This is a genomic window from Kitasatospora sp. NPDC058218 (assembly GCF_042882445.1).
Taxonomy (GTDB): domain Bacteria; phylum Actinomycetota; class Actinomycetes; order Streptomycetales; family Streptomycetaceae; genus Kitasatospora.
Genome location: NZ_JBHVWC010000022.1, coordinates 1 through 54,032 on the forward strand (window position 1 = coordinate 1; position 54,032 = coordinate 54,032).

Genomic DNA, 54,032 nt, shown 5'->3' on the forward strand with positions numbered 1-54,032 from the left:
CCCGCGAAGGCCGCCCGGGCGTCCTGGAACACGTACTGCACGGCGGCGAGTTCGGCGCGGTCACGGCGCCGGACACTACGCGGCAGCGGTGCGCCGTCGAGCCGCAGGAGGCCCCGGTGGCGGGAGTGCAGCCCGGCGAGACAGCGGCCCAGCGTGGTCTTGCCGCTGCCGGAGCGGCCGACCAGGGCCAGGCACTCCCCCGCCCGGAGCGTGAGGTGCACGTCGTGCAGGACGGCACCGCCGCCGGGGTGGCGGGCGGTGAGGCCGGTGACGGCGAGGCGCGCCGGCCCGGGCGGGCGCGGCCGGGCCGGGGGGACGGCCGGGGCGGGCCGGCCGGGCACCACCGGCGCGGGCTCGTCGAGCACCGCCGACGGCGGGCCGCAGCGCCGCACCCGGCCCGCTTCGAGGACGACCACCTCGTCCGCGAGCTCCGCCACCACGCCCAGGTCGTGGCTGAGCAGCAGGATGCCCGTGCCGCGCGCGGCCAGGGTGCGGAGCAGGGCGGTGAGCCGCGCCTTGGTGCGCGCGTCCTGGCCGGTGGTGGGCTCGTCGGCGACGATCACCCGTGCGCCGAGCAGCAGTGCCTGGGCGAGCACCACGCGTTGCTGCTGGCCGCCGGAGAGCTGATGCGGGAATCGTCGCAACACGCCCTCCACACCTACCAGTTCGGCGTCCCGCAGAGCGCCCTCGACGGCGGCCGGTCCGACGCCGGTCCGGCGGGCGATGTCGCGCAGCAGCACGCCGACCCGGCGGGCCGGGTTGAGCACGGTGGCGGGGTGCTGCGGGAGGTAGCCGATCGGGCCGGCCGAGCCGGTGACCGTACCGCCGACCTGCGCCCCGGGCGGGTACTCCCCCAGCAGGGCGAGCGCGGTGGTGGTCTTGCCGCTGCCGGAGGGCCCGACCAGGGCGGTCACCCGGCCCCGGCGCACCCGCAGGCCGACGCCGTCCACCAGTGCTCGCCCGTCCACCGTCACCCGCAGGCCGTCCGCGCTCACCAGCACCGGTGCGGTCATCGTCGCGTCCCCTTCCCGCCGCCGCCGTGCAGGGCGGCGTCGAGCAGCAGGTTGGTGCCGGTGGCGAGGCCGGCGATCAGCAGCGCGGGGACGACCACCGCCCAGGGCTGGAGCAGGAGGCCGGGTCGGTTGCGGTCCACCATCACCGCCCAGTCGGCGGCGTCCGGCTGCACGCCCAGGCCGAGGAAGGCCGCCGTGGCGACCAGGTGGAGCGCGCCGACCAGCCGGGTGCCGGCATCGGCGGCGAGGGTGCGGCGGATCGACCGGGCCACCTGGCCGAACGCGATCCGCGACCAGGACTCCCCGTGCAGCCGCAGTGCCTCCACCGCCGGGCGCGCGGCGGCCTCCACGGCGGCCGCGTGCACCACCCGGGCGATGTCCGGCACGGCCGCCACCGCGACCAGGAGGGCCAGCCCGGCCGGCCCGGGCGACAGGGCGGTGGCGGCCAGCAGGACGAGCAGCAGCGAGGGCACCGCGATCAGCACGTCCACCGGCCGCAGCAGCACCTCCTCCAGCCAGGCCCGCCCGGTGAGCGCGGCCGCCAGCGCGAGCGGCAGCGCCAACGCGTACCCGAGCGCCGTCGCGGCGACCGCCACCAGGACCACCGGCCGCCCACCGAGCAGGATCTGGCGCCAGACGTCGCGCCCGGTGAAGTCGGTGCCCAGCCAGTGCCCGCCGCCCGGGGTGAAGGAGACCGCGCGCGGCCCGGCCTCCCCCGCGAGCAGGGGACCGAACAGCGCGAGCAGCAGCGGCCCGGCGATCAGCGCGGCGCCCAGCAGGTACCGGCGCGTGCCACCGGCGCTCCCGGCCTCCCGCGCCCTCACACCGCCACCTCCGCCCGGGGCGCCAGCCGACGGGCCACCAGGTCGGCGGCCAGGTTGAGCAGCACCGTCACCACGCCGAACAGCACCGCCAGGGCCTGCACCACCGGAACGTCCCGGGCGGCGACCGCGTCCAGCAGCACGGTGCCGAGGCCGGGGATCACGAACAGCGCCTCGACGACGATCACCCCGCCCAGCAGCCAGTCCGCGGTCCGGGCGAGTTGCTGGGCGGCCGGGGCCAGCGCGTTGGGCAGGGCGTGCGTCCAGCGCACCCGGGCCGGCGCGACGCCGCACCGCAGCGCGTGGACGGCGTACGGCGCGGCCATCGCCTCGATCAGGCCGGCCCGGACCAGCCGGGCGATCGAGCAGACCGGGCGCGCCAGCAGCACCAGCACCGGCAGGACCAGGACGGCCGGCTGCCGCCCGAGTCCGCCGACGGCGGTCGGTGGCAGCCAGTCCAGCCGCAGCGCGAACACCGCGGTCAGCAGCACTCCGAGGGCGAACTCCGGTACCGCGTGGACGGCGAGGGTCAGGGTGCTGATCGCGCGGTCCAGCGGCCCTCCCTCGCGGCGGGCCGCGAGCATGCCCAGGCCGACCGCGGTCGGGGCGAGCAGGGCCAGGGTGAGCGCGGCCAGCAGCACCGTCGGCCCGAGGGCGTCGGCGAGCAGGCCGGCCACCGGGCGGCCGCCGGCCAGCGAGCGCCCGAGTTCGCCGTGCGCCAACTCCCCCACCCAGTCGGCGAATCGTTCGACCGCCGGGTGGTCGAGCCGCAGCGCCTCGCGGATCGCGGCGATCCGCGCCGGCCCGGGGTCGTCCCCGGCCAGGGCGACGGCGGCGTCGCCGGGCAGGGCCTCGGTGAGGGCGAAGACCAGCACCGGGACGGCCGCCACCTGGGCCGCGCCGAGCAGCAGCCGGCGTCCGGCCCAGGCCCGCAGCGGTGTGCTCACGCCAGCCAGACCTGGTCGAAGCGGGCCCAGTCCAGGGTGTTCGCGGGGGCCTCGGCGTCGACGCCGCGCAGGCGGGGTGCGGTGCCGACGATCCAGTCCGCGAAGCCCCAGATCAGGAAGCAGCCCTCGTCGTACAGCCGGCGCTGCATCCGCTCGTAGAGCGCCGCGCGGGCCGCCTGGTCGGCGGTGGACTGGGCCTGTGCGTACAGGTCGTCGAAGTCCCGGTGGCGCCAGTGGCCGGCGTTGGTGGTGGAGTCGGAGAGCAGCCGCTGGGAGATGTGCGACTCGATGGGCAGCGCGCCCGAGCGGTAGGAGGCGAGCACGCCGCCGTCCAGGATGTCCTTCCAGTAGGTGTCCTTGCTGCCGACCTTCACCTCGACGGTGACGCCCGCCCGGGCCGCCTGCTCCTTGAAGATGCCGGCCGCCTCGACGAAACCGGCGGCGACCGGGGAGGTGTCCAGGGTGACCTTCAGCCCCTCGGCCCCGGCCTCGCGCAGCAGGGCGCGGGCCCGGGCGAGGTCCTGGGTGCGCTGGGGCAGGGCGGCCGGGTAGTACCGGGCGCCCTTGCCGAAGAGGTCGTTGCCGATCTCGCCGGCCCCGGAGAGGGCGCCGTCGACCAGCTCCTGCCGGTCGGCGATCAGGAAGAAGGCCTGCCGCACGCGCGGGTCGTCGAAGGGCGGCCGGTCGGTCTTCATCACGAACCCCTGCATCGCGCTGCCCCGCAGCCGGACGATCCCGATCCGCCCGCCGCCCTGGTGCGCACGGGCCGTGGCGGGCGTCAACTCGTGGGCGTAGTCGGCCTGTCCGGCGAGCAGGGCGTTGGCGCGGGCCGACTCCTCGGCGGCGTCGAGGATCTCCAGCCCGTCCAGGTGCGGGGCGCCCTCCCAGTAGCCGTCGAACCGCCGGAGGAGCAGCGAGTGGCCGGGCTCGAACCCGACGAAGGCGAACGGGCCCGAGCCGACCGGCCGGTCGAAGGACTCCGCCCCCTCGGGCACGATGTAGGCACCGAACGCGGCCAGCACGTTGGGGAATTCGGCGTACGGGCGCTTGAGCCGGAACTCCACGGTGGCGGCGTCGACGGCCCGGCTGGCGGCGAGGTCGATCGGTTCGAGGGAGGCGCGGGCCCGGAACGCCCGCTTCGGGTCGGCTATTCGGCGGTAGCTGTGCAACACGTCGGCGGCGGTGACGGGCCGGCCGTCGTGGAAGGCGGCCGGACGCAGCCGGACCGTCCAGGTGTCCAGGGCGGCGTTGGGCTCCCAGCCGCTCGCCAGCCGGGGCACGGCGGCGAGGTCGGAGCCGAAGTCGGCGAGCTTGTCGTAGAGGGCCTTGGCCCGGGCGGCGTCGGCGAAGAGGTTGACGAGGTGCGGGTCGAGGGTCTCGCCGGCTCCGCCGCCGGCGAAGACGGCGCGCAGCCGCCCGCCGGCGCGCGGCGCGGTGCCGGCGTCGGCGTCGGCGTCGGCGGCCACGGGGTTCGTGCGCCCCGGGCTGCAGGCCGCGAGGCCGAGGGTGCCTGCGGCGGCGGCGAGCACGGTGCGGCGGGCAAGGGGGCGGCTCATCGGGTCATCTGCCCTTTCCGGTAGGCGAGTTCGGGAGGTGCCGGCCTTCGAGCCGGGCGACCAGGTGGAGGCGGTCGTCGGCGGCGGTGTCGGCGGGACGGTCGCCGTCGGTCCAGGCCGGTTCGGTGCGCGGGCCGGGCCGGTCGTAGAGGTCGAGGACGGTGAAGCCGTGGGCGGCGAGCAGGTGGCGAAGCTCCTGCGGGAAGAGCAGCCGCCAGGCGGAGTACTGCTCGACGGCCGGGGAGCCGTCGTCGCTGGTCCACGTCCTGGTGCGGCGCAGGAGTTGGGCTGCGTGGTCGATCCGGAGCACGGTGTGCGAGGTGTGGGTGACGCCGTCGCGGGAGACGCTGTCGGTGCGCGGGGTGTCGAGGAGTTCGGTGCGGCCGAGGAAGAAGGCGCCGTTGCGCATCTCGGCGACCAGCAGGCCGCCCGGGCGCAGGTGGCGGCGGAGCCGGCCGAACAGCGCGTCGAGGTCCTCGTTGGTGTGGCAGTACAGGAGGACGCTGTCCAGGCAGAGGACGGCGTCGAACCGGCCGGGGAGGCGGAAGGTCCGCATGTCGCCGACGTGGTAGTCGGGCCCGGGGTGGTGCGTGCGGGCGTGCCGGATCATCGCCTCCGAGCTGTCGAGACCGGTCACCGTGCGTCCGGCGGCGCGGTGCAGCCAGCCGGCGTCCCGGCCGGTGCCGCAGCCGAGGTCGAGCACGTCCGGTCCCGCGCGGTGGTCGCGGAGCACCGACTCGGCCCATCGGGCGGCGATGAACCCCGGGTCGGGGAAGCGGAGTTCGTAGAGCTCCGGGGTGTCGGTGAGCAGGTTGTGGCCGGTCATCGGGCCTCGCTGGGGAGTGGGCGGGCGGGGGCGGGGAGTCGGCCGGTGCGGTGCAGCCGGGCGAGCGCGGCGGCGGAGCCGAGGCCGAGGGCGGCGCAGAGCAGCCAGGGCGCGGCGGCGGAGCCGTCCATGGCGCGGCCGACGGCGGTGTTGCCGACGGCGGCGGCGAGGCCGGAGACCACGTAGTACAGGCCGTAGTAGGTGCCGGTCAGGCCGGCGCGGCCGAAGGCGGGGATGAGGGTCAGGACGAAGGGCTGGGCGGTCATCAGACCGAGTTGGAGCAGCAGCACGCCACCGAGGACGCCGGGCAGCCCGGGGGCGGTGAGCGGGAGCAGGAAGCCGGTCGCGGCGACGGCGAGGCCCGCCGCGATCCAGCGGCCGGGCGGGCCGTGCCGCTGGAGCAGGGTGGTGACGCGGAGTTGGAGGGCGAGGTTGGCGAGGGTGCTGGTGAGGAAGACCAGGCTGACCGCGCCCGCCCAGCCGGTGGCGCGGCGGGCGGCGTCGGGCAGCAGCAGGTAGAGCTGGCTCTCCATGCCGAACAGGCCGACCATGGCGAGCGCGAAGGCCAGGAACCCCCGGTCGCCGGCCACTTCGCGCCAGTCGGCGAGCACCCCGCGCGGCGGCGGCGGGACGGCCCGCCCGGGGAGGGCGAACGCCTGCGCGACGGTGAGCAGGGCGAACACGCCGGCGGCGGTGAGCGCGGCGGCGCGGAAGTCGACCAGCAGCAGGACGGTGCCGAGCAGGGGGCCGGCCAGCGCCCCGGTGGTGGCGAACACGTTGAACAGCGCGAACGCCTCGGCCTTGCGGTCGGCGGCCTCGTGCGCGACATAGGTCCGCACGGCGGGGTTGAACAGGGCGCCGGCCAGCCCGCTGAGCGCCGACGCGGCCAGCAGCACGGTCAGCGACTCCCCGAGGGCGAACAGCCCGAAGCCGACGGAGCGCAGCGCACAGCCGGCGATGATGACGCGACGGGCACCGAGCCGGTCGGCGGCCGAGCCGCCGAGGATGAACAGACCCTGCTGGCTGAGGTTGCGCAGGCCGAGGACGGTGCCGACGGCGAGGGCGGAGAGCCCGAGGTCCTGCCCGAGGTGGCCGGCGAGGTACGGGACGAGCAGGTAGAAGCCGGTGTTGACGCCGAACTGGTTGACCAGCAGCAGCCGTACGGGCTTCGGAAAGCTCCGTACGGCGCGCAGTATCGTCACCGGCCGGCCGCCGGACCCGCGGCGGGGGCCGGGAGGACGCCAAGCCCGGCGCGGTCCGGGGTGCGGACGGTGCCGTCGGTGCCGCCGATGCCCTGCCAGGGGTCGTCGGCGAGCAACAGGTGCCCGTCCAGGTCGACCCAGCGGGCCCGGTCGGCGAGGTGCACGGCCGGGGCGATGCCGAGCGAGCTGGCGACGAGGCAGCCGAGCATCAGCTCGGTGCCGCTGCCCCGGAGCGCCGCGAGGATGCGCAGCACCTGGTGGACACCGCCGCACTTGGCGAGCTTCAGGTTGACCCCGTGGACCCGCCCGGCGAGCCGGCAGGCGTCCTCGTAGTCGACGGCGTCCTCGTCGGCGATCACCGGGATCGGCGAGCGTTCGGCGACGGCGGCGAGCGCGTCCGGATCACCGGGGGCGATCGGCTGCTCGACGGCCTCGACGCCGGCGGCGGCGAAGGCCGGGAGCAGGAGGTGGGCCTGCTCCCGGGTCCAGGCGCCGTTGGGGTCGAGCAGCAGCCGGGCCCCGGGAGCCGCCTCACGGACGGCGCGGACCCGGGCGAGGTCGTCCGCGGGGTCCGCGGAGCCGGCCTTGACCTTGAGCACGGTGAACCCGGCGGCGGCGAGCCGGGTGGCCTGGTCGGCGGCCCGGGCGGGCGGCTCGATGCCGATGGTGCGGGCGGTGGCGACGGCCACCGGCGCCGGCCGGCCGAGCAGCCGGTGGACGGGCTCGCCGGCCCGCTGACCGACCAGGTCGAGCAGGGCGGCCTCGACGGCGGCCAGCACCCCGGCCGACAGCTCCTTGAAGGGGGCCGCACCGCACCGGAGTTCGGCGAGCGCCTGGTCGGGGTCCGGGAGGCGCTCCAGGGCCGGGCGCAGCCCGCCGAGCTCATGTCGGATGAGCTCGGCGGGCAGCCGCAGGTAGCCGCTGGCGACGGCCTCGCCGTGGCCGGTGAGGCCGTCGTGGCGCACGGCGAGCCGGACGGCGTCGCGCTCGACGGTCACCGAACGGGAGATCCGCAGCGGCTCGGCGAGCCGGAGCCGTACGGTGCGGACATCGAGCCTCATCGGCCCTCCTCCGGGCGGTGGTCGGTGCGGTGGTCGACGGTGCGATGGTCGGTGCGATGGTCGGCGGTGCTGCCGTCCGCGCCGCCGCGGTCCGCGGGCTGGTGGACGGCGGGGCGGTGACCGGCGGCGGGGTCCGCGGGATCGGCCGGGCCGGTCCGCCCGGTGCGACAGCGCGCCCAGCCGGCGACCTCGACGGCCGCCGGGTGGGGGATCTCGATCGGGCGCAGCACGGCGCGCTCCGGCTCCAGCCCGTGCCGGTGGCAGAACCCGTCGTCGTAGACGGTGCCCAGGTAACGGTGCGGGCCGTCGGGGAAGACGGTGGCGACGGCGGCGCCCGGTTGCACCCGGGCGGCCCAGGCGGCGACCAGCGCGACGGCGCCGGTGCTCCAGCCGCCGCTGACGAACGCACCGCGGGCCAGCCGCCGGCAGGCGTCCACGGCCTCGGCCGGGCCGACCCAGTGGATCTCGTCGAAGGCCTGGTGCGCGACGTTGCGCGGGTGGATCGAGCTGCCGAGCCCGCGCATCAGCCGGGGTCGGGCGGGCTGACCGAAGATGGTCGAGCCGACCGAGTCGACGCCGATGATCCGCAGGGCCGGCCAGCGGCGGCGGAGCGGTTCGGCGAGCCCGGCACTGTGGCCGCCGGTGCCGACGCTGCAGACCAGCACGTCCAGGTGGTCGAGTTCGGCGGTGATCTCCTGGGCCATCGCCCGGTAGCCGGCCGCGTTGTCGGGGTTGTTGTACTGGTCGGGCCAGTAGGCGTCGGGGAGTTGGCCGAGCAGGGTGCGCAGCCGGGCCAGCCGGGCGGCCTGCCAGCCGCCGTGCCGGGCCGGTCGGTCGACGAGCTCCAGCCGGGCACCGTAGGAGTGGAGCAACTGGCGCATGGACGGTTCGAGTTCGGCGTCGCCCACCAGCACGACGGGGTGGCCGAGGGCCTGTCCGGCGAAGGCGAGGCCGATCCCGAGGGTGCCCGAGGTGGACTCCACCACCGTGGCTCCGGGCCGGAGTTCACCCCGCTCGTGGGCGCCGCGGAGCATGGCGACGGCGGAGCGGGCCTTCATCCCGCCGGCACCGAGGCCCTCCAGCTTGGCCCAGAACCCGGGGTGCGGGTGCGGCAGCGGGGTGCTGATCCGGGCGAGCGGGGTGCGGCCGAGCAGGGGCAGAAGGTCGGGGTTGCCGAGGGCGGTGGAGGCGAGCAGCGCGGTCACCGGACGCCGCCGTCCGGCCGGGCGGACGGCGGGCCGCCGTACAGGTGGAGCAGGCTGGGGCCGCCGTCGAGCCAGAAGAAGGGGTAGGGCTCGGCGCTGACCGCGCTCACGCCGTCGCCGAGCAGCCTGGGCAGGACGGCGCTGCCGGTCTGGGCGAAGAGCACCAGCGGCTTGCCGGTGGCGCGGGCGTGGGCGAGGAGCGGGTCCAGCGTGCCGTTGCCCAGGGTCATGCCGGAGGCGAGGATCGCGTCGCAGTCGTCGAGCCGGGCGAGGGCGTCGGGGTGCACGGGCTCGCCCCACTCGGTGGTGCCGCCCTTCAGGTCGCACGCGAGGTACCCGATGCCACGCGAACGGAGCTGCTCCAGCAGGGAGTTGACCACACCGACGACCAGCACCCGGCGGACCGTGCCGGCCGGGAGCAGTCCGACGACGGCGCGCGCCCGGGCCCGGGACTTCTCCAGCGAGCCGCCGGCCGGGACGGCGACCGGGCGGGCGCCGTGGGCCGGAGCGTGCGGGCGGCAGTGCATCAGGTAGGCGTCGAGCGCGGCGACCCGGACCGGTGTGAGCGGGTGGTCGAGCAGCTCGGCGACGCTGGCGCCGACGCAGTCGGTGAGCGCGTCGGCGGGCAGCTCGCCCGGTTCGACGGCGCAGGAGCCGACGGCCGCGCCGAGGCGCAGGCTGAGCACCTCGTTGCGGTAGCCGCGGGCGCGTCCGGCGTGCCGCACGGCCTGGGCGGTGGTGAAGGCGAGGGCGATCCGCTGCCCGGCCGGGTCGGGCCCGTACGCTCCGGCGCGGGCCGGCCCGGCGATCCGGTCCAGGGCCGTGCCGGGGAGGGTGGTGGTCATGCGGGCACCGCCGCGGCCTCGGCGGGACGGCCGGCGGCCGCACCGCCGTCGGGGCCCGGTAGGGCGGCCGCGGGCGCGTCGAACCCGGGCGCGTCGGATCCGTTCGCATCCGACCCGGTGGGCGCCTCGCCCGGGCCGTCGGCGGCGTACCGGGGGGTCAGCCCGGCGAGCAGCCGCTCGGCCGCCCGGCGGGCGCCGGCGCCGGTGGTGTCGGCGGTCATCACATGGCCCAGGTACTCGTTGTTGCTGGTGGCGGGCCGGACGTCGCGGCCGGGCCCGGCGAGAGTCAGCTCGACCACGGCGGGGTCGCGCCGGACGGCCGGCTCGCCGTCGAAGCCGTCCAGCAGGCCGGCCTGCTCCTCCCCCGGGACCAGGAAGGCGATCGCGGCGCTGGTGACGCCGGTGGGGTGGACGCTGAGGTCCGGGCGGCGGCCGAGGGCCACGTCCACGCAGGCGGCGGCGAGGTCGACGCCGGTGACCCGCCGGACCAGCTCGGTGATCCGGTTCCCGGCCGGGCGGGGATTGACCTCCACCACCCGGGGCCCGACCGGGGTCAGCTTGATCTCGGTGTGCGCGACGACCTGGTCCAGGCCGAGCGCGGCCAGCGCGGCGACGGCGGTGCCGGTGGCGGCCGCCGCGTCGGCGGGGGCCAGTGCGGCGGGGAACATGTGGCCGGTCTCGATGAAGGCGGGCGCGCCGCCGACGCTCTTGTCAGTGATCCCGACGACATGGACGACGCCGTCGGCGCAGACCGTCTCGACGCTGACCTCGGGGCCGGTCAGCAGCTCCTCCAGCAGGACGACGGGCGCCCGGCGCTGGCCGCGCGCATTGACCGGGAAGGCCTCCAGGGCCCTCAGTGCGGCGATGAGTTCGGGCTCGTCGAGGACCGCTCGGACGAACATCCCGGCGCAGAGGTCGACCGGTTTGACCACCAGCGGGAAACCGAGCACCCGGGCGGCGGCCAGTGCCTGCCCGCGGTCGGCGCAGAGGGCGTACGCGGGCCCGGGGACACCGGCCTCGGCGAGTGCGCGGCGGGTGAGGTCCTTGCGGCAGGCGGCGGCCACGGCCTCCGGCGGCGGCCCGGGCAGTCCGAGCCGGCGGGCGACCCGGGCGACCAGCGGCAGGTAGTAGTCGCAGGAGGAGACCACCCCGTCGAAGCCGAGCACGCCGTGCAGCCGCTCGACGTACGGGAGCAGGGCGGCCGGATCGTTGGTGTCGGCGGTGAGCACGTTCTCCGCGGCGAGCAGCGGGTGCGGGCCGTCGGCGGGCGCCGCCCGCAGGTAGTGGTGCAGGTCGCGGGTGAGGAAGGTGAAGCGGTGGCCGCCCTCCCCCAGCGCCCTGGGCAGCAGCCCGCTCATGGAGCCGACCCAGCTTTCGATCACCAGCAGATGCGCCACGGATCTCCCTCTCGACGACGGGTGCGGCAAGCCGGTCCGACGTGCCGAGGGAGAACGTAACGGCATTCGTTTTCATTTTCAACACGCCGGGGCCGACTCGTCGGCGAGGCGTCAGATGAAACTCGTTTTCATGTAGGGTGACGGGAACCCACCCCCGAGCCGACCAGTGGAGTCGCCTGATGGACCGTCAGGACGCCTGTGAGATCAGGCATGCCCGCCCCGAGGACGTGCCCGGAGCCCGCCGGCTGATCCTGGACACCTTCTACCGCGAGTTCGGCTACGGCTACGTTCCCGCCTGGCACGCCGACGTGGTCGATCTCCAGGGCCACTACCTCGACCACCCCCGGCACGCCCTGCTGGTCGCCGTCCACCGCGGCGAGGTGGTCGCCACCACCGCACTGCACTCCAGCGGGCCCGCCCACCCGCCGCATCCGCGCGAGCTCGTCGAGCGCTACCCCGGCGGCACCACCGCCCAGCTGGTCCGGGTCTATGTCCGGGCCGAGCACCGCCGGCACGGGCTGGCCCGCGAACTGGTCCGCCAGGCCTGCGAGTTCGCCGTGAACGAGGGCGGCTACCAGCACCTCTACCTGCACACCAACGCGGCGATCCCGGGCGCCGAGGCGTTCTGGCGCAGCCTCGCCGAGGAGGTGTACGACGCCCGGCCGAGCGGCGAGCACGGGCCCGGCGTGGCCACCGTCCACTTCGAGATCCCACTGCGCCGCCCGGCGGCGGTCTGACCCTCGCGACGGGGCACGCGCGGCGGGGCGCGGGTGGCGGCCGGCGGGGCGCCCGGGCCGCCGACGGGCAGGTGTCGGCCGCGGGCGCGAGTACGGCTCCGGCGAGCCGCGGAAGGCCGCGCGAAGCACTGTGACACAGGTCACACCGGGATGGGAATTTCCGGGGAGGGAATCCCCGTTTGCTCCTTCGTAGGCCTAAGCGGGGAACTTCTCCCCGCTACCCTGGGAGGAGCAAAGCAGTGAGCAGCAGCACCGCCGCCGCACCTGCCCGCAGCACGGAGCCCGTCCGTACGCCGAAGCTGCGCGCGGATGCGACTCGTAACCGTGAGCGGATCCTCCTGGCGGCGCGGGACGCCTTCGTCGAGCTCGGCGCGGACGCGCCGCTGGACGAGATCGCCAAGCGGGCCGGCGTCGGCAACGCCACGCTGTACCGGAACTTCCCGGACCGCTCGGCACTGATCCGCGAGGTGGCGCTGCTCATCAAGGGCCGTATCCTGGCCATCGCCGAATCGGCGACGGCGGAGGGTTCCGGCCCGTTCGACGCCCTTGAGCGGTTCGCACACGCCACCGTGGAGGAGAAGATCGGCGCGCTCTGCCCGATCCTCACCAACCAGGTCGACCCCTTCGATCCGGAGCTGGTGGACGCCCGTGAGCGGCTGGTGGCCGCCGTCGGCGGCCTCATGGCGCGTGCCAAGGAGGCCGGCGAGCTGCGGGCGGACGCCGACCACGGTGACCTGTTCATCGCGATGAGCCAGCTCACCCGCCCGCTGCCGGGCACCTCGTGCCGACTCCTGGACGAGTTCGTCCACCGGCACCTGCAGCTGTTCCTGGACGGCCTGCGGGCGCCCGCCCGCTCGACCCTGCCCGGCCGGGCCGCGACCTTCGAGGACTTCCACCCCGACCACTGACCCGCAGCCCCAGCGCTGACCGACGGCCCCGCCGGCCCACGACCGTACCGGCGGCCGTGGCCGACCGTGCCCGCCCCGCCCCACCGACTTCGTCCTGATCCGTAAGCACGCACCCCGAAGTGAGTACCTCCATGCCAAAAACCGACGCCCTGCCGGCCACCCAGCCCGATCCGCGGCGCTGGAAGGCACTGATATTCATCGGCCTCGCCCAGCTGATGGTCGTCCTCGACGCCACCATCGTGAACATCGCCCTGCCGTCGGCCCAGAAGGACCTCGGCATCACCGACGGCAACCGCCAGTGGGTGATCACCGCCTACGCGCTGGCCTTCGGTGGCCTGCTGCTGTTCGGTGGCCGGATCGCCGACCTGTGGGGCCGCAAGCGGACCTTCGTGGTCGGCCTCACCGGCTTCGCCCTGGCCTCCGCGCTGGGCGGCGCCGCCGCCAACACCGCCATGCTGCTCGGCGCCCGCGCCCTGCAGGGCGTCTTCGGCGCACTGCTCGCCCCGGCCGCGCTCTCGCTGCTGGCCGTGATGTTCACCGAGGCCAAGGAGCGCGCCAAGGCGTTCGGCATCTACGGCGCCATCGCCGGCGGTGGCGGCGCGATCGGCCTGATCCTCGGCGGTCTGCTGACCGAGTACATGAACTGGCGCTGGACCTTCTTCGTCAACATCCCGTTCGCCGTGGTCGCCGCCGTCGGTGCCGTCATGGTGATCCGGGAGCCCGCCCAGGGCCGCAACCGCAACCGTCTGGACATCCCCGGCGTGCTGCTGGTCACCACCGGCCTGGTCGCCCTGGTCTACGCCTTCACCCGCGCCGAGTCGGACGGCTGGACCTCCGGCATCACGCTGGGCCTGTTCGTCGCCGCCGTCGTGCTGCTGGCCGCGTTCGCCCTGGTCGAGATGAAGGTCAAGGCCCCGCTGCTGCCGCTGCGGGTCGTCCTGGACCGCAACCGCGGCGGGGTGTACCTGTCGCTGGGCCTGGCCGTGATCGGCATGTTCGGCCTCTTCCTGTTCCTCACCTACTACCTGCAGATCGTGCTCGGCTACAGCCCGGTGCTGACCGGCGTCGCCTTCCTGCCGATGGTGGCGGGCATGATCACCGGCTCGACCCAGATCGGCGCCCGGCTGATGACCCGCGTGCCGGCGCGCTACCTGATGGCGCCCGGCTTCCTGGTCGCCTCGGTCGGCATGCTGATCCTGACCCAGATCGGCCTGGACACCTCCTACCCGGCGCTGATCCTGCCCGGTCTGATCCTGATGGGCCTCGGCATGGGCACCGCGTTCATGCCCGCGATGAGCCTGGCCACGCACGGTGTCGAGCCGCGCGACGCGGGCGTGGCGTCCGCGATGGTCAACACCTCGCAGCAGGTCGGCGGCGCCATCGGCACCGCGCTGCTGAACACCATCGCGGCCAGCGCCACCGCGACCTGGCTGGCCGCCCACGCGGCCGCCGCGACCAGCCCGGCCGCCGCCCAGGCGGCGCAGTTCCAGGGCATGGTGCACGGTTTCTCGACCGCGATCTGGTGGTCCTTCGGCATCCTGGTCGCGGCCGCCGCGATCGCCTTCGCCCTGATCAACGCCGGTCGCCCCGACCAGGCGGCGGCGGGGTCGGGGGCGGCGGAGAACAACGAGGTGCCGGTGCTGGTGCACTGACCCCGCGGGGTACACACAAGGGTGCACGGCGGCCCGTCCGGTGTTTCGACACCGGGCGGGCCGCTCGCCGTTACTGGGGAGTCCACCGGGGCGCACACCCCGCTCGCGCCGGCCGAACCGCACCGGCTCACCGCCCACGAGCGGCCCCGCCCCCTCGAACTACCGGCCCCGGTGGACGAGAATGGGGTGGCCCACCCGGCCGGTGCGCCCACCCGCGCCCGTACGGACCCTCCCGTGGAACCGCACGGCGAGGGTGCCCGGACCCCCGGCCCACCGCCGAGGAGCACCACGCGATCACCGGCGGCCACCGTCACCGGGCCGGCCGCCCCGGCAGCACGGACACCGAGCCGCGACCGCGGCCCGCGGCACCGCACCGCCCTGGACAGGGAGGACATCGTGCACGACCGTAATGACCAGCTCGCCGACACCAGGTACCTCCTGCTCACCACCTTCGACGAGGACGGCGGCCGACTGTGCTCGGCGATCTGGGTGGTGGCCGACGGCACGGCACTCGGCATCTGGACACCCGCCCACTCCGGCGAGGCCGAGCGCATCCGCCGCCACCCCGAGGTGCTGGTGGGCCCCTGTGACGCCCACGGGCGGCCGACCGGCCGCCAGCTCCCCGCCCGGGCGGCGGTCTGCGACGAGGACGCCACGGCGCGCTACCGCGCCTCGCTGATCAACAAGTACGGCATGACGGCACTGATCGCCCTGGCCCGCAGCCGGTTCCGGCTGGGTCTGTCCGGGACGGTCGGCATCCGGATCACGCTCGACCGGGTGGAGCGGCGGCTGATCGGGCCGGAGTGGCAACTGCCGACGACCTACTGCCCGAACTGACCGGCCGAGCCGCCCGAACCGCCGGCCGCCCCGGGCCTGGGCCTGGGCCTGGGCACAACGTGCCGGGGGCCGGTCGCGCGACCGGCCCCCGGCACCGTTTCCGTCCCTGCCCGTGGCACTTTGCAAAGACACTTTGCAAAGTTCGCTGCGGCCCGCCCGGCCCCGACCCCGATCCCGGTCAGGCCCCCGGTCAGGCCACGTCGTCCGGAGCCTTGGCGAGGTCGCCCGGCTCGCAGGCCTCGCGGCCGGTCCCGACGTGCACCACGCGCACCGCCCGGTCGGGACCGCCGGGAACGACCTGCTGCTCACGCCCGCACCGCGGGCAGATCAGCGGGATGCGCGCCCTCCGGGGATCCTCGGCGGCGGACCCCGCACCGGCGTGCGGCGCCGTCACGAGAGCGGGTGGGTCGGGATCGGACTCACCTGCTGGATCTCGCCGTGGGCCTTGGTGAGGAGCTGCGAGGCGAGGTCGTTGAGCGCCCGGGCCGCGGCGACCTCCTCGCCGACCCGCAGCTGTTCCGGGTCCGACGGGTGGCGGCTGGTGTAGCCGTGGGCGCGGAGTTCCGTTCCGTCGCCGAGTCTCAGCAGGGCGGCGGCGGCTGTCCGCGGCCCCTCCTCGCGGAACTCCATCTCGATGTGCCAACCGACGAGTGTCTGCATGGCCGATCACCTCCATAGGTTCCTCCTCCAGAGTGCGCCGCCCCCGGCACGAACACCAGAGGAGGCGACCCGGGGGCGACTTGAACACGTTCAATAGTGCCGCGTACAGTCACTGGCGCAAGGTATTGAACGTGTTCAAGGAAGGGGTGCGGCCGTCATGGGCAAGGGCACCACGGAGCTGGTCGACCTGCTCGTCCTGCTCGGCATGGGCGCGGTGATCCCCCTCGGCCTGACCCTGATCGACGAACCCGGGCTGGCCCGCGTCCGCCGGCTCTGGCCGCTGGCCGCCGTCCCCGGAGCGCTCTCGCTCTGGCTGCCGCGCGGCGGCCTCGCCACCGGCTGCGCCGCCCTCTACGCGCTCGGCACCCTCGCCCTCGCCGCCCACGCGCCGGTGCGGCTCGCCCGCACCCGCTCGCTCGCGCCGCGCGAGGTCGCCGTGCTCACCGCGCTCGGCACCCCCTCGGTGGCCGGGCTGGCGCTGGTCGCGGAGCGCTCGGGCCACGAACTCCTCGGGTTCGACCTCGACATCCTGGCGCTGACCGTGCCGCACTTCCACTACGCCGGGTTCACCGCCGCCCTGGTCGCCGGGCTGGTCTGCCGGGCCGCGCCGGCGAGCCGGGCCGCCCGCTGGGCCGCGCTCAGCGTGCCGCTCGGCACCGTGCTGGTCCTGGCCGGCTACTTCGTCGACGACTGGGCCGAACTCGCCGGAGCCGTGGTGCTCACCACCGGGATGTGGCTGGTCGGCCTGCTCACCTGGCGCGACCTGCGCACCCGCGCCGCCGACCGGACGGCCGCCGCGCTGCTCGGGATCGCCTCCGCCGTACTCGCCGCCACCATGCTGCTCGCCCTCTGGTGGGCGCTGGGCGAGGCGTCCGGCCTCCCGCACCCCACCCTCACCTGGATGGCCGCCACCCACGGCGTCGGCAACGCGCTCGGCTTCGCGCTCTGCTCCCTGCTCGCCTGGCGCCGCCTCACCCGGCCGCCGGAGCCGACCCCGGAGCCGCGCCGCCACCACCCGCACCCGCACCCGCACCCGCACCCGCAGGGAGCCCAGCGATGATCCGTCCCCGCGCCACCGACCTCAACTACCCCGAGGCCGGGGCCAGCACCACCCCCGGCCGCCCGCTGCCCGCCGGCTACAACCACCTGCGCCACCGCGCCCTCATCGGCCACGGCCGCGCCGCCCTGGACGCCGCCGGAGCCGCCGTGCTCGACTGGCGGATGCACCGCGCCGCCGGCGTCCACATCACCGCCGAAGCCCCCCGCGCCACCCCCGGTACCGCCGTCACCTGCGCGATCGGCCTCGGTCCGCTGCGCGCCGCCGCCCCCTGCCGGGTGATCTGGAGCGTGGACGACCCCGACCGCCACGGCTTCGCGTACGGCACCCGGCGCGGCCACCTCGCGGTCGGCGAGGAGACCTTCCTGGTCGAGATGGGCCCGGACGAGGCCGTCCGGTTCACCGTCAACGCCTTCAGCCGCCCGGACCGCTGGTTCGCCCACCTCGCCGGCCCGCTGCTCCCGCTGGGCCAGCGGCTCTTCGCCCACCGCTGCGCCCGCGCCCTCACCCGGATCGCCGCAGCGGCCGGGTCCTGAGGCGGCGGGCCGGCACCACGCGGCGGCGAAACCCACGGGCCTCCCGGACCGCCGATGCGGCATCATCCGCAGGTGACCAGCTTCCTGACCCACCGCGCCCTCGTCCACGACCGCTCGCTGCCCGCCCACCGGCAGCACAACGCGCTGCTGACCTGCCTGACCCGGTTCGCGCCGTACGGGTTTCGGGCGACGTACCACCACCTGACGCTGAGCGCCCGCATGCCGCGCGATCTGGACGCCGACCCGGAGTCGCTGGTGCGGGCGGTCGAGGAGTTGCACGAGGCCCGGGTGCTCTGGCTGGAACAGGCCGACCGGTACGCGGCGCGGCGGCGGGCACAGAAGCGGGCCGGGCAGCGGGCGCCGACCGGGCCGCCGCCGTGGTGGCAGGTGCCCTGGTGGCGGTCCCCGACGGTCGTCTGGGCCCACGATCCGCTCGTCCATCCGCCGCTGCGACTGCCCGCGTACGTCCGACGGCAGGACGCGCCGGCGGACGGCACCGCACTGCCCGGCTGCCCGTCCTGCGGGAGCGACGGGCCGCCCGTCCCGATCCTGACCGGGCACGGCCGCGCCGAACTGTGCCGGTGCTGCGGCCGGGTGCTGGACCCGTGTCCGTGCGGGCGGTGGCACCGCTTCGTGCCGGCGGTCGGGGTCGCCTGGGGGCGTGTCCGGCAGCGCGAGCACATGACCTCGGCCGGGACGCCGAGCCCGCACTGGCCCGGGCCGACGGCCACCCGGATCGAGCAGCTGATGGCCATCGACCCGCCGTGGCTGCCGTTCGCCGAGACCGACCGCGGCTGAGGCGTCGACGGCCTCCCCCCAACCGGGCTCCGGGCGGGCGAGGCGGGAGCGGCGGGTCAGGCCGGGTGGACCGGGACGGTGACCAGGACGGTGGCGCCGTCCAGGGTGCGGACCTCGAAGTGGTCGATGTCGGTGGGCGCGAAGCCCGTGCCACCGTTGGTCCGCAGGGCGGCCGGGCCCGCACCGGCGCTGCCGTAACCGGCGGCCGGGACGCTCCAGGTGGTCACGGTCTGGCGCTCGCCGGTGTGCGAGACGGCGACCAGGTCGCAGCTCAACGGGCCCCGGACATTGGAGAGTTCGAGGCTGACCTGGCTGCCCCACCCCTTGCCGTCGATGCCGACGACGGCGTGCGCTCCGGTGGTCGCGTCGGTCGCGGCGAACTGCTGGGACGCGACGGCGACCACACCGGGCGTGGAGTCGGCGGTGACCACGACGGCGGTGACGGCCGGGCCGGCCACCACCATGACCGCCGCCACGGCGACCAGGACCAGCCGTCGGACCTTCCCCCGGCGGCGGCCGGCCGAGACCTCGGCGACCAGCCGGTCCAACAGCAGCGTGTCCGGCTGGGGCGCCGGCCCCGCCGGGTCGAGCCCCGCGGCCTCGGCGGATGCCGCGTACTCGGCCAGCAGCGGCTCCATGAAGCCGAGTTCGCCCACCTCCCGGGTGCACCGGGGGCAGTCGGCCAGGTGCGCCGCGAACGCGACGCGCTCGGCCGGGTCGAGCACGCCGAGGACGTAGGCGCCGACGTCGAGGTGCTCGGCGCCGGCGGCGCGGTCCCGCTCGGGGCCGGTCGGACCGGGCTCGGACGATGTCACGATGTCACTCCCCGTTCCTCCAGCGCGAGCTTGAGCGAGCGCAGTGCGTAGAACACCCGCGACCGTACGGTACCGGCCGGGATGCCGAGTTCGGTGGCCGCCTCGTTCACCGTGCGGCCCTTGAAGTACGTCTCGACGACGACCTGCCGGTGCGCCTCCGAGAGGTCCCCGAGCGCCTCCGAGATGGTCATCAGCCGCAGCGCCCGGTCGAGTTCGTCCTCCGCGGGCAGCAGCTCCAGCGGCGATGGGTCCACCTCGCGCGGCCGGGCCAGACTGCTGCGGTGACCGTCGATGACGATCCGCCGTGCGACCGTCACCAGCCAGGGCCGCAGCGATCCGGCGGCCGGGTCCAGCCGGTCGATGTTGCGCCAGGCGCGGACCAGCGTCTCCTGCACCACGTCCTCGGCGCGCTGGCGGTCCCCCGCGACCAGGTGGAGGACGAAGCCGAAGAGCGGCCCCGCGTGCTCGTGGTACAGGGCGCGCATCAGCTCTTCGTCCGGGGCTGCGCCGCCGCGTGCGGCCGCACCGCCACCGCGGTGCTCGTCGGTCACGACGCCATTTTCGCGCACCCGTACCTCCGGGTCGAGGGTTCCACATCCGGTCCGGACCGTCGTCGGGGCGGATCAGTAGCCGCCGCCGGGGGTGACGGGCGCGCTCGGGGTGGAGCTCGCGGCGCCCGCCCTGTCGCCGGCCGGGGTCAGCGCGAACCAGGTGCCGTCCACGCCCTGGCCCTTGGTGTCACCGGGCTGCTTGTCGGGCGCGTAGCGGTAGGCCGGCCAGCCGTTCAGGGTGATCTGCTTGCTGCCGTCGGCCCGGGTGACGGTGCCGACCAGCTTGCTGTCGATGCCCTTGACGGTGACCGAGCCGTTCGCCGGAACGGGTGGCCAGATCGAGGCGCAGTTGCCGTTGCAGTTGGACATCGGGGGCTGCGCGGTGTCCGCGTCGAAGCGGTAGAGGGTGAAGCCGGCACTGTCGGTCACGATGGTGCCGAGCTTGGGGTCGGTGGCCGTCTTCAGGGTGGCGGTGTCCTGGGTGCCGGGGCTGCTCGGCGTCGCGGGTGCCGTCGAGGTGGCACCGGAACCGGCGGGCGTCGAGGATCCCGAACCGCCGGAGCCGGACGACCCGCACCCGGCGACCAGGGCGGCCACCGCGATCCCGGACGCGGCGAGTACGGCGATCCGGTTGGTGCGACTTTTGCTGTGCATGGGCTCTTCTCCCCCGGTGGACGCGCACGGCCGCCTCTGGACGCGGGCCGCGCTGTTCGTACCGCGCTGACGCGGACACCCACCTGTACGGGCGCGGGCGGCGCGGTGCTCAACGCGCGGCCGGGAATCTTCGGAATAGTGTGCGGGCGGTCGCGGTTGTGCCGGGCAGATGGCCTGAACCGCCACCCCCGGAAGGGCAGGAACCGCGAGATGAGCAACACGGTCGAGCTGACCAAGGAGAACTTCGACGACATCGTCCCTGGCCAGGATGGCAAGGACTTCGTCTTCATCGACTTCTGGGCGGCCTGGTGCGGCCCGTGCCGGCAGTTCGCCCCGGTGTACGAGAAGGCGGCCGAGCGCCACTCGGACCTGGTGTTCGCCAAGGTCGACACCGAGGCGCAGCAGGAGCTGGCCGCCGCCTTCGGCATCCAGTCGATCCCGACGCTGGCGATCATCCGCGAGGGGGTACTGGTCTTCTCGCAGGCGGGCGCGCTGCCGGAGGCCGTCTTCGAGGATCTGATCGGGCAGGCCCGCAAGCTGGACATGGACGAGGTGAAGCGCAAGGTGGCGGCGGAGCAGAACGGCGGCCACGAGGCGTGACCGCCCGGCGGCCGTCGGGGCGGCCCGAACGACCCGGGCGGTCCGGCGCGGCCTGAGCCGTCCGGGCGCGCGGGCGTCCTTGCGACGGTAGGCCCGGGTGGCGTGCGCCCCCGGGCCCGTCGGCGTTCCCCGGGGTCGGTGTTCCCCGGGTGGGGCCGCCCGGTCAGGCCGCGGCCAGGCGGGCCGCGAGGCCGTCCAGGAGGAGGCGCAGGGCGAGTTCGAAGCCGCGCTCGTCCAGCCCGGGCGCTCCGGTGCCGGGCCCGCCGCCGCGTGCGGCGGAGGCCTCCAGCGCGCCGGCGAGGGCCGGGTAGCGGGGCCGGTAGTCGGCCGAGGAGCGGGTGAAGCCCGCGGTGAAGGTCTCCAGCGCGGAGCCGAGCACCAAATAATCGATCGCGGCCGCTGCCTCGGCGGCGTCGGCGGGCGCGAGGCCGGCCCGGCCCAGCGCGCCTAGCAGGGCCTCGTAGCCCAGCAGTTGACGTTCGGCCTCGACCCGGCGGCGGGCGAGCAGCGCGATGGTGTTGGGGTGCCGCAGGAAGGCGGCGCGGTAGCCGCGCACGTACGCGGTGAGCCCCGGCCGCCAGTCGCCGCCGGAGCCGCTCGTGCCACTGGTGCCGCTCAGCGGTCGGAGGTCGATCCCGGCGTTGACGAGTTCGGCGAGCCCGTCGATCAGCTCGTCCTTGCCGCTCACGTGGTTGTAGAGCGAGGCCGCCTTCACGCCCAGCCGGTCGGCGACGGCGCGCATGGTGAGGCCGTCGGAGCCCTGTTCGTCGACCACGTCGAGAGCGGCCCTGGCGATGATCTCCCTGCTCAGCAATGCCCTGGTCGGTCGTCCCACGCTCTTCGCCCCTCCCTGCCGGCTGCGTCGCCCCACGGTATTACAGCCCGGTCTCGACTCTTCCCATGCCCGGGGTGGGGGGTTTACCGTCCCTGACTAACAAAGTTAGTTTTCTGTGGCGGGCCCGTCCGAGGGGCTCGCCACGGGCGACGGCAAGGTGGACGCCCCATGACCGACAACCTCCCGAGAACCCGCGGCGCCGAGACGCCCGGCACCCCGACCGGCAGCGGCCCGAGCGACAGCGGCACCGACCCGGGCGGCCCCGGCACCGACGCCGGCCCGGGCAGCAGCGGTAGCGGCACCGACGCCGAGCGGCTCGCCGCCCTCGGCTACCGCCAGGAACTGCGCCGCAGCCTCGGCGTGCTCGGCAACATCTCGATGGGCTTCGCCGTCGTCTCCCCCGTGGTCGGCCTCTACGCCGTCGGCCAGGTCGGCCTCGGCGTGGCCGGCGGCGCCTGGGTCTGGGCGCTGCCGGTCTGCCTGCTCGGCCAGATGCTGGTGGTGGCGGTCTACTCCGAACTCGCCTCGCAGTGGCCACTGGCCGGCGGCGCCTACCAGTGGAGCCGACGCCTCACCGGACCGACCTTCGCCTGGCTGACCGGCTGGATGTGGCAGTTCGCGGTGATGTTCGCCAACACCACCGTCGCCTATCTGGCCTCGCCGTGGTTCTTCGCGCTCTTCGGGCTGACCCCGACACCCGCGCAGCTGGTGCTGGTGTCGGTGGCGTTCCTGCTCGCCTGCACGCTGGTCAACGCCTACGGCGTCAACGTGCTGCGCCGGTTCGTCTCCCTGGGCATCGCCGCCGAGGCGGTCGCCTCCGTGCTGGTGGGCTTCGCGCTGCTGCTGCTCTTCCGGGCCCACGGCCTCGGCCTGCTCACCGACCTGCTGGACGCCCCCGCCACCGCCGGGGTCTCCACCGGAGCGGCCTTCCTGGCGGTGATCGCCGTCGGCGGCTGGGCGTTCATCGGCTTCGACGCGTGCGTCTCCACCGCCGAGGAGACCAAGGACGCGGGCCGGCAGGTGCCGCGGGCGATGTGGTGGGCGCTGCTGAGCGTCGGCGTCGTGGTGATCCTGAACGCCGTCGCCGTGGAACTCGCCCACCCGGACCCGGCCGCCGTGGTGCGCGGCGAGGACCTCGACCCGGTCACCACCGCCGTCACCTCGGCCTTCGGCGACTGGTCCGCCAAGCCGTTCGTGGTCGTCGTGCTGATCTCGTTCACCGCCTGCCTGCTGGCCTCGCAGGGCGGCGCCGCCCGCGGCCTCTACTCGCTGGCCCGGGACGGCGTCTTCCCGTTCGCCGACCGGGTCCGCCGGGTCAACCGGCACCGGGCGCCGATCGGCGGGCTGGTCGCGGCCACCCTGGTCAGCGCGGCCGCGCTGCCGCTCGGGCTGGAGTCCACCGCGATGGGCAGCCTGATCGCCTTCGGCACCGCCGCGACCTTCCTGCCGTTCTTCCTGCTCAGCCTGGCCGCGCTGCTCGCCCGGCTGCGGGGCGTCTGGCGACCGTCCGGCCAGGTCGCGTACGGACGCGCCGGAACGGTGGTCAACGCCCTGGCGGTGCTGTGGACCGGCCTGGAGGTGGTCAACATCTGCTGGCCGCGCAGCATCCTGGCGCCGCCCGGCGCGCCCTGGTACCAGGTGTGGGCCGCCGTGCTCGGCGTCGGCCTGGTGACCCTGGCGGGCCTCGGCTATCTGCTGATCCGCCGCCCGCAGCGGCGGATGCGCACCGGCGAGGCCGAGGACCGGGCGGGCGTGGACGAACTCGCCCCCGCCGTGCACTGAGGCAACTGATGCGCTGAGGCCCTGAGGCACGGGCGCGCCGGCCCGGGCGGGCGCTACCCCGGTTCGGCCCACCCGGCCAGCCGGGCGGCGAGCGCCCTGACCTCCTCGCGCAGCGCGTCCGGGCGGCGGACGGTGAAGGGGCGGCCGAGCCCGGCCAGCATCACCGCGACCCCGTCGAGGTTCTGGGCCCGGGCGCGCAGCAGCACGCGCCCGTCCTCGGTCTCGGTGAGCGACCCGACGACGGGCGGGATGCGCTGCCGGGCGTCGGCGAGGGTGGTCGTGAGGACGACCTCCACCTCGTGCGTCCACGGCACCGAGGCCAGCGACTCCACCACCCGCTGGACCGGGTCGAAGCCCTCCGGCGGCTCGAAGGCGGTCCCGCTCGGCTCGACGGTCCCGATCCGGTCCAAGCGGAAGGTCCGCAGCTCACCGCTGCGGTGGTCCAGCCCGGTGGTGTACCAGCGGCCCGAGTGGAAGACCAGCCCGTACGGGTCGAACTCGCGCTCGCTCGGCTCGCCCAGCCGGTCGCGGTAGGCGAGCCGGACCCTGCGCCGGCGGCGGGCCGCCTCGGCGAGCGCGAACAGCGCGGTGGCGGCCGGGCTCGGGCCGGCGGCGGGTGCCGAGGTCAGCCCGAGGGTCTGCTCCACCGCCGCGACGCGCTCCCGCAGTTGCGTCGGCAGCACCCGCTGGATCTTGGCGAGCGCCGATTCGGCGGCCTGCTCCCCCACCGAGAGCCCCGAGCGGCGCCCGGCCAGCAGTCCGAGCACCACCGAGGCCGCCTCGTCCTCGGTGAGCATCAGCGGCGGCAGCCGGAAGCCGGGGCGCAGCCGGTAGCCGCCGTACCGGCCGCGGTCGGCCTGGACGGGGATGCCGAGGTCGGCCAGCCGGGCCGCGTACCGGCGCACCGTGCGCTCGTCCACCTCCAGGCGGGCGGCCAGCTCCGCGCCGGTGAGGCCGGGCCGGGCCTGGAGCAGCTCCAGCAGGGCGAGGACGCGGCTGACCGGGTGGTTCATCGGCTCCCCTTCGTCGTCCGGTTCGTCGGCCGGACCGCCGGGCCGGAGTTCGATTTAATCCGGGCGAGATCTGTCCGGTTCCGATCCTAGAGTCGTCCATGACGGTTTCCCCCGGACAAGGAGTGGTCCCATGAGCACCTTCGTACTCGTCCCCGGTTTCTGGCTGGGCGCCTGGGCGTGGGACGACGTCGCCCGCCCGCTGCGCGAGGCCGGGCACACCGTCCACGCGGTGAGCCTCACCGGGATGGCCGAGCGCTCCGCCGAGGCCGGGCCGGAGGTCGGCCTGGAGACCCACATCGCCGACCTCACCGGCCTGCTGACGCGCGAGGACCTGTGGGACGTCATCCTCGTCGCCCACAGCGGCGGCAGCACGCCGGCCACCGGCGCGGCCGACCGGATGCCCGAGCGGATCCGGCGCGTGGTCTACCTCGACAGCGGTCCCGTCCCCGACGGGTCCGCACTGGGCGACCTCTGGGAGGCCGACTACCGGGCCCGCGTCATGGCCTCCCTGGTCGACGGCTGGCGCCACCCGATGCCGTCCTGGGAGGAGCTCGTCGCCTCCGGCGCCGGCGTGGACGGGCTGGACGACGCCGCCCTGGCCGACATCCGCGGGCGGGCCACCGACCAGCCCGTCCGTTGCTTCACCGAGCCGTTGCGGCTCAGCGGCGCCGGCGCGGCCCTGCCGAAGGCGCTGATCTCCTGCTCGTTCCCGCTGGAGCAGGTCCGCGCCATGATCGCCTCCGGTCATCCGTACTTCTCGCAGCTCGGCGGCCCGGAGTGGGAGCTGCGCGAGCTGGCGACCGGGCACTGGCCGATGTTCTCGCGGCCGGCGGAGACGGCGGCGGTGCTGGCGGAGCTCGCGGCGCTCACCGAGCCGACGGGCTCGACGGGCTCGACGGGCTCGACGGGGCAGTGACCCGGCGGTCCGCTCGGCCGTCCATTCCCTGCGCGCCCGGCCACCTGCCCCACGGCGCACTCGCCCGCGTGTTCGGCTGCGCGCGGCGGCCCGGGCGGCGCAGGATGGGCACGGCGCCCGTGCCCCCGCGCGCCCCGTGACACCGAACGAGAGCGAGGCCCGCCCGCCATGAGCCAGACCCCGACCAGCACGACGAGCGCCGAGACGGCCGTGGCCGCGCCGCAGTTCCGGCGGGTCACCACCGCCGTGGTGTCCGGCAGCAGCACCGACGCACCGTTCCACGTCGACGTGAAGGCCGGCACGCACGCCCTGACCGCCGACGAGCCGGTGCGTCGCGGCGGTTCGGACAGCGGGCCGGAGCCGTTCGCGCTGCTGCTCGCCGGGCTCGGCTCGTGCACCGCGATCACCCTGCGGATGTACGCGGAGCGCAAGGAGTGGCCGTTGGAGGCCGTCCGGGTCAGGCTCGGATACGAGACCGACGGGAGCCGCGGGCGGGTCTCGCGCCTGGTCTCGCTCACCGGCGCACTCGACGACGCCCAGCGCGCCCGGCTGCTCGACGTCTGCGAACGCACCCCCGTCACCCTGGCCCTGCGCGCCGGGGTGACCATCGACACGACGGAGGACCGCGCATGACGACCACGCCCGAGGAGTACGACGTCATCGTGGTGGGCGCCGGCCCGACCGGCGAGAACGTGGCCGAACGGACCGCCGCCGCCGGGCTGCGCACGGTGATCGTCGAGGCCGAACTGGTCGGCGGCGAGTGCTCGTACTGGGCCTGCATGCCGAGCAAGGCGCTGCTGCGCCCGGTGGCCGCGCTGGCCGGCGCCCGCGCCGTGGCCGGTGCGCGCGAGGCCGTCGGCGGCGCCGCCCTGGACCCGGCCGCCGTACTGGCCCGGCGCGACTCGTTCACCTCGCACTGGCAGGACGACGGCCAGGTCCGGTGGCTCCGCGACACCGGCATCGAACTGGTCCGCGGACACGGCCGCCTGGCCGGCGTACGGGCGGTCACGGTCGAGGCCGAGGACGGCTCCGAGCGGCTGCTCACCGCCCGGCACGCCGTCGCGGTCTGCACCGGCAGCCGGCCGGTGCTGCCGGAGGGCGTCCCGGGGCTGGCCGAGGCCCGGCCGTGGACCAACCGGGAGGCGACCGGCTCACCCGCCGTGCCCGGGCGTCTGGCCGTGGTCGGCGGCGGCGTGGTCGGCGTGGAGCTGGCCACCGCCTGGCGCGCGCTCGGCGCGGAGGTCGTCCTGCTGGTGCGCGGCGACGCGCTGCTGCCCCGGATGGAGCCGTTCGCGGGCGAGCTGGTCGCGGAGGGCCTGAAGGCCGCCGGGGTCGACCTGCGCTTCGGGACCGAGGTGGCCTCACTGGAACGCGTCGACGGCGCCGGGGTGACGCTGGTGCTCGGCGACGGTGAGCGGCTGACCGCCGACGAGGTGCTCTACGCGACCGGCCGTGCCCCGCGCACGGCCGACGTCGGGCTGGAGCAGGTCGGCCTGAAGCCGGGCGCCTGGATGGACGTGGACGACAGCTGCACCGTGCTCGGCGTCGACGGCGACTGGCTGTACGCGGCCGGGGACGTGAACCACCGGGCCCTGCTCACCCACCAGGGCAAGTACCAGGCCCGGATCGCGGGCGCGGCGATCGTCGCGCGCGCCGAGGGGCGGCCGCTGGACACCGCTCGCTGGGGCGCGCACGCCGCGTCCGCCGACAGCGCCGGAGCGCCGCAGGTCGTCTTCACCGAGCCGGAGGTGGCGGCCGTCGGCCTCACTCTGGAGGCCGCCGAGCGGGCCGGACTGCGGGTCAGGTCGGTCGACCACGACCTCGGCGCCGTCGCCGGCGCCTCGCTCTACGGCGACGACTACCGCGGCCGGGCCCGGGTGGTCTTCGACCAGGACCGCCAGGTGCTGGTCGGCGCCTCCTTCGTCGGCCCCGGGGTCGCGGAGCTGCTGCACTCGGCCACCGTCGCGGTGGTCGGTGAGGTGCCGATCGACCGGCTCTGGCACGCCGTGCCCGCGTACCCCACGATCAGCGAGGTGTGGTTGCGCCTGCTGGAGGGCTGCCGGGGCTGAGCGCGCCCGGCGCAGCGAGCCAGGCGGGCTGTGGCCCCGGAGCCGGGCCCGGCTCCGGCGGGCCCGGCGCGGCGAGGTGTGGCCCCGGGCGGACAGCGGGAGACTGGCCGGTGGAGGGGTGTCCGGTGGGGGCCGTTTCACCGACCAGGTGGTGGCTGGCATGACCGAGGTGCTGTTGGCCGTCGGAACCGAGAAGGGCCTCTTTCTCGGCCGCAGCCGCGACCGGCTGAGCTGGGAGTTCAGCGGGCCGCACTTCCCGATGAACGCGATCTACTCCGTCTCGATCGACCGCCGGGCCGGCCGGGTCCGGCTGCTGGTCGGGGCGGACAGCAGCCACTGGGGCCCGTCGGTCTGGCGCTCGGACGACCTCGGCGCGCGCTGGACCGAGCCGTCGAAGCCCGCCGTCCGCTTCCCCGAGCACACCGGTGCCTCGCTCACCCGGGTCTGGCAGCTCCAGCCCGCCGGCGACGAGGCACCCGGCGTGGTCTACGCGGGCACCGAACCGGCGGCGCTGTTCCGCTCCGAGGACGGCGGGGAGACCTTCGCCCTGGTCGAACCGCTCTGGAACCACCCGCAACGGTCCGAGTGGGGCGCCGGCTACGGCGGCCAGGGGCTGCACACGATCCTCACCGACCCGCGGGACGCAGGGCGGCTGCTGGTCGCCGTCTCCAGCGGCGGCGTCTACCGGAGCAAGGACGGCGGCGCGAGCTGGGAGCCCTCCAACACCGGGCTGCGCGCGGAGTTCTTCCCGGAGGAGCGCCAGTACCCCGAGTTCGGCCAGTGCGTGCACAAGATCGCACCGGACGCCGTCCGGCGGGACCGCCTCTACCTGCAGAACCACGGCGGCGTGTACCGCAGTGACGACGCGGGCGCGAGCTGGCGGTCCGTCACCGACGGCCTGCCCGCCGACTTCGGCTTCGCCGTCGCCGCCCACCCGCGCCGGGCCGACACCGCCTACCTCTTCCCCCTCGGCGGCGCCGACGACCGCATCCCGCCGGGCCGCCGCTGCCGGGTCTTCCGCACCGAGGACGGCGGGGACAGCTGGCACCCCCTCGCGAACGGCCTGCCGGGCGAGGACCACTACGGCGTCGTCCTGCGCGACGCCCTGCGCACCGACGACGCCGATCCGGCCGGCATCTACTTCGGCAACCGCACCGGCGAGGTCTACGGCAGCCCCGACGAGGGCGAGAGCTGGCGACTGCTGCTCTCCCACCTGCCGGACGTGCTCTGCGTCCGGGCGGCGACGGTGTCATGAGGCAGCGGCGGGTTCGGGTCATGAGGCAGCGGCGGGTTCGGCGCGGGCGCCCGGAACGCCGGTCGAGGCCTCCGACGGCACCCCTTGATCTCCGGTGGCCTCCCGCCGATCATGGCGGGAGGCAGACTGCTCCCGGAGATTGGACGGACCGGCGTGGCCGAGACGGAACCCGACTGGCGGTTGGGGCGCGACATCGACGGCCTTCCCGTGGTGCGCTACCAGCGCGGGGAGCGCGAAGGGCGGCCGTGGGCCAGCCTGTTGGAGGTGCTGGGCCCCGGAGCCCCGGGCGTCGGCGAGGCCGTGAGCACCGTCGACCCGGTGGAGTTCGTACTCTCGGACATGTCGGGCTGGATCGTCTCCGGTCCCGTCGACTTCGGCGAGCGGCTGCTGCGTCGCGGGGCCCGCGCGCTCCGGCTCGGTCACGCCATGCTGCGGGACCTCGCCGGTGATCCGCCTCCGGCCGGGTGGGCCGACTGGGCCCTGACTCCGCTGCGGGACGGGTACCGCAGCGTGCCGTGCGACCGGGACGCCGAGGAACTCGCCCCGGCGTTGGGCGCGGCGTTCGGCCCGGGCCACCCGGACCACCGCCCCGACCGCGACGAGCAGGCCGGGCTGGCGGAGTTGCGCGCCCTGCTGGCCGGTCGGATCGTCGGCCCGGTGCTGCCGTCCAGCGCCCTGATCGTGGACGCGGACGACCAGGTCGTGGCCGGAGCCGTCGTGACCGACTTCGACGGCACGCCCTGGATCGCCCATGTCTTCCGGCATCCGGGCCTCGGCTACCCCGGGCTCGGCCGCGACGTCATGCGCCGGGTGATGGCCGACCTCGCCGACCGCGGAAGCCCCGAGATGGGACTGGCCGTGACCGAGGGCAACGCCGCCCGCCACCTGTACGAATCGCTGGGCTTCCGGCTCACCAAGAGCACGCTGACGGTCATCGTCCCCTGAGGTCGCCGCCCGCCCGACCGCGTTGGAAGAGCGTCACGGGCGGGCGAACTCCAGGACGGCGATCCCGGCCAGGACGGCGGCGCTGGCGGTCATCCGAAGCCGGCCGAGGCGTTCGCGGAAGACCACCGTGGCGATCAACGCGGCGATCACGATGCTCGTCTCGCGCAGTGCGGCGATGGTCGCCAGGTTGCCCCGGGACTGTGCCCAGACCACCAGGCCGTAGGCGGTCAGGGAGAGCACCCCGCCGACGATCCCCACCGGCACCACCCGGCCGACCCCGACGAACAGGCCGCGGCCCCGCCGGACCCAGGCGATCAGCGCCAGGCTCGGCCCCTGGAGCAGGAAGAGCCAGGCCACGTAACCGCCGACGGTACCGGCGTGCCGGACACCGCTGCCGTCCAGCACGGTGTACGAGGCGATCATCACGCCGGTACCGGCGGCCGCGCCGAGAGCGGGCAGCTGCGCCCGCCCGGGTATCCCCTTGGCGAGGGCCAGCCCGATCAGGCCGCAGGAGATCACCAGGACGCCCAGCAACTCCCCGCCGCCCAGGCCCTGGCCGAGCAGTGTCACGGACAGCAGCGCCACCAGCAGCGGCGCCGAACCCCGCGCTATCGGGTACATCTGCCCGAAGTCCCCGAGCTGGTAGGCGCGCAGGAGCAGGAGCTGGGACGCCACCTGCATCACCACCGAGGCGATGAGGTACGGCCAGGCCGCGGCGGCCGGCAGCGGATTGAGCGCGACCAGCACGACGGCGCAGGCGGTGTACGCGAGGTTGATCAGGGCGAAGCCGACCAGCTTGTCCGGGATCCGGTGCGCCAGCCCGTTCCAGACGGCGTGCAGGACCGCCGCGGCGAGGACGGCGACCGGCACGGCCGCCGCCGACCCACCGCTCGGCAGCGCGAGCGCGAGTGCGGGCATGGCGAAACTCCCCTCCGACGGGCTGGAACAGAATTCCACGATACCCTGATTCCATGGAAGAGCATTCCGATTTCTCGCCGCTGGAATCGCAGCTGGCCGCGCACGTCCGGGCCCGCCTCGGCGAGCTGCGCGGCACCGAGGCACGCGTCGCGCAGGTCGTCCTCGACCGGGGGGCCGATCTGGTGCACCTGAGCGTCAGCGACGTCGCCGAACTGGCCGGCACCGCCTCCTCGTCGGTGGTGCGGGCGTGCCAGCGGCTGGGCTTCAAGGGCTACCAGGAGCTGAAGATCGCGGCCGTCCGCCAGGCGCCGACCCCGGCGCCGGACCCCGGCGCGGACGCGGACCCGGCCGCCCGCGCGCTGACCGACACCGTCCGCGCCGCCCGGGAGGCGCTCGACGGGATCGCCACCACGCTGCCCACGCAGAGCCTGCGGGCGGCGGCCGAGGTGCTGAACACGGCCGACCGGGTCGTGCTGGTCGGCGCGGGCCTCTCCGGCGCGGTCGTGCTGGACGCCGCCTACCGCCTGCGCGCCCTCGGCATCCCGGTCGACTCCCCCGCCGACCCGCTCACCGCCCAACTGGCCGCCGCCGGGCTCCCGCCCACCGGCGCCTGCCTGGCCGTCAGCCACACCGGCGCGACGCCCACCGTGGTCGACACCGCCCGCCGCGCCCGGGACGCCGGGGCGAGCGTCGTCGCGCTCACCAGCTACGCCCGCTCGCCGCTGAGCGAGGCCGCCACCCACACCCTGGTCGCCGGCGGGCAGGACCTCGTCTTCGGGCTCGAAACCACCGCCAGCCGGATCGCCCACCTGGCCGTGATCGACGCGCTCACGCTGACGCTGCTGGCCCTGCGGGGCGGGCCGGCCGAGCGCGCGCTCGACCTCGCGGCGGACGTGACGGCCGATCACACCTACTGAGGCAAGATCGTCAAGGACGGCGGCCGGACCCTCAACGGCCTGGTCGGCGAGGTCCGCGCCTTCACGACGCCGGCGGCGGCGGGCGACGGGCGGGCGAGTGGCACGACCCGCGCGAGGACGGCCTGCTGCCCGACGCCTACATCGCGATGGGCCAGACCGCCGAGAACCTCGCCGCCCTCAAGGGCATCACCCGCATCGACCTCGTCGAGATCAACGAAGCCTTCGCCGCCCAGGTCATCCCCTCCCGCCGCGACCTGGGCATCGACCTCGACCGCCTCAACGTCACCGGCGGCGCCATCGCCGTCGGCCACCCCTTCGGCATGACCGGCGCCCGCATCACCACCACCCTGATCAACTCCCTCCAGTGGCACGACAAGCAGTTCGCCCTGGAGACCATGTGCGTCGGCGGCGGCCAGGGCATGGCGATGGTGATCGAGCGGCTCGCCTGAAGTCCGCGACCGCTCCGCGCCCCCTTCACGAGCGACTTCTCCGGGCCTGGTCAGAGGTGGTGTGTAGGCTCGCGGGCATGGTGAGGGTGACGCGGGACGACGTGGCGCGCGCGGCGGGAACGTCGACGGCGGTGGTCAGCTATGTGATCAACGACGGGCCGCGGCCGGTGGCGGCGGCCACCCGGGCCCGCGTCCTGGCGGCGGTCGAGGAGCTGGGGTACCGGCCGAACCGGGTCGCCCAGGCCATGGCCCGCCGGCGGACCAACCTGATCGGCATGGTCGTGCCGGACGCCCGGCAGCCGTTCTTCGCCGGGCTCGCGCACATGGTGGAGCAGGCGGCGGCCGAGCGCGGCCGGCTGCTGCTGATCGGCAACTCCGACTACGCCGACGAGCGGGAGGCGCACTACATCCGGGCCTTCCTCGGCATGCAGGTGGACGGGCTGATCCTGGTCACCCAGGACCCGTCCGTACCCGGGGTGGCCGGCTTCGAGGCCACCGACGGCACCCCCGTCGTGCTGCTGCACCACCGGGCGGAGACCGAGAGCGGGGCAGCCGTCGTCGCCGACGACGACGGCGGGGCGCGCGCGGTGGTGCGGCACCTGCTGGACCACGGCCACGCCGAAGTCCACTGCTTCGGCGGGACGTTCGCGCTCAGCCCGAACGACCCGGTGACCTCCCGCACCGCCGGCTGGGCGGCCGCCCTGGCCGACGCCGGCCTGCCCACCGACGGCCGGCTGACGCCCGCGCCCTTCGACCGCGTCCGCGCGCACGCCGAGGCACTCGCGCTGCTGGCCCGGCCCGACCGGCCGTCCGCCGTGTTCTGCGCGACCGACGACCAGGCGATCGGCCTGCTGCGCGCCGCGGACGACCTCGGCATCCGGGTGCCGGAGGACCTCGCGGTGGCCGGCTTCGACGACATCGCGGAGGCCGTCATCGCCGGCCCGCCGCTCACCACCGTCGCCACCGCCCAGGACGCGATGGCCCGGGCCGCCGTCGACCTCGTCCTGACCGCCAAGGCGAACGAGGAGCCCGTCCCCGCGGGCGCACACACCTTCCCCGCCCGCATGGTGATCCGCCGCTCCTGCGGCTGCCCGGGCACGGCCGACTAGCGGGAGGCCGGGTACGCGGGCATGCGGCAGGGGTCAGGCGCTGCCGGGAAGTTCGGTGCCCAGGAAGTCGAGCAGCAGGGCGCTGAGCTCGTCGGGGCGTTCCAGGGCGGGCAGGTGGCCCGCCCAGGGGAGGTCGAGGCGGCGGGCGCCGGCGATGCGGTCGGCGAGGTGGTCGGCGATCCACTGGAAGTCCGGGAAGTCGTGCGCGCCGGTGACGAGCAGGGTGGGCGCCGTGACGTCGGACGGGTCGGTGTCGACCTTGATCTGGCCGAACTCCTCGGTGGCGGCCAGCTGGACCTCGAAGGCGTGCTGCTGCATCTCCCGGACCAGCGCACGGGCCTCCTCGTCCGCCTCGGGGCCCAGCCAGGCCGCCACGTTGAGGGCGGTCGCCCCGGCGATGTCCCCCGCCTCGATCAGCGCGTCCTCGCGCTCGCCGAACGCCCGGAGCCCGTCGCTGGGCTCCTGCCCGGCCAGCGCCGTGCAGAGCAGCGCGAGCGCGGTCACCCGCTGCGGCCAGCGGCTTGCCACCGCCAGCGCGACCCGGCCCCCGCCGGACGCGCCGACCAGCGCCGCGCGCTCGACCCCGAGCCGGTCCAGGAGGTCCACCACGTCCTGGGCGTTGTCGTACGGGCGGTCCGGCACGGGCGTCTCGCCGAAGCCCCGCAGGTCGCAGCGGACGACCCGCAGGCCGGCTCCGACCAGGGCGGGCACCTGCCGGTCCCACATCCGCCGGTCACAGACCGTGGAGTGCACCAGGACGACCGCCGGGCCGCTGCCGGCCACATCATGAGAAATGATCATCGCGCCACCCTAGGGATCGGCTGCGCGAAAGCCCACCCCATTTCCCTCCCGGCGCAACGCCCGCACCCGGCGCGACCGGGGTCGACACCGCCCTTGCCGTCCTGCCCGACCGGACGTGACCCCGAGCCGGGGCCCGGCGTTGATCGGGGCGAGGACAGCAATGATCACCCGACCCCGCTTCGCGAAGGGCACGTTCATGGACACCACCACCGCCAAGGGGCACATCTTCACCATGCTGGACGTGGACGGTGACGGCGTCATCTCCCGGCAGGAGTACCTGACCCGCCCCGAGCGGGCCGCGGCCGCACTCGGCCGGGACGCGGCGGACCCGCTGGTCTCCGCCGCGCGCTCGGCCCACGAGCGCGTGTTCGCGTCGATGGACGCGAACGGCGACGGCAGGGTCACCTTCGAGGAGTACGCGGCGTGGGCGGGCGGCGACGCCTTCGACGAGGTCTGCCGGCGGGCGCTGGGGGCGCTGTTCGACCTCGCCGACGCGGACGGGGACGGGACCCTGGGGCGCGCGGAGTTCACCCGGCTCCGGGCCGCGCTGGGCAACTCCGCCGACAACGCCGCGAAGGCCTTCGAGGCACTGGACACCGACGGTGACGGCCGCATCGACCGCGACGAGTACCTGGCCTCGATCCGCGGGTTCGTCACCGACGGGGCGTCACCCATGGCCGAGGCGCTGCACGATCGCGCCGGCAGCCCCGCCTGAGGCCGGCGCTGGCAGCAGCGGGCGGCACGCCCGCCCCGGACCCGCCCGGGCGGGCCTGCTCTACTGGTGGCCCGTCCGCCCGCTCCGTCCCCGGAGGTCCCCGTGGCCCGGCTCCACATCCGTACCGGCGTCGACCCCGACGAGCCGGACGTGCCCGTCGTGACGCTCCTCGTCGACCCCGACGGCCCGCCGGCCGAGCGCACCGTCGCCCGGCTGGGCGACTACTGCCACGAGGGCGACGGCGTGTTCTACCTGGCGCAGACCGACGGCTGGGCCGAGCGCGCCCTGAGCGGCGACCGCCTGGCGGTCGACGTCGCCGTGCACCCGGTCGCGCTGGGCCAGGTCGGCGTGGACGCGGCGGCGTTCGCCGAGCGCTCGCCCGTCGACCCGGAGGCCGTACTGGTGCTCCGGGTGGAGGCCGGGGTGGAGCCGGAGCTGTGCGCGCGGGCGGCCTCCGCGACCGTGGTCTTCCCGGCGGGCCCGGACGACACGCTCGACGACCTGCTCGACGCGGAGGACGCCTGGCCGATGGTGCTCGCGCCGCCGCCCGGGGCGTAGGGCCACATCCCAACACGCGCAACTCTGAGGTTGCACCTCGTGGGCCGACGTGCAACTCTGGAGTTGCACACACTGGGCAGCGACGAAGGAGTTCCTCATGAGCAACGACCGGATCGAGCGCGAGACCCTGATCGAGGCGTCCCTGGAGCACGTCTGGACCCTGGTGGCCCAGCCCGGGTTCTGGGTCGCCGAGGAGGCGAGCCTGGCCGGCACCGTGGCGCGGGAAGGCGAGTCGATGGTGGCGAAGAACCCCGAGTACGGCGAGTTCCCGGTGCGGGTCGAGAAGGTCGAGCGGCCGACCTACCTCGCCTACCGCTGGGCCAGCGCCTTCCCCGGCGAGGACCTGCGCGAGGACAACAGCACCCTCGTGGAGTTCACGCTGATCCCCGAGGGCGACCGGACGCGGCTGCGCGTCGTCGAGAGCGGATTCGCGGCCCTGGCCGGATCCGAGGAACTGCGCAGCAAGGCGGTCGAGGACAACACCGGCGGATGGCCCCAGGTGCTCGACGCGTTCCGCAAGCGCGCCGAACAGCCGTCCGCATGACCGACGAGGGCCGCGGCGCCGCCGAGCCGGTCGACGGCGTCCTCGCCGCCCTCGCCGACCCGACCCGGCGTCAACTGCTGGACCTGCTGGCCGAGCGGGGCGAGGCCACCGCGACCACGCTCGCCGAACGCCTGCCCGTCTCGCGGCAGGCGGTGGTCAAGCACCTCGCCGTCCTGGACGGCGCCGGACTGGTCACCGCCGCCCGGGTCGGCCGCGAGGTGCGGTACGCGGTGCGACCGGCGGCGCTCGACGCCACGGCACGGTGGATGGCCGCCCTCGCCACCGACTGGGACCGACGGCTGGCGACCATCAAGCGCCTCGCCGAGGCCGCCGAGCGGGACGCGCAGTAGCCGGTTGCGCCGGCACACGCCCTGGGCCCGACCCGCGACGGGTCGGACCCAGGGCGAACACCTGCCCCCTCCACCCTCGGCCCCGGGGCGCAGTGTGCGTGCGGTGAACGAACGACCGATCGACCTCGTTGTTCGTCCACTCCCGCAGCTTCGCCACCCGCTCGAACCAGCCCATGGCCGCCATGCGTAGTTCGTGACAAACGACGTCAACTCCGATGTGGTGCCTGACGCCTCAGCCTAGGTGGGAGTAAATGCCGGCGAGGTAGTCGCCGATCTACTGGCGCATGCCGGGGGTGGATGTCGTACTGGTCAAGGTCGGCGGGCTGTATCCAGCGGACGCCGCCAGCCTCGTCGTTGATCGTGAACATCCGTATTCGTCACCTTGACACAAATTCGCCGGAACAGGCTGGCTGCGCCGCTTGGGTCTGACATGCTGAAGGTCAATCGAGAGGGGCCTCAAACGATGCAGTGGAAGATCCACGGGGAACGTCCCATCTACGAGAACCCATGGGTGAACCTGTGGTTGGTCGATGTCGAGCAGCCCGACGGGCACCGCTGGGAGCACCACGTGCTCAAGCTGCGGCACCTGGCCGTGGCCGCGGTGGTGAACGACCAGAAGCAGGTGCTGATGATGTGGCGGCACCGCTTCATCACCGACTCGTGGGCCTGGGAGCTTCCCATGGGCCTGATCGAAGCCGACGAGACCCCGGCCGAGGCCGCCGCCCGCGAGGTCTTGGAGGAGACGGGCTGGAAGACCGGTGAGGTCAAGCCGCTCATCTACGCGCAACCCGCGAACGGGATCACCGACTCGGAACACTTCGTCTTCCGGGCCGACGCCGTCGAGTACGCCGGACCGCCGACCGAACGGAACGAGTCGGACCGCATAGAGTGGATTCCGCTCACCGAGCTGCGCGGCATGATCGACCGTCGCGAGATCGTCAGCAGTGGCTCCCTCGTCGGTGTGCTGTACCTGCTGCTCGATGAGGCCGGCCTGTAGTCAGACGCTCACGTCCCGGATGCGCACCGACAACTCGGCGGCCGGCCGAGCGGTGCGGTAGGGCACCAGCAGCTGACGGAACTCCTGGAGGTGCGCGAGCACTCTGGGGGACGCCACCTCGACTGCCAGGTCAAGGGCCCTCCCGGCCGTGGCGCACGCCAACTCCATCTCTCGCCTTTGGAGTTGGGTGCGCGCGAGCCAGAAGGAATGGAACGCGCGCCCTCGCAGGTTCGCCGGTGCCTCGCTGCGCATAGCCTCTTCGATGAGCGGTTCGGCCGCCGAAGCGTCGCCGAGCTGGCCCAACGCGATGCCGGTGTCGACGGTGAGCTTCGTCCGATCGAAGTACTGGACCCACGCCGGGCCGTCATCGGCCGGGTCGATCCGCTCCAAGTGCCGGTGCGCGTCCGCGATGGCTCGGCGGGTGGCCTCCTGGTCCTGCGCGCTGGCATGGCCGAAGGCTTCCCGCATGGACAGCATCGCCATCAGCCTCGGCGTGCCGGCGTCGAACCGAGCGCTGTCCTGCGCGGCCCGGGCCAGGGTGATGGCGTCGCGGGCCTTGTCCTCGTAGGTGGCCTGGAGGCTGAGGCAGGAGAGCACGTTGGCGACGAACGGGCGGTCATCGATCTCGCGCGCCAGACGCAGAGCCTCGGTGAAGTAGGTCCGAGCCGTGCTGTACTGCCGGGCGTCGAAGTACGTCCACCCCGTGAGGCGTGCGAGTTCGGCCGCGATGCCGTGGAGACTGCGCTGGTAGTTAGGATCGGAAGTGTCGCGCAGTATCCCCATAACGTACCGCAGTTGGCCCATCACGGCCGGCCTAAGGGCTTCGCCGCCGTGCTCGTCGTCGCGTCGCCAGTAGTCCTCGATGGAGGACTGGAGGGACCTGAGAACCGTCGGCGTGGCCTTGGCGCCGGCCGCGATGGCGAGGATGTCGTCCAGCTCGCGATTCGGCAGCACCGAATCCCCAGTTGAGGTGACCTGGTGGTTCATCGGCCGCGCGGTGTCCCGAGAAGGGGCTGACTGACGCTCCCACGCTCGGGGAGCAAGGCCGACCATGTGGCCGGGGATACGGAGGCCGTCCGCAATGCGCTCGATGACGGCCATGTTGGTGATCGTCCGACCGCCCGCAATGACTTCACCCACTCGACTGGGAGTCAGCTCGCAGACCCTGGCGATGCGCGACGGATGGAAGCCACCTCTGGCCTTCGCCAACCCGAAGATGACCGCGAAGTCCCGCACCTTGCATGCGGCGACCATCTCGGGATCCGCCAGTAAGCGGCTCGGCAGCCCCGACGAAGCCGTGGATTCGGTCATGTCCGGCACCCCCAGCACCGGGAAGATCATCACTCGGTGTCACGTGGCATAACTGACCGCAAGTCTACCCATGGTGGGTACACACCTGGCCCTTATTCCGGAACCGCCCACCCGGCAATCCTGGGGTTCCTCCGAGGGCAAGCCGGAGGAACCCCGACTGAGAGGGAGGTCCGTGCTGATGGGCCCGACGAACAACGCCGATCTGCCGGCACCACAGACGTGGGAGGTTGAACCGGAGCTGGCGGCCGTCCCGTCAACCCGCCGCCTGATCACGGGGATTGCCCAGCACTGGACCGTTCCGTTGTCCGATGCCGCGCTGCGGGACGTCGAGCTGTGCGCCAGTGAAGTGCTCACCAACGCGGTCGAGCACACCGGCGCCCGATTCCGGGTCACCGTGCGGTGGACCGGCGATCGTCTGCGCGTGGAGGTCGCGGACAACAGCCTCCGGACACCCGACCCCTGCATCGCTGAAGACACGATCACGGGTGGACGTGGTCTCGTCCTGGTCGAGGGGCTCGCCCACTCCTGGGGCTGGTATCCCGAGGGCGCCGGCAAGGTCGTGTGGTTCGAGTGCGCCGCTGACCAACTGGTGACCGGAGACAGACGACTCGCCGTCCTTGTCTACTCCACGCAGGCCCAGACAGCTTGCCTGCCGCAGTCGGCCTGACCTCTCACTTCTCCAACCGGCTCCTGGGACAGCACGGACCGGGTGGACACAGCGCCGGGTCGTCACACCCGCATTGGTCGGCTGGCGCCACTCCAGTCTTCCCGTCGGAACCCCGGCGGGAGTTCTCAAGAAGAAGGGAAGAAGCACATGGTGCAGGACACCCCGACGGCTCCGGCCGCTGAGGGCGGCCTCCTGGTCGCCGCGCGGAAGATCGCCGCTGCCCGGGCTCGTACCGAGCAGCCGTCCGACGTCAGCAGCGGCCGTTCCGACGGCAACGACTGATAAGGACGCCCACGATGCATGATGCCGCTTCGTGGGCGGCGCGTCTGGGCGGGGACTCGTTCCTCGCCCAGACGTTCAACCGCTCCTACGCCGTCATCCCCGGGCAGGCCGCCGACGTCGCCGGCCTGCTGTCCTGGGACGACCTCAACACCATCCTCGCCACCCAGCGCCTGGAGCCCCCGCGGCTTCGGCTGTCGATGGACGGCGAGATGCTGCCCCTGCACCGGTACGCGCTGCCGGTGACCACCCGCCGGGCGGTGACCTGGCACCGTATCCAACCGGCTGAACTTCAGGCGCGATTGGCCGAGGGTGCCTCGCTGGTGCTGGACTCGATCGAGAAGATCCACCCGCCGATCGGGGCCGCCGCGGAGGCCCTGGAACGGTTCCTCGGCACGCTGGTGCAGGTCAACGCCTACGCCTCGTGGACCGAACGGGAAGGCTTCGGCACGCACTGGGACGACCACGACGTGGTGGTGGTCCAGATGTACGGGGCCAAGCGCTGGCGGTTGTACGCCCCCACCCGGACCGCGCCGACCTTCCGGGACGTGGAGGCCCCGGACCAGCCGGAAGGCGACCCGGCAGCCGATCTCGTCCTGACGGCCGGGGACGTGCTCTACCTGCCGCGTGGCTGGTGGCACGCGGTCAGCGCGGACCAGGGAACGTCGTCCCTGCACCTGACCTTCGGCCTGGTCACCCATACCGGAGCCGACCTGCTGACCTGGGTGGTGGACCAGCTGCGCTCCCACCTCGCCTTGCGACTGGACGTGCCGCGCTTCGCCCCGCGCGGCGAGCAGGCCACGTACGTCGACGAACTGCGCAAGGAGGTGCTGACCGAGCTGTCCGATCCCGAACTGGTCGGCCGCTGGGCCGAGTCGGTCGACACCACGCACTACGGGCGGGCGGTCACGTCCCTGCCCTACATCGACGGCCTTCCGGCTCGGCCGGAGATCACGGTCCGGCTCACCGCACCTCGGGCCAGGATGACCGAGAGCGGGCCGGACGGCACCGTGACCCTCGCGGCGGCGGGGACCGCGTGGGACTTCGCCGGCCAGGCGGCCCCGCTGCTGCGGGTTCTGCTGGCCGGACAGCCTGCCACCCTCGGATCGCTGGCCGCCACAGCCGACCTGGAGGTGAAGGACGTGGCGTCGCTGCTCTCCGTCCTGATCGAGGGCCAGGCCGCTTCCGTGGTCGGAACAGCGCTGTGACCGCCGCTCTCGCGCTGGGAACGTACCGGGTGCGCGCCGTCAACCAGGCGGCACGCACCGCCCTCGCCGCCGGGGCGCCGTGGGTGGACACCGCCCCCAACTACGCCCACGGCTTGGCGCATCAGGAGCTGGCCTCCGTGTTGGCTGCTCACCCGAGCGTCCGGGTGACCACGAAGACGGGCTTCCTCACGACCGCTCAAGGCCGTGCAGCCGTCGAGGCCAACGTGCTCACCCCAGACCAGGCGGGGGTGGGCCACAGCCTCGCTCCTGCGTTCGTGCGGTGGCAGACCGAGCAGTCCCTGAAGGTGCTGGGCCGCGCCGACCTGGTCTTCGTCCACAACCCCGAGCAGGCCGCGTCCGGCCACGACCCCACCCGACTGCACGATCTTCTACGGGGAGCGTTCGCCGTACTGGAGGAGTTCGCCCAGGCCGGCCGAATCGGCGGCTACGGCGTCGCCACCTGGTCGGGTCTGAGCTCGGGCGCGTTGACGGTGGCAGAGCTTCTCGGCCTGGCCGAACAAGCCGCCGGCTCTGCGAGCCACCACTTCAGCGGACTACAGCTTCCGGTGAGTCTGGTCATGGCCGAGCCCATCGCCAAGGCGCTCCACGGCGGCGGACCCCTCGTGGAGGCGAGCGACGCCAGGGTGATCACCTTCGCGTCCGCTCCGCTCCATGGCGGAGAACTCCTGGGGTTGATGACACCCGAATTGGTGGACCTCATCCGGCCCGGGTTGTCCGCTCCCGCCGCTGCGCTGCTGGCCGTGGCGTCGTGCCCTGGCCTGGATGTGGTGCTGCTGTCCGCAAGCACCCCGAATCACTGGCACGATGCGGAAAGGGCTGTGGCCGTCCCGCTGGAACGCGACCGACTCAGGAGCGTGATCGATGCACTCGCCGCCGGATGAGGCGACCAGACTCCGTATGGAAGCCGCCCACGCCCATGCGGCGGCACTACTCGGGCTCACCTGTACCAGCGCTCCTGTGTGGGGGTTCCTCGGCTGCACCATCAGCCGTCGGGCCGGTGTCCTCTGGCTGCGGGTGGCCTCCACCGCCAAGGCGAACGCGGGCCGGAAGCAGGGAGAAGGCAGCGTCGGTGCGTCGGTCCTGGTGTCGGACGACGTGCCGCGTCCCAGACTGCACGACGTGCTCGACTGGACCGACGACGCCTACGCCTACAAGGCCGAGGCCGTCGACTACGTCCCTCATCCGGTCATCTCGCCCGACCGGCCGGACCTGGCTCACGGTCCCGGGCTCCCGGACGAGTGGTGGAGGAGCCTACGGCGAGCCCTCGACCGGCTGGGCCAGGCGGAGGGCGTTCGGGTCACCGTGCGGTCCGGCTGGATCGACAAGGCGTTCCCGCAGTTCCTCGGCATCCCCGCACCCGAGAAGATCGAGCGTGTGACCGGCCACGGTGACCTCCACTGGGGCAATCTCACCGCACCGCTCGCCCTCCTCGACTGGGAACGCTGGGGCCGGGTGCCCGTCGGCTACGACCCCGGCCTGCTCCACGCCAACAGCCTGTTGGTTCCCGGGCTCGCCGCTCGGATCCGGGACGAGTTCTCCTCGATCCTCGGCACGCCCACCGGCAGGATCGGCGAACTGGCCGCGCTGGCAGAGATGCTGCAAGCGGTCGCGCGGGGCTGGTATTCGGAGCTCGCCCCGCTCCTAGCCGAGCGCGCCACCGAACTCACCGGCGTTCGACCCCCCGTCGCCGAGCACTCGGAGATCACTGCGTGACTGCCCTGGCAGTCCGGATCGGCGGACGCCCCTTGTCCAACAGGACTGTGGGCGAGGGGCGGTCCGGTGCCAGGCAGTTGCTCCTCGACGCTTGGATCAGGCGTGCCCGGTCCTGGGTACCGACCTTGCGATCCGCCAAGAACTGGCGTATTCCCGGCCGGCACGCTGCGTCAGGATCCAGCGGCTCTGTGTCGGCCTTCCTCCTACCTGGATGATCAATTCCCAGGGGTCTCCGGGCGCTCGTAAACGGTTTCGCTCCGGTAGATCGGCCTGCGAGGGTGTGGCCATGAGTGACGTCGTTATCCGTCGGGCCGGGTTCGACGACGCGCCTGCGCTGGCAGCCATGCGCTGGCGGTTCAAGGTGGAGGACGGCGGAGATGAAGTCCCGCAGGACGAAGAGGGGTTCACCGCTGAGTGCGAACGGTGGCTGCGTTCCCGGATGGCCGGGCCGTGGCGTGTCTGGCTCGCGGAAGTGGACGGCCGGCCTTGTGGTCACGTGTTCGTGTGTCTCGTGGAGAAGGTCCCGAGTCCCTACCCCGGCTCCGACTCCCTCGGTTACGTGACGAACTTCTACGTCACCCCGGACCAGCGCAACCGCGGCCTGGGCAAGGCCCTGCTCGACGAGGTCACCCGCCATGCGCGCACTCACGACCTGGATACGTTGATCGTGTGGCCGTCCGAGCGTAGTGCGCCGCTGTACCGGCGCTGTGGCTTCGACGGACCGGACGAGCTCCTCGAACAGCCTGTGGCGCCCACCTGAGCGAACTCTCGCGACCGCACTCCATGGGCTGACCACCAGCTACACGCACACCTCCCGTCGTTCTCGCCGGATCGCCGGATCGCCGGGGGGAAGTCACCGCAGGAGCTCCCGCTACCCGAGTTCGTCCGCCAGCAGGTCCATCAGCAGGTTGTCGTGCCAGGTGCCGTCGGGGCCACGTTCGTACTGGCGCATGGTGCCCACGGGGCGGAAGCCGACCTTGGCGTAGCAGCGGATCGCCGCCGTGTTGTCGGCCGCCGGGTCGATGATCAGGCGGTGGTAGTGGTGGTCGGTGACGAGGTGGCGGGCCAGGGTGCGGACGGCGTCGGTGCCGAGGCCGCGGCCGTGGCGGGCGGGGTCGAGGTAGATGTCCATGCCCGCGTGGCGGTACTCGTCGTCGTTGTTGGCGTACCACTGGATGGCGCCGGCCACCTGCCCGTCGACCAGGATCACCAGGGTCTCGGTGTCCGGCTCCTTGAGGTCGGTGGCGACGGCGTCGGCCAGGTCGTCGCCACCGCGCCAGCGGGCGTAGACCTCGGGCGTGGCACGGATGGCCACGAGGGCCGGGATGTCGTCCGCCGTCGCGGGGCGGAGTGTGACCTGGGCGCCCTGCAGAATCGTCCCCATATAGGGCATGTTTGCATGGAAAAGGCCATTCGGCGAGCCTTTTTCGGCGTTGCATTCACCCGCTCCCACCAGGGATGATTCGCCGCCGTGACACATTTCCTGATCGTTCTCGTGGCTATCCTCATCTACTTCGCGGTGAAGAAGTCCCGCGCCACCAAGTCGGTGGAATGGGCCAAGACCCAGTTCGACCCGGCCGCCTTCGGCCTGGTCCCCCGCGAGCGGCTCGACCCGCGCCGTTCCGGGCCGCCGATCTCCGACGAGCGGCGCCGGCGGTCCCAGGCGATAGCCGATGCCGCCTGGGGCGGGGACTGGCGGCCGGCCGCCGCCCACGTGGAGGCGGCGGGCCAGGACTGGGAGGAGCGCTGGTCGCGGCTGGAGCTGCTGGCGAGCATCGCCAACGAGGACGACGCCTGGCTGACGGCCTGGCGCGCCGCGGACCCGAACAGCTGCGACGCGGCCACCCTGGAGGCCAAGCAGATGGTGCACCGCGCCTGGGCGATCCGGGGGTCCAAGTACGCGCACGAGGTGCCGGCCGAGGACATGGCGAAGTTCCGCGAGCTGCTGCCCGCCGCGATCGAGGCGGCCCGCCGGGCCACCCTGCTGGCGCCGGCGGATCCGGCTCCGTGGGTGGTCATGGTGACGACGGCGCGCGGCGCGCAGTACTCGCCGGAGCAGTTCGAGCCGCTCTGGGCCGGCCTGGCCGAGCGCGCGCCGCACCACTACGAGGCGCACTGGCAGGGCATGCAGTACTGGTGCGCCAAGTGGTTCGGCTCGGACAAGCAGATGCTGGCGTTCGCCGAGCGGGCGATGGACCACGCGCCGGCCGGGAGCCCGCTGCCGGGGATCTACCTGCACGCGCTGTCCGAGCTGGAGAAGCGCAAGACGCTCGGCTCCACGCTGGCCGGGGAGAAGGCCAAGGAGCGACTGAAGGCGATCGCGGCGACGCTGACCTCCGTCCCGGCGGACGACGAGCGGCTGCCGATGCTGCGGCACCTGCTCGCGTACTACTGCGGCAAGGCCGAGCTGCACGCGGAGGCGCTGGAGCAGTTCCGGCTGATCGGCCGCTGGTGCGGGGCTTCGGTCTGGGCGGACCAGGGCGACCCGGTGGCGGTGTTCGACCTCGCGCGCGGTGTGGCGGTGAAGCTCTCGGAGGCACCGCCGCTGCCGCCCGAGCTGCGGCCCACCAAGGGCACGGATCATCACTACAACGGGTAATCATTTCATTTCGGAGCGTGCTGAACGGCCGTCATTTGGGTGTACCGTGACCGCCAGAAGCGGATCGCCCCCGAAGAATGGGGCGAGCCCGGCAACGTGTTAGCGCACGCGGCCGGGCTCTTCATTCGCCGAGTGGACAAGGCCCCACTGACGATGCTCCTGCATGCTATCGCGCCCTCGCGCGACTTCACCCAGATTGCCAACTCCCTGGTGTGGGACGACGAGTTGTCGGACTCCGCCTTTCGACTTCTTGTGCGAGCCCTGGCCCTGGGCCCCGCGAAAGCCCGCACCACCACGGTGACCGCACTGGCCGCCGAACTCGCCGGCGGCCGCATCACCACCGACCGCGCCCGCCGCCAACTCACCCACGCCGGACTGCTCCACACCACGCGGCGACGCGTCGCGGCCGGACAGGTGCGCACCGAATCCCTGGTCTCCAACGTGCCGTTGGACGCGGCGGAGGCGGAGCGGCTGTTCGACGAGCATTTCGAGCACGCGAGGCGGGAGGGCGACGACAACCCGCCGGGTGCCGGGAAACGTACCCGCGGGACGTCGTCCGTCCGGGCCTCCGGCACCGCCCTCCCGGGGGTAACACCCGGGGTGAACACCTCCCCCCTCCCTCCCCCGCCGGCACCCGAATCCGCTTCATGCGAACCGGAGTTCGTCGATGCCGAGCGTGCCCTGCTGGACCTGCGGCGGATCGACCCCCGGCTGACCCTGGGAGCCCGCGAGGTACGGCGGTTGGCACCGCTGGCCGCCGAGTGGCTGGCCAGGGGCGTGAGTTCGGCCGCCCTGCGCGCCGCACTGACCAGCGGACTGCCCGAACAGGTCAAGTCCCCCGCCGCACTGCTGCGTTGGCGCCTGGAGGGCAAGATGCCCGCCCGGGTGGAACCGGGCACGGTGGCGACGCCCGTTCCGTGCGACGGCTGCGACCGGGCCTTCCGCCCGGTGGACGGCGAGCAGCGGTGCGGCAGCTGCCGCACCGAAGCCGCCGCACGCACCGCCGTCGACGCGGACACCGCACCGAGGCGGGCGGACTGGCGCACCCTCGTCGCCCAGGTCGGGGTGAGATAACCGATCGACACCCTCCTCGTCATCGCGTTACCTGGGGGCATGCCCGAACTGCGCACCGATCGCCTGCTGCTCCGCCGGTGGCGGGAGTCCGACCTCGAACCGTGGGCGGCGATGAACGCCGACCCCGAAGTACGGGAACACCTGGGGGAACTGCTGACGCGGGAGCAGAGCGATGCCACGGTGGCGTCCATGCAGGCCGCGTTCGACGGGCGAGGATTCGGTTGGTGGGCGCTCGAAGCACGGGAGACCGGCGAGTTCATCGGCCGCGCCGGCCTGGACGAGGTGGGCGAGGACATGCCGTTCGCGGGCGTGGACGTCGGGTGGCGGTTGACGCGTTCGGCGTGGGGTCACGGCTACGCCACCGAGGCCGCCCTGGCCTGCCTGGCCTTCGGCTTCGACACCCTCGGGCTGCCGGAGGTCCTTGCGTCGACGACCGTCCGCAACCGTCGCTCCCAGGCGGTGATGCACCGGATCGGCATGACCCGGGACCCGGCCGACGACTTCGAGGATCCGAGCGTGCCGGAAGGACCGCTTCGCCGGTGCGTGCTGTACCGGACCTCCGCAGAGATGTTCACGGCCTGCGCCACCCCGAGGGACACGACCGGAACTGCGCCGGCCTGCGGAGATCCTTTCGCCGAGAAGTCCTCAGGAGGCATGACATCGGAACTGCCTCTCCGGGCACCCCGCCGGCTGCGCGCCGAGCATGAGTAGGGTCGCCCCGGGGCATTGCTGGACGTGCGGGCGCCCCTCCACGAGCGTGCCGGCGCAGATCCTCCGGGACGGAGAGTTCTTCTGGAGGGACAGCCGGGTGTGTGACGAGTGCTCGGACCGGGGCTTCGAGGGACGAGGCCCGGACTGGCTGCGGGATGCCGTCCTGCAGGACACGGGCGGCGTCGTTCTCACCCTCGTCGCCCAGCAGCCCGCCCGGGTCCACGTCCTTCGCATCCTCCGGCGGACCTACGGTGGGACGGTCGCCGACACCGCCGCAATGCTGAGCTCCCTGCTGGGCCCGGGCCTGCGGGTCACACCGGCCGAGGCCGAGTTCCTGACCTCCGAACTCTCCGCCCTGGGGCTCCTCGTGGGCCCGGCGGGGCCGTGCTGATCGCCTGAGGCAGCTCCGAGGCTGCCAGGTGGCGAGATCGGCGGACGCCCCGCCGGGCCCGCGGTCGGCCGCCGGCTGTCCTTACCGTCCGGTGCCGTCGAGCAGCAGCTTCGCGGCCACCGCCGCCCCGTCGGCGCGGAACGCACCGGCCACGGCGGTGGCCCGCTCGCGGGTCTCGGGCAGCAGCGCCACCTTGAGCGCGGCCGACAGGGACTCGGCGGTCGGCGTCGGACCGTCGTGTGCCGCGCCGATGCCGAGGCCCGCCACCCGGCCCGCGAAGTACGGCTGGTCCGCCCCTTGCGGCACCACCACCTGGGGCGCACCGGCCCAGGTGGCCGTCGTCGTCGTGCCCGCGCCGCCGTGGTGCACGACGGCGGCCGCCCTGCGGAACAGCGCCTGGTGGTTGACCTCGCCGACGACGAAGCAGTCGTCCCGGTCGTCGACCCGCGCCAGCTCGGCCCAGCCGCGGGAGAGGACCGCGCGGCGGCCCTGGGCGCGGATCGCCTCGACGACCACCTGGGCGAGACCTTCCGGGTCGCGCATCGGAATGCTGCCGAAGCCCACGTACACCGGCGGCGCACCGGCGTCCAGGAACTCCACCAGGTCGGCGGGGAGGGGGCGTTCGTCCGGCAGGACCCACGCCCCCGTCTGCACCACGTCCAGGCCCGCCGGCCGCTCCCACGGCGCCAGGGTCGGATCCGCGGCCAGCCACGGCAGGTCGGTGAAGACGTGGTCGCGGACGTTGTCCACCGGCGGCAGGCCGATCGACGCCCGGTGGCCGTTGACCGCCTCGCCGAACACCTCCTGCGCGTCCAGGGCGTCCTGGTCCCACAGCACCTGGTTGTCGGTCACGTCCTCGCGGAGCGGCCGGCCCGGACGCGGGATCGGCGGGTGGTGCGGCGACGGCAGGCTGACCGGCTGGTAGCTCGCGTACACGTACCGGATGCCCAGCTTCTCGGCCACCGCCTTCACACCGGCCACGGCCGGCACCAGGCCGGTCGCCACCAACACGTCGCACCCCTCGGCCACGGCGCTGACGTTGTCGTAGAACGCGGCGACCATCTCGGCCGCGCGCCGCGGCAGGCCCCCCGGCGACGGCGGCGTCTTCCCGGTCACCAGGTCGCGCACCGACTGCCCGGTCGGCACCATCTCGACGTCGACCACGGCGAGCCGCTTCGCGAACTCCTCGTCCGGCGGCGCGCACACCCGCACCTCGGCGCCGAGTTCCCGCAGCCGCACCGCGAGCCCCACCAGCGGCTCGACGCCCCCGCGAGAATCGTAGGCAGACAACACCACGCGCATTCGGTACTCCCCGTTTCCTGACGATCTTGGCTTCGAGCGGAGATTCTGCAGCATGACCGGGGCCTTGCCGCAAGGACCCCGGTGCGCTATAAGTTGAGAGTGGAAAGGAGTGGGTTCTCCTTCTTTCCCCCTGCCGTCCGCAGTTGACGGACCATCTCCTCACCAGTCGCACGGCGACCGCTTTGCCGCACCCCTGGCGAGCTGGGCAACAGAACTGCACCAAGGCCGCCCGCCTGCACCGGAGTTGACGGTGACAGTCGATAGAGTCTGCGCATCGCTGCCGCCACGTCGGCGGCAGCCGGGCGAGGGGGTGGGCGGATGTCGTCGGCCGCAACACGATGGACGATCGCGGTGCTCGGGTCGGTGGTCACCTTCGGGGTGCTGCTGGGGGTCGGACGGCTCGCCGACTTCGGGTGGCTGCCGGACGGGGATGCCGGGTGGGGAGTACTGAGCGCGCTGGCGGCGGTCGGCGCGGCCGGAGTGCTGGCCGCACTGGGGTGGTGGGCGAGCCAGACCACGCCGGCCCCGGCTCCGCCGCGCACCGTGGACCAGCGGGCGAAGGCCACCGACCGGGCGCAGGTCGAACAGGTCGCGGGCGACCGCTTCGCGCCGGGCGCCGGCGGCCCGTCGGGCACCGCCGGCACCCCGCCCACGAGTGTCCGGCAGAACGCCGCCGCGAGCGGGGACGCCCGGATCGTGCAGGCGGGCGGTGACCAGCACCAGTGAGCAAGCAGGATCCCGCCGACAGCGGCGGCGGAGTCGAGCAGCAGGCCACCGCCTCCGGCACGAGCCAGGTGCACCAGGCCGGGCGTGACCAGTACTTCGGCGACGTCCATCACCATCACCATGCCGCCCAGCCGGCGACCGTGGTGAACAACTCGATCAGCGGCGGCGTCGTCAACGGCCATGTGATCATGGGTCACACCATCAGCGGCGTGCCCCCGACCGAGACCGTTCCCGCCCGACCTGCCCAGGTCGTGTTCGGCGTGATCCCCCCACTGGCGAGCGCCTTCCAGCCGCGTACCGCCATCCGCTCCGCCGTCGACCGGGCCCGGGGCTCCGGTGAGACCGTCGTCCTGACCCAACGCACCGCCGGGTTGACGCAGTTGCTCGCAGGTGGAGGCGGGGTCGGCAAGAGCCAGCTGGCCGCCTTCTACGCGCACCGCGCGGTGGCCGACGGCACGGACCTGGTTCTCTGGGCCGACGCCACCGAGCCCGCGACCGTGACCGCCCTCTACGCCCGGGCCGCCACCACCATGGGCGCCCCGGGCGTGAGCAGCGGCCCGGCGGCGACAGAGCAGAACGCCGCCTGCTTCCTCACCTGGCTCGCCACGACCGACCGCAGCTGGCTGGTCGTGTTGGACAACGTCACCGACTTCACCAACGCCGGTCTGTGGCCGGCCGCCTCCCGGCACGGCGGGAGCCGCGTCCTGGCCACCACCCGGCTCCGCACCGCCGCCGCCGGTGCGGGCGGACGCGCCCTCGTCGATGTCGACCGCTACACCTCCGACGAGTCCGCCGCCTACCTGCGCGAACGCCTCCCCTCTGCCCTCCTGGATGACCGCGCCACCGAACTCGCCGACGCACTCGGCCACCTGCCGCTGGCCCTCGGGCACGCCGCCGCCTACGTGCTCAACAGGCGCTGCACCACGGGCGCCTACCTGGACCTGTTCAACCAGCGCAACCGCAGCCTCGACACCCTGCTCCCCCGGGACGCGGACACCGAGCACTACGGCCGCCCTGTCGCCGCCGCCCTGCTCCTCGCCCTCGACGCCGCCCAGCAGACGGAGCCGGTCGGCCTCGCCGCCCCCGCGATGCGCCTCGCCGCCCTCCTCGACCCAGCCGGGCACCCGCGAGAGTTCTGGACAACGGACGCCGTCACCCGGTACCTCGGGGAGCAGCGGGCCGGCGCCGCCCCCGGCGGGTGGTGGTCACGGCTGCGGGGACGCCGGACCGCAGCCCCGGCCGTCAGCCCGGAGGACGCCCTAGCTGCCCTGGCCGTCCTGCACAACTACAACCTCCTCACCGACGGTGGCCCCGGCAGCGGACCACGCGCGGTCACCATCCACGCCCTCACGGCCCGGGCCGCGTACGACACCACGCCCAACGAGCGGCAGCCGCATGCACCTGCCGCCGACGCGCTCATCGCGCTGTGGGCGAAGCACGACCACACCGACCGCGACCTGGCCAGCGCTTTGCGAGCCAGCTCCGACACGCTCGCTCTGCTCGCGGGCGACCTGTTGTGGAAGTCCAACGGCCACCCACTCCTGGCCCGCACCGGCGACAGTCTCCTGGACGCCGGTCTGTACACCGCCGCTGTCGACTACTGGGAGCACGCGCTCTCCCAGGCCGAACGCATTCTCGGCCCCGACCATCCCAACACCCTCGCCTCCCGCGCCAACCTCGCTACCTCCTACTCCCGGGCCGGACACACCCACGACGCCATCAGCATCACGGAACAGGTAGCCGCCGACACCGAACGCACTCTGGGGCCCAACCACCCCAACACCCTCACCGCACGCGCCAACCTCGCCATCTCCTACTCCCGGGTCGGCCGCACCCACGACGCCGCCACCGTCACGGAACAGGTCCTCGCCGACCGCAAACGTGTCCTCGGCACCGACCACCCCAACACCCTCAGCTCACGCGCCAACCTCGCCGTGTGCTACGCGCGGGTCGGACGTACCCACGACGCCATCACCATGGGGGAAGAGGTCCTCGCCGACCGCAAACGTGTCCTCGGCCCCGACCACCCCAACACCCTCACCTCACGCGCCAACCTCGCCGTGGCCTACGCGCGGGTCGGACGTACCCACGACGCCATCACCATGGACGAACAGGTCCTCGCCGACCGCAAACACGTCCTCGGCCCCGACCACCCCGACACCCTCACCTCACGCGCCAACCTCGCAGCCTCATATTGGCAAGCCGGACGCGTCGACGACGCCATCAACCTGCTCAAACCAACCGTCGCCGACCTGGAACGCGTCCTCGGCGCCGAACACCCCGCCACACTCACCGTGCGCTCGGCTCTCGCCGACATCCTGCGCGGCGAGAGTCCTGAAGGCCGCACCCCCGACACACCCCCGCCCGCCCCGGCGTGATCACGCCGGGGCGGGCGGCCCCCGGCGGCACCGCCGGGGGGGGCCGCCCCCCCCCCCGCCCCGCGGCCGGGCCGCGGCACCCGGGGCGGGGCGGGGGGGTTCGCTCTTGTCGCCCACCCCCCCCACCCCCCCCCCCCCGCCCGGGGGTTCCCCGGGGGGGGCGGGCGGCCCCCTGCGGCACCTCAGGCGTGCGCCGCCTCCCCGCACGCCCGGCGGCCGGCCGGCTCCACCTGGAGCGTCGCGTGGGCGATGCCGAAGTGGTCGGCGACGCGGCGGCGCAGGCGGGTGAGGAGGTCGGCGGCCGGGGCGTCGTCCGCGACCACGTGGGCGCTGAGGACGGGCATGCCCGAGGTGATCGTCCAGGCGTGCAGGTCGTGGACCTCGCGGACGCCGTCCTCGGCCAGCAGGTGGGTGCGGAGTTCGGCGAGGTCGACGTCCTCGGGGGCGGCCTCCAGCAGGACGCGCAGCGCGTCGCGGCCCAGCAGGTAGGCGCGCGGCAGGATCATCAGGCCGATGAGCAGCGAGGCGATCGGGTCGGCGTACTGCCAGCCGGTGAGCTGGATGGCGACGGCGGCCGCGATGGCGGCGACCGAGCCGAGGGCGTCGCCGAGCACTTCCAGGTAGGCACCGCGCAGGTTGAGGCTGTGGTCCTTGCCGCCGCGCAGCAGGACGACGCCGACCAGGTTGGCGGCGAGGCCGATGAGCGCGACGGTCAGCATCAGACCGCCCCGGACTTCGACGGGCTCGCCGAACCGGCGGACGGCGCCGTAGGCGACCCAGGCGAAGACGCCGATCAGCAGGACGGCGTTGGCGAGGGCGGCCAGGATCTCCAGCCGGTAGTGGCCGAAGGTGCGGCGCAGGGTGGGCGAGCGCTGGGCGATCTGGACGGCGAGCAGCGCGAGCGTGACACCGGAGAGGTCGGTCAACATGTGCCCGGAGTCGGCGAGCAGGGCGAGGCTGCCGGAGAGCAGGCCGCCGATCACCTGGAGGACCAGCACGGCGGCGGTGACGGCGATGGTGAGCAGCATCCGGCGGCGGTAGGCGCCGCTGACGGTGGCCGGTGCGGTGGCGGAGGGGGCAGGGCCGTGGTTCGCGCCCATGTCAGTGCTCCTCCCGGGCGGGGTCGGCGGGCAGGACGGCGGCGAGCAGGTCCCGCAGGGCGTGGGCGAGGCGGTCGTCGGCCAGGTGGTAGCGGGTGCGGCGGCCTTCGGGGACGGTCCGCACCAGGCCGCAGTCGCGCAGGCAGGCGAGGTGGTTGGAGACGTTGGCCCTGGTCAGGCCCAGCTCCTCGGCGAGGTCGGCCGGGTAGTGCGGGGCGGCGAGCAGGGCGAGCAGGATGCGGCGGCGGCTGGTGTCGGCGAGGGCCTTGCCGACCCGTTCCATGGCCGCCTCCTGCGCCTCGGCGGGCAGGTGCGGGTTGCGGGGGTTCGCGGCGGTCGGTTCCATGCGCGGTTCCATGTCTCCAACAGTACAGTCGCTACTGAATTCAGCAAGGGCTGAACTGTTGGACACGGCAGATGCGAGCCTGCGGGGCCACCCGCCCTGGCAGTTGCGACGGGCCGTCAGACCATTCCTGACCTGCGGTTTTCCTGCCACTAGGGTGGGTGGCGGCGCGATCGGAAACCCTCATTTCCCTGATCGAAAGTACGAGGCACCCTCATGAGCCTGAGCATCCGCAACCAGCTGTCCGGCACCGTCACCGCCGTCACGACGGGCGAGGTCATGGCCACCGTGAAGGTCCGGCTCACCTCCGGGCAGGAGCTCACCGCGGCGGTCACCGTGGACGCCGTCAAGGACCTCGGCCTCGGCGCGGGCAGCGCGGTCCGGGCACTGGTGAAGTCGACCGAGGTGTCGCTGGCCACCGGACCGGTCGCCGGGCTGAGCATCCGCAACCAGATCCCGGGCACGGTGGCCGAGGTGGCCACCGGTAGCGCGATGGCCGGGGTGAAGGTCGACGTCGCGGACGGCTCGCTGACCGCCGCGATCACCGCCGACGCGGCCGCGGACCTGGGCCTGGCCGCCGGCTCGACGGTCGTCGCGCTGATCAAGTCGACCGAGGTCTCGCTCGCCACCGCCTGAGGCCACGCGCGAGCCGACGGCCCCAGCCCACCCACGGGCCCCGGCCCAGCCCGCCCGCTCAACCCGTCGGCTCGTCCAGCGGGCCGAGCCAGACGGCCGTGACACCGCTGACGTAGCGGGCACCGCAGTGGTCGTCCGGGACGACCAGCTGCGGGCCCGTCTCGTCCAGCGGGGCGCCGTCCATGCTGGCGGCGAGCAGCATCCGCCGGCCGCCGAACTCGGGGTCGATCTCGGCCCAGGAGACGACGGCCCGGTGGCCGTCGGAGCCGCTGACCGAGAGCAGGAAGCGCAGCCGCTGCTTGCGGCCGGTGAAGTCGATCCGGGGGCCGGCGGCGCGCAGGACGTCCCAGAGGGCGGGGCCCTCGTAGCCGTGCTGCTGCTCGCCCTCGGAGAGGCAGTCGAAGCTGACCCGGACGCGGTGGGCGGGCAGGGCCCGCAACTGCTCGACGGTCAGCTCGGCGGGCCGGTCGAGGTGGCCGTGCAGCCGGACCTTCGCGGACGCTCCCATGGCTCACGCTCCTCCCGGGCCGCGCCGGTGCACTCCGGTGCGCCCCGGGAGGGGGCGTACCCGAGCGGGCATCACGGCACTCGCAGTTGCGGCCGTGAAAGCAAGAATTCAGCCGCATCTGCCATGGACGGGGGCCTTCGTGCTGTGCGGGGCGCGCCGGAGGAGACACTGCGGCGCGCCCCGCACCGATTGAAGCAGCGCGGCAATGGGGCGG

The 54,032-nt window shown here is 74.0% G+C and carries 58 protein-coding genes and 2 pseudogenes; 35 read left to right on the forward strand and 25 right to left on the reverse strand.

What is annotated here, in order from left to right; all coding sequences use genetic code 11:
• The 10 genes from ACFVYI_RS15810 to ACFVYI_RS15855 all read right to left on the reverse strand — a co-directional run.
• On the reverse strand, positions 1–1,013 hold a 1,013-nt coding region (locus ACFVYI_RS15810; protein ID WP_387885492.1), incomplete at its 3' end, for an ABC transporter ATP-binding protein.
• Positions 1,010–1,837 (reverse strand): ABC transporter permease subunit, encoded by an 828-nt coding sequence (locus ACFVYI_RS15815; RefSeq protein ID WP_387885494.1) that lies wholly within the window; start codon positions 1,835–1,837, stop codon positions 1,010–1,012. The genes ACFVYI_RS15815 and ACFVYI_RS15810, both read right to left, overlap by 4 nt.
• Positions 1,834–2,790, reverse strand: a complete 957-nt coding sequence (locus ACFVYI_RS15820) for an ABC transporter permease (protein WP_387885752.1) — start codon at positions 2,788–2,790, stop codon at positions 1,834–1,836. The genes ACFVYI_RS15815 and ACFVYI_RS15820 overlap by 4 nt, the downstream gene beginning before the upstream one ends.
• Positions 2,778–4,337: an ABC transporter substrate-binding protein gene (locus ACFVYI_RS15825; RefSeq protein WP_387885496.1), complete on the reverse strand. Its 1,560-nt coding sequence runs from the start codon at positions 4,335–4,337 to the stop codon at positions 2,778–2,780. Before ACFVYI_RS15825 ends, ACFVYI_RS15820 begins: the two co-directional genes overlap by 13 nt.
• 4 nt (positions 4,338–4,341) lie before the next feature.
• Positions 4,342–5,163, reverse strand: coding sequence for a class I SAM-dependent methyltransferase (locus tag ACFVYI_RS15830; protein WP_387885498.1), 822 nt, complete (start codon positions 5,161–5,163; stop codon positions 4,342–4,344).
• Entirely contained in the window at positions 5,160–6,365 is a 1,206-nt protein-coding gene (locus ACFVYI_RS15835; RefSeq protein WP_387885501.1) for an MFS transporter, read from the reverse strand. Before ACFVYI_RS15835 ends, ACFVYI_RS15830 begins: the two co-directional genes overlap by 4 nt.
• Entirely contained in the window at positions 6,362–7,426 is a 1,065-nt protein-coding gene (locus ACFVYI_RS15840; protein ID WP_387885503.1) for a dipeptide epimerase, read from the reverse strand. Before ACFVYI_RS15840 ends, ACFVYI_RS15835 begins: the two co-directional genes overlap by 4 nt.
• Entirely contained in the window at positions 7,423–8,631 is a 1,209-nt protein-coding gene (locus ACFVYI_RS15845; RefSeq protein ID WP_387885506.1) for a PLP-dependent cysteine synthase family protein, read from the reverse strand. The genes ACFVYI_RS15840 and ACFVYI_RS15845 overlap by 4 nt, the downstream gene beginning before the upstream one ends.
• Positions 8,628–9,476, reverse strand: a complete 849-nt coding sequence (locus ACFVYI_RS15850; RefSeq protein WP_387885509.1) for a Rossmann-like domain-containing protein — start codon at positions 9,474–9,476, stop codon at positions 8,628–8,630. Before ACFVYI_RS15850 ends, ACFVYI_RS15845 begins: the two co-directional genes overlap by 4 nt.
• A complete protein-coding gene (locus tag ACFVYI_RS15855) occupies positions 9,473–10,873 on the reverse strand; it encodes an ATP-grasp domain-containing protein (RefSeq protein WP_387885510.1) in 1,401 nt (466 codons plus the stop codon). Before ACFVYI_RS15855 ends, ACFVYI_RS15850 begins: the two co-directional genes overlap by 4 nt.
• Positions 10,874–11,052: 179 nt before the next feature.
• Here ACFVYI_RS15855 and ACFVYI_RS15860 point away from each other — a divergent pair, with 179 nt between their 5' ends.
• The 4 genes from ACFVYI_RS15860 (at position 11,053) to ACFVYI_RS15875 (ending at position 15,007) form a co-directional block, all read left to right on the forward strand.
• Positions 11,053–11,610 (forward strand): GNAT family N-acetyltransferase, encoded by a 558-nt coding sequence (locus ACFVYI_RS15860; protein ID WP_387885512.1) that lies wholly within the window; start codon positions 11,053–11,055, stop codon positions 11,608–11,610.
• A 239-nt stretch (positions 11,611–11,849) separates the two neighbouring features.
• Positions 11,850–12,518 (forward strand): TetR/AcrR family transcriptional regulator, encoded by a 669-nt coding sequence (locus ACFVYI_RS15865; protein ID WP_387885515.1) that lies wholly within the window; start codon positions 11,850–11,852, stop codon positions 12,516–12,518.
• 131 nt (positions 12,519–12,649) lie between these two features.
• Complete coding sequence (locus ACFVYI_RS15870; RefSeq protein WP_387885518.1) at positions 12,650–14,170, forward strand: MFS transporter; 1,521 nt, start codon at positions 12,650–12,652, stop codon at positions 14,168–14,170.
• A gap of 396 nt (positions 14,171–14,566) precedes the next feature.
• Complete coding sequence (locus ACFVYI_RS15875) at positions 14,567–15,007, forward strand: PPOX class F420-dependent oxidoreductase (RefSeq protein WP_387885520.1); 441 nt, start codon at positions 14,567–14,569, stop codon at positions 15,005–15,007.
• A 190-nt stretch (positions 15,008–15,197) separates the two neighbouring features.
• Here the strand turns inward: ACFVYI_RS15875 and ACFVYI_RS15880 are convergent, their stop codons facing one another.
• Positions 15,198–15,401 carry a hypothetical protein gene (locus ACFVYI_RS15880; RefSeq protein WP_387885521.1) on the reverse strand — a complete coding sequence of 68 codons (204 nt, stop codon included), beginning with the start codon at positions 15,399–15,401 and terminating at the stop codon, positions 15,198–15,200.
• Positions 15,398–15,667, reverse strand: coding sequence for a DUF1876 domain-containing protein (locus ACFVYI_RS15885; RefSeq protein WP_387885524.1), 270 nt, complete (start codon positions 15,665–15,667; stop codon positions 15,398–15,400). Before ACFVYI_RS15885 ends, ACFVYI_RS15880 begins: the two co-directional genes overlap by 4 nt.
• Positions 15,668–15,824: 157 nt before the next feature.
• Between ACFVYI_RS15885 and ACFVYI_RS15890 the strand changes: the two genes are divergently transcribed.
• The 3 genes from ACFVYI_RS15890 (at position 15,825) to ACFVYI_RS15900 (ending at position 18,058) form a co-directional block, all read left to right on the forward strand.
• Complete coding sequence (locus tag ACFVYI_RS15890; protein WP_387885525.1) at positions 15,825–16,727, forward strand: YndJ family protein; 903 nt, start codon at positions 15,825–15,827, stop codon at positions 16,725–16,727.
• Positions 16,724–17,260, forward strand: coding sequence for a DUF1990 family protein (locus ACFVYI_RS15895; RefSeq protein ID WP_387885526.1), 537 nt, complete (start codon positions 16,724–16,726; stop codon positions 17,258–17,260). The genes ACFVYI_RS15890 and ACFVYI_RS15895 overlap by 4 nt, the downstream gene beginning before the upstream one ends.
• 72 nt (positions 17,261–17,332) lie before the next feature.
• Entirely contained in the window at positions 17,333–18,058 is a 726-nt protein-coding gene (locus ACFVYI_RS15900; protein WP_387885529.1) for a hypothetical protein, read from the forward strand.
• A gap of 56 nt (positions 18,059–18,114) precedes the next feature.
• Here ACFVYI_RS15900 and ACFVYI_RS15905 read toward each other — a convergent pair whose 3' ends face one another.
• The 3 genes from ACFVYI_RS15905 to ACFVYI_RS15915 form a co-directional block, all read right to left on the reverse strand.
• Positions 18,115–18,873, reverse strand: coding sequence for a zf-HC2 domain-containing protein (locus ACFVYI_RS15905; protein ID WP_387885530.1), 759 nt, complete (start codon positions 18,871–18,873; stop codon positions 18,115–18,117).
• Positions 18,870–19,424 (reverse strand): sigma-70 family RNA polymerase sigma factor, encoded by a 555-nt coding sequence (locus tag ACFVYI_RS15910; RefSeq protein ID WP_387885532.1) that lies wholly within the window; start codon positions 19,422–19,424, stop codon positions 18,870–18,872. The genes ACFVYI_RS15905 and ACFVYI_RS15910 overlap by 4 nt, the downstream gene beginning before the upstream one ends.
• A 72-nt stretch (positions 19,425–19,496) precedes the next feature.
• The gene (locus tag ACFVYI_RS15915; RefSeq protein WP_387885535.1) at positions 19,497–20,078 is read right to left on the reverse strand and encodes a hypothetical protein; all 582 of its coding nucleotides are present in this window, start codon (positions 20,076–20,078) and stop codon (positions 19,497–19,499) included.
• Between the two features lie 210 nt (positions 20,079–20,288).
• Here ACFVYI_RS15915 and trxA point away from each other — a divergent pair, with 210 nt between their 5' ends.
• Positions 20,289–20,678, forward strand: a complete 390-nt coding sequence (trxA, locus tag ACFVYI_RS15920) for a thioredoxin (RefSeq protein WP_380573004.1) — start codon at positions 20,289–20,291, stop codon at positions 20,676–20,678.
• Positions 20,679–20,841: 163 nt separating this feature from the next.
• On the opposite strand, the gene ACFVYI_RS15925 is transcribed toward trxA, so the two are convergent.
• Entirely contained in the window at positions 20,842–21,513 is a 672-nt protein-coding gene (locus ACFVYI_RS15925; RefSeq protein ID WP_387885536.1) for a TetR/AcrR family transcriptional regulator, read from the reverse strand.
• 168 nt (positions 21,514–21,681) lie between these two features.
• On the opposite strand from ACFVYI_RS15925, the gene ACFVYI_RS15930 reads away from it, so the two are divergent.
• Entirely contained in the window at positions 21,682–23,295 is a 1,614-nt protein-coding gene (locus tag ACFVYI_RS15930; protein ID WP_387885538.1) for an APC family permease, read from the forward strand.
• A gap of 53 nt (positions 23,296–23,348) precedes the next feature.
• On the opposite strand, the gene ACFVYI_RS15935 is transcribed toward ACFVYI_RS15930, so the two are convergent.
• Positions 23,349–24,308: a helix-turn-helix transcriptional regulator gene (locus ACFVYI_RS15935; protein WP_387885539.1), complete on the reverse strand. Its 960-nt coding sequence runs from the start codon at positions 24,306–24,308 to the stop codon at positions 23,349–23,351.
• A gap of 130 nt (positions 24,309–24,438) precedes the next feature.
• Here ACFVYI_RS15935 and ACFVYI_RS15940 point away from each other — a divergent pair, with 130 nt between their 5' ends.
• From ACFVYI_RS15940 to ACFVYI_RS15960, 5 genes are all read left to right on the forward strand, one after another.
• Positions 24,439–25,224, forward strand: coding sequence for an alpha/beta fold hydrolase (locus tag ACFVYI_RS15940; protein ID WP_387885540.1), 786 nt, complete (start codon positions 24,439–24,441; stop codon positions 25,222–25,224).
• Between the two features lie 168 nt (positions 25,225–25,392).
• Positions 25,393–25,857, forward strand: a complete 465-nt coding sequence (locus ACFVYI_RS15945; RefSeq protein ID WP_387885542.1) for an OsmC family protein — start codon at positions 25,393–25,395, stop codon at positions 25,855–25,857.
• Positions 25,854–27,293, forward strand: a complete 1,440-nt coding sequence (locus tag ACFVYI_RS15950) for a dihydrolipoyl dehydrogenase family protein (protein WP_387885544.1) — start codon at positions 25,854–25,856, stop codon at positions 27,291–27,293. The genes ACFVYI_RS15945 and ACFVYI_RS15950 overlap by 4 nt, the downstream gene beginning before the upstream one ends.
• Positions 27,294–27,453: 160 nt before the next feature.
• The gene (locus tag ACFVYI_RS15955; protein ID WP_387885545.1) at positions 27,454–28,548 is read left to right on the forward strand and encodes a WD40/YVTN/BNR-like repeat-containing protein; all 1,095 of its coding nucleotides are present in this window, start codon (positions 27,454–27,456) and stop codon (positions 28,546–28,548) included.
• 153 nt (positions 28,549–28,701) lie between these two features.
• Positions 28,702–29,493, forward strand: a complete 792-nt coding sequence (locus ACFVYI_RS15960) for a GNAT family N-acetyltransferase (RefSeq protein WP_387885548.1) — start codon at positions 28,702–28,704, stop codon at positions 29,491–29,493.
• A 33-nt stretch (positions 29,494–29,526) separates the two neighbouring features.
• On the opposite strand, the gene ACFVYI_RS15965 is transcribed toward ACFVYI_RS15960, so the two are convergent.
• The gene (locus tag ACFVYI_RS15965; RefSeq protein WP_387885550.1) at positions 29,527–30,411 is read right to left on the reverse strand and encodes an EamA family transporter; all 885 of its coding nucleotides are present in this window, start codon (positions 30,409–30,411) and stop codon (positions 29,527–29,529) included.
• Positions 30,412–30,464: 53 nt separating this feature from the next.
• Between ACFVYI_RS15965 and ACFVYI_RS15970 the strand changes: the two genes are divergently transcribed.
• The 3 genes and pseudogenes from ACFVYI_RS15970 to ACFVYI_RS15980 all read left to right on the forward strand — a co-directional run bounded on the left by ACFVYI_RS15970 (position 30,465) and on the right by ACFVYI_RS15980 (position 32,886).
• Entirely contained in the window at positions 30,465–31,328 is an 864-nt protein-coding gene (locus ACFVYI_RS15970; protein ID WP_387885553.1) for a MurR/RpiR family transcriptional regulator, read from the forward strand.
• Between the two features lie 185 nt (positions 31,329–31,513).
• Positions 31,514–31,777, forward strand: a pseudogene (locus tag ACFVYI_RS15975) (acetyl-CoA C-acyltransferase); the annotation flags it as partial.
• 77 nt (positions 31,778–31,854) lie between these two features.
• Positions 31,855–32,886 carry a LacI family DNA-binding transcriptional regulator gene (locus ACFVYI_RS15980; RefSeq protein WP_387885555.1) on the forward strand — a complete coding sequence of 344 codons (1,032 nt, stop codon included), beginning with the start codon at positions 31,855–31,857 and terminating at the stop codon, positions 32,884–32,886.
• Between the two features lie 33 nt (positions 32,887–32,919).
• Here the strand turns inward: ACFVYI_RS15980 and ACFVYI_RS15985 are convergent, their stop codons facing one another.
• Entirely contained in the window at positions 32,920–33,687 is a 768-nt protein-coding gene (locus ACFVYI_RS15985; protein ID WP_387885558.1) for an alpha/beta fold hydrolase, read from the reverse strand.
• Between the two features lie 160 nt (positions 33,688–33,847).
• Between ACFVYI_RS15985 and ACFVYI_RS15990 the strand changes: the two genes are divergently transcribed.
• The 5 genes from ACFVYI_RS15990 to ACFVYI_RS16010 all read left to right on the forward strand — a co-directional run bounded on the left by ACFVYI_RS15990 (position 33,848) and on the right by ACFVYI_RS16010 (position 36,851).
• Entirely contained in the window at positions 33,848–34,402 is a 555-nt protein-coding gene (locus ACFVYI_RS15990) for an EF-hand domain-containing protein (RefSeq protein WP_387885559.1), read from the forward strand.
• Positions 34,403–34,504: 102 nt separating this feature from the next.
• Positions 34,505–34,960 carry a hypothetical protein gene (locus tag ACFVYI_RS15995; protein ID WP_387885561.1) on the forward strand — a complete coding sequence of 152 codons (456 nt, stop codon included), beginning with the start codon at positions 34,505–34,507 and terminating at the stop codon, positions 34,958–34,960.
• Between the two features lie 97 nt (positions 34,961–35,057).
• Positions 35,058–35,504 carry an SRPBCC domain-containing protein gene (locus ACFVYI_RS16000; protein WP_387885563.1) on the forward strand — a complete coding sequence of 149 codons (447 nt, stop codon included), beginning with the start codon at positions 35,058–35,060 and terminating at the stop codon, positions 35,502–35,504.
• Positions 35,501–35,854 (forward strand): ArsR/SmtB family transcription factor, encoded by a 354-nt coding sequence (locus ACFVYI_RS16005; RefSeq protein ID WP_387885566.1) that lies wholly within the window; start codon positions 35,501–35,503, stop codon positions 35,852–35,854. Before ACFVYI_RS16000 ends, ACFVYI_RS16005 begins: the two co-directional genes overlap by 4 nt.
• 463 nt (positions 35,855–36,317) lie before the next feature.
• Positions 36,318–36,851, forward strand: coding sequence for an NUDIX hydrolase (locus tag ACFVYI_RS16010; RefSeq protein ID WP_387885569.1), 534 nt, complete (start codon positions 36,318–36,320; stop codon positions 36,849–36,851).
• Here ACFVYI_RS16010 and ACFVYI_RS16015 read toward each other — a convergent pair whose 3' ends face one another.
• A complete protein-coding gene (locus ACFVYI_RS16015; protein ID WP_387885571.1) occupies positions 36,852–38,162 on the reverse strand; it encodes a hypothetical protein in 1,311 nt (436 codons plus the stop codon).
• A 178-nt stretch (positions 38,163–38,340) separates the two neighbouring features.
• Here ACFVYI_RS16015 and ACFVYI_RS16020 point away from each other — a divergent pair, with 178 nt between their 5' ends.
• The 6 genes from ACFVYI_RS16020 (at position 38,341) to ACFVYI_RS16045 (ending at position 42,810) form a co-directional block, all read left to right on the forward strand.
• Entirely contained in the window at positions 38,341–38,829 is a 489-nt protein-coding gene (locus tag ACFVYI_RS16020; protein WP_387885754.1) for an ATP-binding protein, read from the forward strand.
• A gap of 147 nt (positions 38,830–38,976) precedes the next feature.
• Positions 38,977–39,111 (forward strand): hypothetical protein, encoded by a 135-nt coding sequence (locus ACFVYI_RS16025; protein WP_281404025.1) that lies wholly within the window; start codon positions 38,977–38,979, stop codon positions 39,109–39,111.
• A 14-nt stretch (positions 39,112–39,125) separates the two neighbouring features.
• Complete coding sequence (locus ACFVYI_RS16030; RefSeq protein WP_387885573.1) at positions 39,126–40,316, forward strand: cupin domain-containing protein; 1,191 nt, start codon at positions 39,126–39,128, stop codon at positions 40,314–40,316.
• On the forward strand, positions 40,313–41,218 hold the full coding sequence (locus tag ACFVYI_RS16035; protein ID WP_387885576.1) for an aldo/keto reductase: 906 nt from the start codon (positions 40,313–40,315) through the stop codon (positions 41,216–41,218). The genes ACFVYI_RS16030 and ACFVYI_RS16035 overlap by 4 nt, the downstream gene beginning before the upstream one ends.
• A 16-nt stretch (positions 41,219–41,234) precedes the next feature.
• Positions 41,235–42,050: a hypothetical protein gene (locus ACFVYI_RS16040; RefSeq protein WP_387885577.1), complete on the forward strand. Its 816-nt coding sequence runs from the start codon at positions 41,235–41,237 to the stop codon at positions 42,048–42,050.
• A gap of 286 nt (positions 42,051–42,336) precedes the next feature.
• Positions 42,337–42,810 (forward strand): GNAT family N-acetyltransferase, encoded by a 474-nt coding sequence (locus tag ACFVYI_RS16045; protein ID WP_387885579.1) that lies wholly within the window; start codon positions 42,337–42,339, stop codon positions 42,808–42,810.
• A 111-nt stretch (positions 42,811–42,921) separates the two neighbouring features.
• Here ACFVYI_RS16045 and ACFVYI_RS16050 read toward each other — a convergent pair whose 3' ends face one another.
• Positions 42,922–43,434, reverse strand: a complete 513-nt coding sequence (locus ACFVYI_RS16050; protein ID WP_387885581.1) for a GNAT family N-acetyltransferase — start codon at positions 43,432–43,434, stop codon at positions 42,922–42,924.
• Between the two features lie 111 nt (positions 43,435–43,545).
• Here ACFVYI_RS16050 and ACFVYI_RS16055 point away from each other — a divergent pair, with 111 nt between their 5' ends.
• The 4 genes and pseudogenes from ACFVYI_RS16055 to ACFVYI_RS16070 all read left to right on the forward strand — a co-directional run bounded on the left by ACFVYI_RS16055 (position 43,546) and on the right by ACFVYI_RS16070 (position 46,825).
• Positions 43,546–44,649, forward strand: a complete 1,104-nt coding sequence (locus tag ACFVYI_RS16055) for a hypothetical protein (RefSeq protein ID WP_387885584.1) — start codon at positions 43,546–43,548, stop codon at positions 44,647–44,649.
• Between the two features lie 153 nt (positions 44,650–44,802).
• A complete protein-coding gene (locus ACFVYI_RS16060) occupies positions 44,803–45,723 on the forward strand; it encodes a hypothetical protein (protein ID WP_387885586.1) in 921 nt (306 codons plus the stop codon).
• A gap of 39 nt (positions 45,724–45,762) precedes the next feature.
• Positions 45,763–46,278: pseudogene (locus tag ACFVYI_RS16065) on the forward strand (GNAT family N-acetyltransferase); the annotation flags it as partial.
• Between the two features lie 253 nt (positions 46,279–46,531).
• The gene (locus ACFVYI_RS16070) at positions 46,532–46,825 is read left to right on the forward strand and encodes a hypothetical protein (RefSeq protein ID WP_387885588.1); all 294 of its coding nucleotides are present in this window, start codon (positions 46,532–46,534) and stop codon (positions 46,823–46,825) included.
• 81 nt (positions 46,826–46,906) lie between these two features.
• Here the strand turns inward: ACFVYI_RS16070 and ACFVYI_RS16075 are convergent, their stop codons facing one another.
• Positions 46,907–48,127: a glycosyltransferase gene (locus ACFVYI_RS16075; protein ID WP_387885591.1), complete on the reverse strand. Its 1,221-nt coding sequence runs from the start codon at positions 48,125–48,127 to the stop codon at positions 46,907–46,909.
• A gap of 318 nt (positions 48,128–48,445) precedes the next feature.
• Here ACFVYI_RS16075 and ACFVYI_RS16080 point away from each other — a divergent pair, with 318 nt between their 5' ends.
• Together ACFVYI_RS16080 and ACFVYI_RS16085 are read left to right on the forward strand one after the other, a co-directional pair.
• Positions 48,446–48,853 carry a hypothetical protein gene (locus ACFVYI_RS16080; RefSeq protein WP_387885594.1) on the forward strand — a complete coding sequence of 136 codons (408 nt, stop codon included), beginning with the start codon at positions 48,446–48,448 and terminating at the stop codon, positions 48,851–48,853.
• Positions 48,850–51,231, forward strand: a complete 2,382-nt coding sequence (locus ACFVYI_RS16085) for a tetratricopeptide repeat protein (RefSeq protein ID WP_387885595.1) — start codon at positions 48,850–48,852, stop codon at positions 51,229–51,231. The genes ACFVYI_RS16080 and ACFVYI_RS16085 overlap by 4 nt, the downstream gene beginning before the upstream one ends.
• 182 nt (positions 51,232–51,413) lie before the next feature.
• Here ACFVYI_RS16085 and ACFVYI_RS16090 read toward each other — a convergent pair whose 3' ends face one another.
• Together ACFVYI_RS16090 and ACFVYI_RS16095 are read right to left on the reverse strand one after the other, a co-directional pair.
• Positions 51,414–52,331, reverse strand: coding sequence for a cation diffusion facilitator family transporter (locus ACFVYI_RS16090; RefSeq protein WP_387885597.1), 918 nt, complete (start codon positions 52,329–52,331; stop codon positions 51,414–51,416).
• A gap of 1 nt (position 52,332) precedes the next feature.
• Entirely contained in the window at positions 52,333–52,614 is a 282-nt protein-coding gene (locus ACFVYI_RS16095; protein WP_387885757.1) for an ArsR/SmtB family transcription factor, read from the reverse strand.
• A gap of 276 nt (positions 52,615–52,890) precedes the next feature.
• Between ACFVYI_RS16095 and ACFVYI_RS16100 the strand changes: the two genes are divergently transcribed.
• Entirely contained in the window at positions 52,891–53,310 is a 420-nt protein-coding gene (locus ACFVYI_RS16100; RefSeq protein ID WP_387885599.1) for a TOBE domain-containing protein, read from the forward strand.
• Between the two features lie 58 nt (positions 53,311–53,368).
• Here the strand turns inward: ACFVYI_RS16100 and ACFVYI_RS16105 are convergent, their stop codons facing one another.
• Complete coding sequence (locus tag ACFVYI_RS16105; protein WP_387885601.1) at positions 53,369–53,818, reverse strand: molybdopterin-dependent oxidoreductase; 450 nt, start codon at positions 53,816–53,818, stop codon at positions 53,369–53,371.
• Positions 53,819–54,032 lie beyond the last annotated feature (214 nt).

What these genes read in the sequence shown, in the direction of transcription:
- ACFVYI_RS15940 (WP_387885540.1), top strand. Translation starts at nt 24,439, where the DNA reads ATGAGCACCTTCGTACTCGTCCCCGGTTTCTGGCTGGGCGCCTGGGCG.
- ACFVYI_RS15990 (WP_387885559.1), top strand. Translation starts at nt 33,848, where the DNA reads ATGATCACCCGACCCCGCTTCGCGAAGGGCACGTTCATGGACACCACC.
- ACFVYI_RS16105 (WP_387885601.1), bottom strand. Translation starts at nt 53,818, where the DNA reads ATGGGAGCGTCCGCGAAGGTCCGGCTGCACGGCCACCTCGACCGGCCC.
- ACFVYI_RS16075 (WP_387885591.1), bottom strand. Translation starts at nt 48,127, where the DNA reads ATGCGCGTGGTGTTGTCTGCCTACGATTCTCGCGGGGGCGTCGAGCCG.
- ACFVYI_RS15840 (WP_387885503.1), bottom strand. Translation starts at nt 7,426, where the DNA reads ATGAGGCTCGATGTCCGCACCGTACGGCTCCGGCTCGCCGAGCCGCTG.
- ACFVYI_RS16050 (WP_387885581.1), bottom strand. Translation starts at nt 43,434, where the DNA reads ATGGGGACGATTCTGCAGGGCGCCCAGGTCACACTCCGCCCCGCGACG.
- ACFVYI_RS16040 (WP_387885577.1), top strand. Translation starts at nt 41,235, where the DNA reads ATGGAAGCCGCCCACGCCCATGCGGCGGCACTACTCGGGCTCACCTGT.
- ACFVYI_RS16015 (WP_387885571.1), bottom strand. Translation starts at nt 38,162, where the DNA reads ATGACCGAATCCACGGCTTCGTCGGGGCTGCCGAGCCGCTTACTGGCG.
- ACFVYI_RS15980 (WP_387885555.1), top strand. Translation starts at nt 31,855, where the DNA reads ATGGTGAGGGTGACGCGGGACGACGTGGCGCGCGCGGCGGGAACGTCG.
- ACFVYI_RS16005 (WP_387885566.1), top strand. Translation starts at nt 35,501, where the DNA reads ATGACCGACGAGGGCCGCGGCGCCGCCGAGCCGGTCGACGGCGTCCTC.
- ACFVYI_RS15830 (WP_387885498.1), bottom strand. Translation starts at nt 5,163, where the DNA reads ATGACCGGCCACAACCTGCTCACCGACACCCCGGAGCTCTACGAACTC.
- ACFVYI_RS15915 (WP_387885535.1), bottom strand. Translation starts at nt 20,078, where the DNA reads ATGCACAGCAAAAGTCGCACCAACCGGATCGCCGTACTCGCCGCGTCC.
- ACFVYI_RS16020 (WP_387885754.1), top strand. Translation starts at nt 38,341, where the DNA reads ATGGGCCCGACGAACAACGCCGATCTGCCGGCACCACAGACGTGGGAG.
- ACFVYI_RS16045 (WP_387885579.1), top strand. Translation starts at nt 42,337, where the DNA reads ATGAGTGACGTCGTTATCCGTCGGGCCGGGTTCGACGACGCGCCTGCG.
- ACFVYI_RS15870 (WP_387885518.1), top strand. Translation starts at nt 12,650, where the DNA reads ATGCCAAAAACCGACGCCCTGCCGGCCACCCAGCCCGATCCGCGGCGC.
- ACFVYI_RS16010 (WP_387885569.1), top strand. Translation starts at nt 36,318, where the DNA reads ATGCAGTGGAAGATCCACGGGGAACGTCCCATCTACGAGAACCCATGG.
- ACFVYI_RS16080 (WP_387885594.1), top strand. Translation starts at nt 48,446, where the DNA reads ATGTCGTCGGCCGCAACACGATGGACGATCGCGGTGCTCGGGTCGGTG.
- ACFVYI_RS15885 (WP_387885524.1), bottom strand. Translation starts at nt 15,667, where the DNA reads ATGCAGACACTCGTCGGTTGGCACATCGAGATGGAGTTCCGCGAGGAG.
- ACFVYI_RS15860 (WP_387885512.1), top strand. Translation starts at nt 11,053, where the DNA reads ATGGACCGTCAGGACGCCTGTGAGATCAGGCATGCCCGCCCCGAGGAC.
- ACFVYI_RS16025 (WP_281404025.1), top strand. Translation starts at nt 38,977, where the DNA reads ATGGTGCAGGACACCCCGACGGCTCCGGCCGCTGAGGGCGGCCTCCTG.
- trxA (WP_380573004.1), top strand. Translation starts at nt 20,289, where the DNA reads ATGAGCAACACGGTCGAGCTGACCAAGGAGAACTTCGACGACATCGTC.
- ACFVYI_RS15895 (WP_387885526.1), top strand. Translation starts at nt 16,724, where the DNA reads ATGATCCGTCCCCGCGCCACCGACCTCAACTACCCCGAGGCCGGGGCC.
- ACFVYI_RS15935 (WP_387885539.1), bottom strand. Translation starts at nt 24,308, where the DNA reads ATGAACCACCCGGTCAGCCGCGTCCTCGCCCTGCTGGAGCTGCTCCAG.
- ACFVYI_RS16030 (WP_387885573.1), top strand. Translation starts at nt 39,126, where the DNA reads ATGCATGATGCCGCTTCGTGGGCGGCGCGTCTGGGCGGGGACTCGTTC.
- ACFVYI_RS16090 (WP_387885597.1), bottom strand. Translation starts at nt 52,331, where the DNA reads ATGGGCGCGAACCACGGCCCTGCCCCCTCCGCCACCGCACCGGCCACC.
- ACFVYI_RS16095 (WP_387885757.1), bottom strand. Translation starts at nt 52,614, where the DNA reads ATGGAACGGGTCGGCAAGGCCCTCGCCGACACCAGCCGCCGCCGCATC.
- ACFVYI_RS15970 (WP_387885553.1), top strand. Translation starts at nt 30,465, where the DNA reads ATGGAAGAGCATTCCGATTTCTCGCCGCTGGAATCGCAGCTGGCCGCG.
- ACFVYI_RS15850 (WP_387885509.1), bottom strand. Translation starts at nt 9,476, where the DNA reads ATGACCACCACCCTCCCCGGCACGGCCCTGGACCGGATCGCCGGGCCG.
- ACFVYI_RS15950 (WP_387885544.1), top strand. Translation starts at nt 25,854, where the DNA reads ATGACGACCACGCCCGAGGAGTACGACGTCATCGTGGTGGGCGCCGGC.
- ACFVYI_RS16060 (WP_387885586.1), top strand. Translation starts at nt 44,803, where the DNA reads ATGCTCCTGCATGCTATCGCGCCCTCGCGCGACTTCACCCAGATTGCC.
- ACFVYI_RS15890 (WP_387885525.1), top strand. Translation starts at nt 15,825, where the DNA reads ATGGGCAAGGGCACCACGGAGCTGGTCGACCTGCTCGTCCTGCTCGGC.
- ACFVYI_RS15945 (WP_387885542.1), top strand. Translation starts at nt 25,393, where the DNA reads ATGAGCCAGACCCCGACCAGCACGACGAGCGCCGAGACGGCCGTGGCC.
- ACFVYI_RS16000 (WP_387885563.1), top strand. Translation starts at nt 35,058, where the DNA reads ATGAGCAACGACCGGATCGAGCGCGAGACCCTGATCGAGGCGTCCCTG.
- ACFVYI_RS15965 (WP_387885550.1), bottom strand. Translation starts at nt 30,411, where the DNA reads ATGCCCGCACTCGCGCTCGCGCTGCCGAGCGGTGGGTCGGCGGCGGCC.
- ACFVYI_RS15930 (WP_387885538.1), top strand. Translation starts at nt 21,682, where the DNA reads ATGACCGACAACCTCCCGAGAACCCGCGGCGCCGAGACGCCCGGCACC.
- ACFVYI_RS15825 (WP_387885496.1), bottom strand. Translation starts at nt 4,337, where the DNA reads ATGAGCCGCCCCCTTGCCCGCCGCACCGTGCTCGCCGCCGCCGCAGGC.
- ACFVYI_RS16100 (WP_387885599.1), top strand. Translation starts at nt 52,891, where the DNA reads ATGAGCCTGAGCATCCGCAACCAGCTGTCCGGCACCGTCACCGCCGTC.
- ACFVYI_RS15955 (WP_387885545.1), top strand. Translation starts at nt 27,454, where the DNA reads ATGACCGAGGTGCTGTTGGCCGTCGGAACCGAGAAGGGCCTCTTTCTC.
- ACFVYI_RS15985 (WP_387885558.1), bottom strand. Translation starts at nt 33,687, where the DNA reads ATGATCATTTCTCATGATGTGGCCGGCAGCGGCCCGGCGGTCGTCCTG.